Below are 57,671 nucleotides of genomic sequence, written 5' to 3'. Positions count from 1 at the left end.
AAGATCCAAGCATTGGTGTGGTTGGTTGTTGGGTGCAAACTTTCGGTGACAAAAGCGAAGTCTGGCACTACAGAAAAGAAGACAACTTCTCGAGAGCATTAATCGCAAACGGAGTAACGGCTCTTTGTCATCCAACGTGGATGTTACGAACCACTGACTTAATTAACCTTCCCTATAGTGATAAGTACCGCTTCATTATCGATCGCGCATGGCTTGCACATTTTGCCCTGAACAACCCATGCAAAAAGATCCTCGCCATCCCTGAAGTTCTCTTAGATTATCGAATCCACCCTCAGTCAGTAACAGGTTTATACGCCCACCGTATGGAGGAAAAAACCAAGTTAGTGTTAAGGGAATATTACCGTAAATTTGGGGTAGGCTTAAGTGATGAAGAGTTGACCCTGTTTTGTCACGTGATTTATGCTCGAGAAGTCTTCGCGCCTGATTTTGAACACGCTGCCATTGTGTATCAAAAAGCCTTCGATGCCTTCGAAAAAACGCAGAAGGACGAGTTTTACGCATTTAAAGAAAAGTGGGTTCGCTTTTGCTTAGCTAACCGGAAGCCATCTGCGTTTAACCAAGTTGAGTTTAAATCTACGTTTATATTTTTTATCGAATACAGGCACCAAAAAGGCGATTTATGACACAGCCCTTCGTTATTTACACCTCGCAGCGAACCGGCAGCACTATGCTTAGAGACGTGCTTTCTCAAATAGAGGGAAGTTATTGTTTTCCCGAATTGTTTCGAGCCTTTGATGATGTGCCTGAGTGGCTTGAATTAAGTGTGCAGAAGGGGTTGGATAAAAAGTTTCTGTCACGAGACTATCGCGAAAACAACCGTTTAGCTTTTTTTGATTCATTAATGAAACTGCATGGTGATAAAGCCCTTGTTGGGTTCAAACTTATGAGCCTGCAAGACAAAGGTTTTTTACATTCACTGGTAGCTCGTTCGCCCACTAAGGTCATTCATTTATACAGAGATAATATGCTAGCGGTATACGGGGCAGCTAAACAGGCGCAAAAGTCTGGCAAAGCCCATATTAAATCCGGCGAAACTTTTCACACAGACACAGTGCAATTCGATAGCGATGAATTTTCTGCTTTTTTGACCAGAAATAACAAACGCATACAGCTAGAGAAAGAGACCCTAAACACACTTGAGCAAGCATATTTGAGTATCGAGTATGTCACGCTCAGTCAGTACGAGGGATTTGCTTCAATCTTTAACTTTTTGGATATCAAAGTTGAACATATCCCTCATTCTACCTACATCAAGAGAAATTCATGGGATGTGCTACAGAGGTTTAGTAACCCAGATACGGTAAGTACATACCTAAAAGAAGCGGATAAGTGTCATTGGTCAGTAGAAAAACCACCTACTACTGTTTAGTGACGAATGAGGAATTCCAATGCAAAAAGATAATTTCCAGGTACAGCCATTTTCCGATTTAACCACCTTTTGTAGTAGCAATAAGGCAAGACCACTCAACATTTGTATTGCAAGTGAAGAAATTTTAGGGCCTGTCAGAAATGGGGGTATCGCGAGCACATACTATCACCTTGCTATTGGCCTCGCTGAGCAAGGCCACAGTGTCACTGTTATGTTACTGAAGGGTAATAGAGTACAACAAGAATCTCCTGAATACTGGCAGCAACATTACGCTTCAAAAGGGGTGACCTTGAAGTATCTTGAGTGGCCTTCTGAACCTTTCGAACATGCATCCCACCCCTGGCAAGGTCGCTGTTTGAGCTTTTATCAATGGCTAAGAACACAGAACTTTGATTTAGTACACACCTCAGAATGGCGTGGTGGAGCTTACTACGCATTGATGGCAAAGCGCTTAGGGTTAGCGTTTGAAAACACGCTGTTTGTGGTAAAAGCATCTTCACCGCATATTTGGAATAGACATTATCAGATGCAAAGCATCGACCACCACAACCTTTACTCTGTTATGCATTTAGAACAAAAGTGTATTGAATGGGCTGATATGGTGGTAGGTGGTAGCGCGCACCTTTTAAGATTTATGGAGAGCGTGGGCTACAAGCTTCCTGACAAAAGAGTCTTCGTACAGCCGAACATCGTAGACTTTAGTTTCCTTGATATTAAAGACAAGCGAAATGCAGACACCGACACATCAAACATTGTGTTTTTTGGGCGTCTCGAAACGCGCAAAGGATTAGAACTGTTTTGTGATGCTATGGATAAATGCATTGACGCAGGAAAAGTACCAACTTCAATCACATTTTTAGGCAAAGAAGGTGTGCTTGCTCACGCGCCCCAATTAAGTCCTATTTCCTACATAGAACAAAGAGCCAAGTGCTGGCCATCGCCAATTCAAATTATCACTGATAAGGGACAACCTGAAGCAATAAACTTCCTATGTTCTGACAACTATATTGCGGTGATGCCTTCGCTTATTGAAAACTCCACTATGACGGTTTATGAGGCCCTTGTCTTTGACATTCCCTTTCTCGCCACAGACGTGGGTGGAACAAGCGAATTGGTTGCTACCTCATCGCACAGTAATAGCTTAGTTAAACCTGAAGTTGATGCCCTAACCTATCAATTGAAGCGGATCATTTCATCTGGTCAACCGCGGGCGATCCCTGCTTTTGATAACCAAGAAAATATTGAAACCTGGTATCAGTTCCACAACTACCTTTGCGATGCTGGTAATGTTACACGCCTTAGAGAGGTGCTATCCTTAACGCCACCCTATCAATCCGATGAACCAACCGTTGCATGCATTGTAAACTTAGCAGAATATCCCTGCGAAGAAGCGATTGAGCATTACAGCCAACTGACCCAATTTGAACAAGTGATTCTGGTTTGCCATATCGACCTTAACGACAATCAGCTATCCCGATTAGGCAGTAATCCTAATCTCAAAATAGAACAAGCCGATGGCCGTACATTCGGGGCAATTTTAAATAATCTGGTTAGCACGTCTAATGAAACCCTATTTGTGGTATCCAATTATAATAATACGTTTTTTGAAGCCAACTGTGCCCCTTTAATAAAGCGCGCGCTTAGTACAAGTGACAATATTTGTACATCGTTTTTCAGGTTTTACGACAAAGATAAGAGCAATCAGCCACCCAAATTATCCATCCCTATCGGCGGTGATGTAGGGCATCAAGTTATCGACAATCGAGTCTATGGTAGAGAAATTATTTTCTTTTCCAAAACTCTATATGAAAATGTAGGTCCATTCGACGAATACAACATTGCTCATGGCATACTCCACGCCTATGTAACGCAAGCCATTATGTTACATGAGTTAGATTTAATGGTGGTCCCAGAAGTATTGTACTCGGTGGAAACCAGTTTAGATGCTTTAAACATGCAAAGTACCTCATATACTTATTCAAAAGTGAAATCGGCTATTGAGTGCTTACCCTTATCACTACGTAAATGCCTGATGTTTATGACTAATGAGAAAGCATCTGCAGCATTACGTGATATCGACATATATACACCAGAACGAAAGGGAAACACGCCATAACTTAGAGAGTTATATGCAAATATTTATAAGGGTTGACAGGGTTAAGCCGATAACAAATTAATGGCTAAGGCAAATAGGTTTTACATGATTTCAGAGCAACAAATTCAAGAATACTTTCCTGAGCATTATAATTTAGAAAAAGGGCACAGACTAGAACTAGAAAAAATGCTCCAAGGGTTGCTCCACGAAGCAAAAAACGGTGCATTCTTAGAAATCGGGCTAGGTCCAAAGGTCCGCGTTGAGCGAGCCAAGCTATTGAAAAAATTAAATATCCAATACACAGGGTTAGACTTTCAAACTGTATGTGATGAACACCAAGCCACACTCACGAAAGAGGGCGTCACTGATTTAGAGTTTATTGGGAATAGCGTAGGCACCTACCTCTATAACCTAATTAGATTACAACGCCTCGGCCGCAAGTTCGACGTTATTTATTTAGACGGTCATCACACCATGTATACAGATTTCCCTGCGGCGTTTGCATGCATGCCGCTACTTAAAGAAGGCGGCGTCATTGCCTTTGACGATGTGAGATGGACGTTAGCTAATAAAGAAAAAAACCTCAAAAATAGTGAATTCTATAAAGAAATGTACGACTTTTCTTTGTATGAACAGAGCGAAAAAGAAGAGAGGCACATTGAAGTGATAATTAAGGAATACCTTATTCCAATGTTCGATATGAGTATCTATGAGAAGTACTCATTACCCAGCTGGATAGCACTGCAACGTAAAACCAAATAAATAGAGGATATCACCAGTGAACAGTAACAGACTCAAAATCACTAAATCTGTATCCAACCGCTGGGATGAAGCAGATTTTGGAAAAATGGTTTCAGTAACGCCGGAATTTTCCTTACCTAAGACCGCAAAAGTTTTTACCATTGGCAGTTGTTTCGCTATAGAAATAAGGAAGAGATTGAAAGAAAAGGGCTTTAACGTCTCTCCTGATTACACTAATTTGCAGCTAGGTCCAGATGTCGTATTTGGAAAATACCCAGAGAAGGATACTCTGGCGTATTACACCACCGCGAGCATTGCGCAGGAGATTACGCGATGTTTGCACGGGCACCATTACGAGCAAAATGACTTTTTAAAAATTGAAAGTCCAGTCAATTACTTCGCGGGTCGTTTAAAGCAAAACATTGTTTATCAAGATCCCTATCGTCGCGATGTATACGCTGCTACCCCCGATCGAATCCAGTCTTTTAGCGCTGAAATATCTAACGAAATTAGACGCAGTCTTGTAGAGTCTGATGTGGTAGTCATTACCTTAGGATTGACCGAGGCATGGAAAAATAAGAACAACGGCTTGTATGTTTGCAAATGCCCAGTGAATGACCACGATCCTGAATGGGATACTGTCTCTTACCACCCATTAAGCTATGAGGAAAATAAAACCTATTTGACGCAAACTATAGCTACGCTGCTCGCGTTTAATCCAAATGTACGTATATTTTTAACCGTGTCACCGGTTCCTCTAGGTAAGACATTTTCAGGAAAAGACGTAACCGTTGCAAACCTTACGAGCAAAGCAACCTTACGCGCGTGCGCAGCGGAAATGATAGAGAAGTATAAAGAACATGTCTTTTATTGGCCATCATTTGAATATACGTTTGGTAAAGACGTGTACGAAGCAGATGGTCGTCATGTAAGGCCAGAAGTGGTAGAAAATATTGTGAATACTTTTTCACAAGCTTACTTTAGGTAAGACGGGTAAGTTGTCTCTCGACTAAAGCCCGTGTAATCCACACTCAAGATTGAGACTAGGTTTGCAAACATCGTTAAAATGCTTTGTTGCTTGCCTATATTGAGTGTGTTTCAACGAAGTATCACGTGCAAAGGGAGCAACCTTTACTGTTCCTGTACCTTTCAGGTCAAAAATATTTAATTCACGTCTTGCGTCTGACTCGTTTTGCCTAATATCGGTTAACCAATAGTCAGGGCGATATTCTGCTAAGAAGCGCTCGAATGGCTGCACCTTTAGCGTTTTTTGAAAAACGCTAAATGCTGGCGAATCATAGGGGGGAATTTTCCCTGACTCATATTTGTTAATCTCGTCTAAAGAAGCACATAGTGTAATTACGTTTAGCTGATAACGTTGTCTCAGTGAGTGCATATTTTCACGAAATGCCTGGTTATCAAAAACCACATCAATCCAAATAATCGGCAATGTCGGTGATAGTTTCGATAACAACTTAATAAACGATTCAGCATTAGGGCCAAACTTAGAAGTCGCAATAGGCTTTTTAGCTTCAGCGAGGATACTACGGATTATGTCTTCGCCAGCTACATTATTGTACTTGTCATTTAAGCTACAAATATCGACCATGGAGTGCATACAAACTTAACGTAGAGTGAGTATTTATCGACCTGACTGCTATTTTCTTTAGTTAAGATCGTAACTTAAAGGCTAATCATCGAGTGAGGCTAACTTTTGATAGCACGCCAGCGCATTATTAACCGCATCGTCCATATTGTAGTATTTGTAATCGGCTAACCGTCCTAACACAACTAACTGCTTAAACCCTTGGGTGCAGGCTATATAGGCCCCATGAGCTGTTATATTGGCCTCATTAAAAACAGGGTAATAGGGTATATTGCAGTTATCATCAAAGCGATCAAATTGCTGAGGATACTCTTTCACGATAACCGTATTCGGTGTTTCTACGGGTAAAATATGTTTAAATTCAGTGATTCGGGTGTAAGCTTCGTGATTAGGGTAATTCACCGTTGTGGCTGGTTGGTAAAAAGGCACATTCACATGCTCATAATCAAAGCGTAAAGAACGATAGGGCAAATCACCATGGATGTAGCCAAATAGCGCGTCTAACATGCCAGTAAAGACTAACTTACCGTGAAACACTGCCCCATCAAACAAGATGTTACCGCTTGCACTATCAAGTGCTATACGCTTTGTAGCATCACAATTTAACTGAACCTCAATATTTTCATGTGCAAGCATACGCTCAAATAGTGCAGCATACCCTTGGGCTGGTATAGCTTGATAGGGATCATTAAAGTAGCGGTTATCCCTGGAAATAACCACAGGTACTCTTGCAGTCACTTCCGGTGAAATATCTTCAGGCTTACATCCCCATTGTTTTACAGTGTAGTTAACAAAGAACTTGTCATACACTAAAGCGCTTAGCTCTCGAAGAAGGTGTTCTTCACTCTGTTTTAGCTCAAGAATAGGCACCTTCGCCCCCTCACCAAAGTGGCTAATTAAGAGCTTGCTTATTTCATTTGCCTGTTCTTGTGGATAGAGCGCATCAAGGGTATTTAAATTAAAGGGTAGCGGAACGAGTTTGCCTTCTACGCTACTTAGCACTTCATGTTCGTAGGGGTGCCATTGAGTGAATTGGGACAGATATTCCCAAACATGCTGTTTATTCGTGTGAAATAAGTGGGGCCCGTATTGATGAATAAGAATGCCATCGGCGTTCTTGTAATCGTAACAGTTACCGCCTATATGCGCCCGCTGTTCAAGAATGAGTACCCGTTTATTGCTTTGGCTGGCTAACCGCTCTGCCATTACAGCCCCAGAGAAGCCCGAACCAACGACGATAATATCTGGCTGCTTCATGAGTGGCTTGCCAGCATTTTACGCAGCTTTTCAGGGTTGCCACTGTGCTGCCATACTAATTTATGGCGGTGATTAAAAAACAACTTCTCCTTCGCAGATGTTTCAATAAGGTTTTTAAATTGCTCATCATTAGCGCGAAAAAGAAAATACAAAGCAGCAGCGAATTGGTGATGCGCTATGCCAGCATCAATCACTTGTTTATCAATCTCGAATATCGATGCAGTCTTACAGGCTGTGATGATGTCATTTAAGCTCTGGGTCCGCCGCCGTACGCTCTTTTGAGTTTGCCCACCAAAACTATCTTCATGGATTCTGTAGCGACTAAGCACGGCAGGGATAAAGTCAATGCGAGCATCAAGGAAGCCAGCATTCATAATATAAAAAGGGTAATCGAGAATTATTTTACATTCATCTAAAACGGTATCGACCAGATTTTTATGCCGTCTAAACATTACCGCACTCGCTTGCATATAAGTGCCGTATCGAATGAGATGGGTAATATTTGAATGCTTTGGTATTTGAGACCAGTTATAGTGTCCTTGACTGTATTTTTTGATTGTTTCGCCGGTGTCAGAGTCAAACATATCCGACTCATGATAAATCATGGCACAGTCACTATGAGCATCAAGATAATCCACTTGCTTTTGTAGCTTACCAGGTAAGGCAACATCGTCGCCATCTACATAGGCAATATAGTCTCCTTTGGCACTTGCCAACAAGGTTTTCATGTTCGCCGCTAACCCGCCATTTGTTTTTTAAAAATCGGGCGAATCACTGGATATTTTAACGCTAACGAACGAATAACTCCGGCGGTGTTATCTGGCGATGCATCATCGCAAACAACAACTTCAAAATCGAAGTCGGTGACTTGCTCACACAAGGAGACCAGACACTCTTTTATGTATTTTTCTAAATTGTAAGCTGGCACTAATACCGATAACTTCATTTAATCACCACGCGACGTGCCATTTGGCTAAATAATTCATACCCGTCCCATTCAGGCGCGAAGTTAAGCGCCTCACTCAATGGAACAATTCTGTCTATCCCTGTTATCGACGGCGCTTCGATAAACTTTATAAGCGCAGCTTTACTGACACCGAAATAACTGAGGGTTTGTACATTTGGTGTAATCTGCCTGGCAATACTATCTAATGATGATACGCATTGACACAGCACAACTTGATGTCCCGAATGAAAGCGCAAGTCTTCACTACCAATTGCCTCTAGTTCAACTGCACATAAATCAGCATAGTAATTAACCCTCGCATTAGGGTGAGACAATTGAAGAGACTGAGCAGCAACGAGCTGTTCATTACGTTGCGTAATAACAGGGTCATATTGATTGCTCAGTTTCACCATCTCATCTTGATGCAGGCGTGATAAAAACCTGTCCAAACTATCCGAATCCCCCACCCAAAATAGTATACGCGGTGAAGAACATGCTTGCTGATTATACACTTGCACAGAGGTGAGAAGACCATGCAATGCAGTGTATGCTTCGCTATCGGTGGAGACTGCATCTGCGTCTATAATACTGATGGAAACCCGATCGGAAAAGCTGATATCACGACATCGAGGCGGGCATGGAATAGCGCGTAAGCTATTTACACTTTTATCGCCTCCCCACAACACCCTACCATCAGCTTTCCCACAAAGGTGATGAGTAATATGACTACCCAAGGGGCTAGAGTGATCGTAAGTAATAAATAAATTTGTTCGGCTAATCTCCTGATATTCAGGCTTTTGCAGTAATTCATTCAGTACTTTAAATAGTTGACGTTGCACATTCGAGTCGCGAGAGGACACCCGAATTATACTCTTATTGCCGGCTAATAAGGCACATGCCCAACTGTACACAAACATAGTATCCACATTGGAAGGCGTAAAATGAACCAAGGTGCCTAACGCTTTGTAGTAGTGCTCACTCGCTTTGGGGCGATAGTTTTTAATATTTGCCTGTCGTAACCAGAAGGCTAATGCAACGAGCTCACTAACATTTTTACACGCGTTATCTTGCATTAACATGCGTGAAAATGAGTGAAGAAATGACACCGCTACCTCGCTAAAAAAAGGCAGCGGGTGATGAGCCCAAATGGGCAGCTCGTTTACGTGAATGCCGTGTGTAGTACCTTCTAAAAACGCGGATTGGGTAATTGGGGCTAAAATCGATATCGTCATTTTCACACCTGAGTATCACTACAGCCACGGACCTCTGCTTTAGGCAGTCGGCCTAAAACTTCGAAAAACTTCCCTTTTCTACCACAGCTACAGCTATCCTCCCCTAAAATACGGCCTAAATCTTCTGTCAGTAGACTAAATCCTGGGTAACTGCTGGGTATCGAAGATAACACCTGAATCAACCCGGGCTCCCCCATAGTTTGTTCAGCTAATGTGTATGGGTCGCGTATGATAATGTCGGCTAATAAGGGGGCATGAAGTACACCTTTTTCACATTCTAGAAAAACCGTACCCACTTGCTCAGCCATACCATAAAAGTTGTGTACCTGAGTAATACCACAGAGTTGGTTTAACTCAGCCTTAAAGGTACGGTTAGTCACCTGCTTATGAGCTAACTTTTTCCAGCCTCCACTATGAATCAGTTTTCCATGAGGAAGGTGTAAGTTTAAGTTGTTAACCCTTAAGGCGTGAACGAAGTATTCCCAAACCATAAATGTAAAGCCAAATAACAGTACTGGCGTCTTACTATGCTGCGCTTGGAAAGCCTGAATGGCCTCTAGATTAAGACTCATATCATCATTAAGCGCGTAGACAGGTTTACGGCCAAAAAAGGCTAAGCCTTGGATACCTGCAGCCCTTGCAGATAACGCTTTATCGCTAAGCACAGATGGACTGTCGATTATTAACATGGGCAAACGCTGCTTTCCCAAAACGCTCTGCATTATTTTTACCAGAGCCTTACTCTGCCTAGCACTGGTAGCCTTATCTAATACCACCCGAGCAGGTACTTGCCCGGTGGTGCCCGATGATTGCAGCACTCTAAATATCTCGTCTTGCGCCACACTGGATAGTGAAAATTGCTTGAATAAACGCACAGCTAAATAAGGCAGCGAAGTAGCGTTATTCACGGCTAAAGGTGTTTCTCCGACAATATTCCGGTATTCGACGCAATGTCTTTTATGGTGTTCATGTAAGGCTGTTAATACGGGTAATAAAAGGTTTTTCTTGTCTTTTGCGGGTAGCGCAAAAATATTCTGTTCAAGAAGGGCCTCAAAGCATGCTAAGTAGTCAGAAGCGCTATGGGGTGTCATTAAGAATACCTTCTACTTGTTTTTGTAACGCCACGTAGTCCGTTTTACCATTATGCAACAAAGGCCACTGAGCCACGCTAACCACTTTAAAATACGATGGCGGTATTGAAAGTAGCACTTCACACTGAGCATCTACATTAGCCTTATTGTCTGGTTGGCAACAAATGTACAGAACACTATCATTGCCACAACACTTTACGTCTAGCTGCTTACTACAAAACATGGCCTCCAGCCCATCGAGGTTAATGCGCTCGCCGAGAAGTTTAATAATCCGTTTTATTCTACCCACGATCATATAATCACCGTCTTCATCGCGCTTAGCAATATCGCCTGTAGCCAATGAAGTGAGCGGTGAAAATGAGGCACATTGATCTATATTATTCACGTAACCCAGCATACAATTTTCACCTTTGAAATGCAGTTCCCCTTCAACTCCAGCGCCTTTGATAACTTGTCCTGTTTCATCTTTCAAACATAACTCGCCGCCTGGGATGGCCTTGCCAATGGAATCTAGCTTTACGCCTGCCAGTTCTGGTGGCAACCATGCTATTCTTGCGGTTGCTTCTGTTTGACCGTACATACGGTAAAACGGACTTGCATTTTTTTCGGAAAATTCACTTAATGCTTTTGCGATATTCTCTGAAATTCGACCTCCAGCTTGGGTAAAGTACCTGAGGTGAGGAAGATGCCTGCGGGTAAAACGAAGACGAATTAGCATGTCATACCAATGCGGCACCCCTGCAAGCGATGTTACAGGGAGTGCTTCCAACAATGTCCAAAACTCTCTGTCCATCACAGTGAATGATGTAAGCGCCGTGCATGCACCTTTTGCAAGATGCGTATGTAATATTGATAAACCATAAGAATAGGAAAGTGGCATGGAAGCTAGTGCAATATCGCTACTATTAATGGGAAGAAATTGACAAATACTGTTGGTGTTGGCCTCAATATTTGAGGCCGATAGCGCCACGCCTTTCCCCCCTCCGGTCGAACCAGAAGTCATCATAATTACCGCTAGCGATTGCGCTATATTGTGCTGGGTAAGTGATAACACATCTATCTGAGACTCTCGCAGCAGAAAGTTTGGCCGATAGTCCTTCAGCAAACTATTCGTAGCATCGTTGCTTAATTTAGGGTTAATTAGTATTACCGGCCAACCGGCGCTTAGGCAGGTAAGATAATGCACCACACTCACTAACGAGTTACCCATGCTTAACATTACAAGTGGACGATCCAGGTTAGTGGTGACAGCGCTTTTATTGGATTCTGATTCCGTTAGCGCTTTCAGACGCAGGAAATTAGCATCAATTAAATCACTGAGTTCTAAATAAGAAACAATACGGCCGTTATCATAAATTGCGGTATTCTTGCCCCATGTTTTTAACGACGCTAACCAGCTCAATGTTCCCTCCTCCCCTCGCACACCCGCTGTTTAAACCTGAAATAGCCCATCAACGGGAAGAATATGCCCTGTAGTATAACTAGACCTTTCATCCATTAAGAATGCTACAGCCTGGGCCACCTGCTCCGCAGTACCTAATTTTTTGAGCGCTATTCTGTTTTTAATCTCGCTTTTTTCCTGGTCGCTAAAATGATCTGTTAAGGGAGTTTCTATGAAGCCAGGCGCGACACCATTAACTCGTATACCTAGCGGTGCCAATTCTTTTGCTAGTGATTTTGTTGCGCCAGTAAGTGCTGCCTTACTTGCACTATATGCACTTAGCCCTTGGCTACCCTGCTCCCCAATTTGCGACAACAGATTAACGATAACACCTTGCTTATGGCGCGTCATTAAACGACTTGCCAGTTGCATATGTTGATACGCGGCAAAGAAATTAACATTAAACTGTTGATGTAAATCTGACTTACTGGTGATAACTAATGGTGATGCTTTCATCACACCGGCGTTATTCACAAGCCCCACAAATTTTCCCACAGTTTCGTCTGCTTGTACTTTTTGAATGACGCGAAATATGGCTTTTACTGCGTGTTCATCTGTTACGTCATAATTAAGCGGGATGACTCTCCCTTGTGTATTCTTGACCAAGGCATCGAGGGCTGTCTTGTCACGGCCTCCAGCAAAGACAGTGAGGCCTTGTAAAGACAGCGCCTGAACGATTGCCCGTCCTATGGCGCCCGTGGCACCGGTGACCAACACTGAATAGTTAGCAACCGCTGGTGAGCTAGAAGGTAACGTCATATTTACCCAATATAGCTTTAGCTTTCCCAACCGAACTCATGTCAATAATATCGTCGGTATCTAACATTACATCAAAAGCAGCCTCTAGTTCTGACACTAGCACCATATGCGCTGTAGAGTCCCATTGTTTAATAGTATTGTATTGGAGGTCATCGACTACTACCTCGCTCTCTATTCCTAACGCCTCGCTGAATACTTGCACTAATTTTTCGCTATTATTCACGTTTCTTTCATCCTTTTTAATTATCGAGACAATAAACGTTTAAGCATGACAGTAGATTGTTCATAATCCTTAGGCTCTAATGCTAACGAAACCATATCGCCTTGTTGCACAACGCTATAACCTAGCTTTTTATTATAATTTAAAGCTGCATCATTAGTATATTTAACTTTTGCTATCAGAGAGTTAATACCCAACGTATTAAAGCAATAATCATAGAGGGCCAAAGAGGGGCTAAACGCGATGATATTTCCTTGAAACTTTGGCTCGCCGATATACAGTCCTGGTTCTAGGGACTTTTCATTACCTATGGGCTCGCCGGTTAGGCTTCTAACATTAGTTACGCCGATCGGTGTGTCTTTGTAATTAACCATCCAATGTTGCTGAGATGGATCCTTGTTGATTTTTTCGAACCAAGCTTCATGCTCGGCCTTACTGATAACGCTGCCTGTTACCATTTGGGTTCGCACATAGCTACTATTACGCCAGCATCGCACTTGCGCTAGATGCTGTTCACTTATTGGCTCTAATGAAACCTTATAGCCTACAATGATAGGCCTGTTAGTTTTTGTCGTTATCTGAAGCACTAAACACCTTTACTATGGCATCAATCGCCCGCTCACTGCCTAATGCATCATATTTCCCCTGACTACATGCCTGCATTTCGGTCAATGTCTTCTCGTCCGAATATAACGCGAGTGCCATTGCTACTAGCTCATTGATATCAATATCCTTGCCAACAGCTCGGCACCATCCCTGTGCTTGCGCAACTTGGGTCGCTGAGTGTTGGTTTTCGGCAACCTTGACTAATATTGAAGGCGTATTGCACACCCCCAACTCAAATTGACTGCCACCTGCAGCACTGATGGCTAGCTTAGCATCTACCCACGCTTGTGCCATGTCTTGGCATTGATGAATATGTTGTACCGGAAACCGCAATTTGCTGCACAGGTTTTTAATCTTTTTATGGTCTGGGTTAGCAGCTCCAGTTATCACCCTCACGGGTACTTGTGTAGCCGTTTTATCTAGAGCTTTTAGCAATGGAATGGTCAATGCCGCAGGGTCACTGCCGCCAAAACAAATGACAATACCATGGCGCAACGCAACTGGCTTAATGTCGATAGCTAAAAAGTTTTGTCGTAACAAACGGTACTTGCTACCAGTGCAGCAATATACATTGTTTCGCTGTTGCCGATAAGTACTGTCATTTTCTGTTGAGGCGCCATTGATCACCACATCAGCGTAGGGGGTAAGGCGTAGTTCACCATCATCAAGCACTACAATAGATTTAATACTTTGACGAATATCCGTTAGTACAGTTACTGGTAGAGTATACCCATCTACCACTAACACATCAGGGGGGGAGGTTAGTATTAACTTTGTTATTTGCGCTGTATCATCACTGTCTTTTATGGCGATGATTGGGAACTCCCAATCATGTTGCGTTAATGCAATTTTTCGGGCATTTTCATTTAATAAAAACAGGCACTGAACACCTTTCAAACGCGCCGCTTGGGCGAGCGCAATGCACCTAATTAAATGACCAATACCGGCTTCTGGCGAGGCTTCTACCCAAAACAGCATTTCGTTCATTGTCCAATATGTTCCCAGTCTAATGCTGTCCCCTTGGGTAAATCACACTTAGCGGTTTTTCCTATAACCTCATCCCAATGTTTAGGTGCCATGCCATGGGCGGGTCTAACTACCTTTAAATTATCTGCACTAAACACCTCTCCCCTCTTAACATCTTGACTGATGTATATTGAGCGGCGGTACTGTTTGGCATCTTTCTCTGCGTCTGAACCGCCGTAACAAACCTGCCCTACCCCTTGCCAGGCACGTTCGGTTTCATCAACTAATGCGTTTAGCTCGTCGGGCTCAATAGAGAAAGCTGCATCTACCCCCCCGCCCTCTCTGCTTAATACGAAGTGTTTTTCAATAACACTTGCACCAAAAGCAACAGAGGCGACTGCTACTCCGATACCACCAGTGTGATCACTGAGACCCGTTTGGCACGCAAAAGTCTCCCGCATGTGAGGGATAGTTATCAAATTGGTGTTAGCTGGGCTGGCTGGATAGGTGCTTGTGCATTTGAGCAGGATAATGTCATGACAGCCATTTGCTTTTGCGCACTTGACTGCTTCTTCTATTTCACTGAGGCTTGCCATCCCCGTTGACATGATAAGCGGCTTACCTTTACTCGCAGCATAAGCGATAAGCGGTAAATCGGTGAGTTCAAAGGAGGCAATTTTAAAACAAGGTACCCCGAGCCCATCTAAAAAATCAACCGCTTCGGTGTCAAAGGGTGAGCTGAACGCGAGCATGCCTAAGCTTTTCGCCCGTTCAAATAAGGGTTCATGCCACTCATAAGGTGTTGCCGCCTTTTGGTAAAGGCTATACAACTTTTCCCCTGCCCACAAGCTGTCTTTTTCTTTAATGGTAAAATCACTCGATGTCACATCAAGTGTCATAGAATCTGCAGTATAGGTTTGCAGCTTAATTGCATGAGCACCGGCCAGGGCGGCCTCTTCTATCATACGCTCAGCAAGCGATAAATCTTGATTGTGATTACCACTTAATTCCGCAATGATAAGAGGGGGATAGTTGGCGCCAATATATCTATTGCCAATCTTGATATGAGGGATCATTTATGAATTTCTCCAATAGCGCAACCACGAGGTAAACGGTTTGAGGTAAGCAAACGCTTACTATCTCGATAATTTATAAGCTCGGTACATAAGTTCCGCACGTTCCCAATCCTCAGGGGTATCAATGTCCTGGACTAGGTATCTTGGTAGAATGACTGGAATACTGTGTGGCGCGAATGTAGCTTTATTGTCTAGCCATGCGGACGTAGTTCCCCAATAAAATTGCCCCGCATCATGGTAGTATTCTTCTAAATCTTGCGAGCGCATCGCAATTTTATCCGGTTGAACTGGAGTAACCCCTCCATCGCACAAACGAATTGAGCGTTGAACAGGGAAAGCAAAACTGGCTACCGAGAAAGCGAAACATTTTTTTGTATCTGATACGAGCCGCCAAATGCCTTCTTTTAAGCGATCTGCACATAAAAATGGCGCCGTAGCATAGATACAGCAGACGTAATCAACTTCGCCAACGGCAGACTGATATTCCTTAATAGCGTGTTTAATAACTGGGAATGTGCCGACATGATCATTGGCCAGTTCATTATTACGACGAATGATATAAGTAGCACCATGCTCTAGCGCAACCTTTGCAATGTCATCACTGTCGGTAGAAACGATAATTTCATCGAATAATTGGCTCTCTTTGGCTGCCGCTAAAGAATAAGCGATAAGAGGTTTACCCGCAAACTCCCGTATATTCTTACCAAGAATACGCTTGCTGCCCCCACGAGCTGGAATCACCGCTATTTTCAACTAAGCACCTCATGCAATATGTTAATAACTTCAACTTGCATATCGGCCGTCAAAGCAGGATATAAAGGCAGCGTGAGCGCATTAGCATAATATTTTTCGCAGCAAGGATAATCTGACGACGAAAAACCGAGTTTTTTATAGTAACTGTGATGATAAATTGGGATGTAATGGACATTGACGCCCACCCCTTTGCTACGTAAAAGGTTGAAAACCGCGGTACGGTCGTGTTCGGTTAACTCAATAACATATAGGTGCCATGCGCTGTTAGCATCAAATAAAGGTAACTTTACTGGTAGTGACGCTAATGCATCTTGATAAATTCTGGCCTTTTCTCGTCGAGCTTCCACAAAGTTATGCAGCTTTTTAAGCTGACTAATGCCCAAAGCAGCATGCAAATCACTAAGTCGATAATTTAACCCTAATGATTGTTGCGCGTAAAACCATGGTTGCTGACGTTCACTTTCTGAAAACTGCTCAGGTTGCTTAGTGATCCCGTGACTAGCATGAAGGCGAATGTTGTCAGCTAACGATTTATCGTTGGTGAGAACCGCGCCTCCTTCAGCAGTGGTTATAGATTTTACAGGGTGGAAACTGGTTACCATCATATCTGAAAATTGACAGCCGCCCACCCAGTTGCCAGCGGCATCTTTGGCTCCTAATGCATGGGCGGCATCTTCAATAAGTGTGATGCCATAGTGGCCAGTTAACTGGGATATCGCTTTCATATCGCAGCTACTTCCAGAGAAATGGACGAGCACCAGCGCTTTTGGAAGACGTTCGAGACGTTCTGCCTCTTGCAATTTGCGCGTTAAAGCGTCTACGCTCAAGTTTCGAGTAAGTGGATCTATGTCGACAAAATCAACACTTCCGCCACAATAAAGTGCACAGTTTGCTGATGCAGCAAATGAGTTAGGCGAAGTCCAGACAATATCCCCTTTACTCACCCCAGCAGCAATACAGGCTAGGTGTAACCCCGAGGTTCCGCTATTTACTGCTACAGCATGTTTTGCACCTGTGAAATCACACAGTGCTTTTTCGAAGACGGGGACCTGTCTTCCTTGCGTCAGGAACGCATTTTTTAGCACATTAGTTACGGCCGCCACATCATCATCGTCGATTGTATGTTTTCCATACGGGATCATAAGGTTGCTTGATCCAAAGCTTGTAGTTCGCTTACCGATAGAAAGTGGGGGTTAGTTCCAGAATGGTACTCAAACTTTTCCTCCGCTGGCTTACCAATTTCGCCTACCTTATTTTTGGTATAATCTAAGTCTTTGTCGAAAAAAGTTATGGCTGGCGCAATGACGAAATGATCTCTAAATTCAACGGTATGATGCGCCATTTCTCCCGGCACCATAACTTCGTGAAGCTTTTCACCGGGACGGATACCTATCTCATCAAAGTCGGTAATTCCGCTCATCGCCTCTACGAGATCTAAAATTCGTATTGAAGGTATTTTGGGGACAAAAATTTCTCCACCTTGCATCCGAGAAAAGTTTTTAACTACAAATTCAACACCTTCATCTAAAGTAATCCAAAAGCGTGTCATTTCAGGATGGGTAACTGGTAACCGCACAGTTCCTTTCGCTAAAAGTTGTCGATAAAAAGGAACCACAGAGCCTCTTGAGCCCACTACATTACCATAACGTACCACTGAAAAACGGGGCCCATGGGCGCCTGAGATATTATTAGCAGCTACGAACAACTTATCCGATGCCAACTTTGTAGCACCGTAGAGATTGACTGGGTTTGCAGCTTTGTCAGTAGATAGCGCGATAACACGTGAAACATTATTTTCAATGGAAGCATCGATAACATTCTGAGCGCCATTTATATTGGTCTTAATGCATTCATTAGGGTTATATTCAGCCGCGGGGACTTGTTTCAATGCAGCAGCGTGAACCACATAATCTACGTCTCGCATGGCGATTTTTAGGCGTTCATTATCTCTAACATCGCCGATAAAATAGCGCATGCATTCACTATCAAAATGCTGCTGCATTTCATATTGTTTTAACTCATCGCGAGAATAAATAATAACTTTACGAGGTTGGCTTGAAGCGAGTAGGTAACTCACAAATTGTTTACCAAAAGAGCCTGTACCACCGGTAATAAGTATAGATTTATTGTTGAAATTAACCATTCAAGGCTCTCTCTGATGTGAAGGTCGACAGTATTACATTTTTTCTGTCTTGCTGCTTATCTAAACTCATGGTCATCCTAACCAAATCCCTATCTCTCAATTCTGGAATAAACTTATATCTTTCGCCATTCAACAATAGCTTTTCATCTACTTTCAAATTTTTATTAGAAAACGCGACAAATGTTCCACCATCATAGGCGAAATAGTGTTTAAGCGTTTCGATATCATAATAATCAGAAACCTTTTGCGTGACGTTATCGATAATTAGTTTAGGTAGAACGAGCTTAACAGAACTACTGCCAGTTAAACTCAAAATGGCAGCCCTAAGGCGGCTTACATCACTGCAAATTGGTGAGCAGGCTTCATGACGAAAGTCTCCCGGCAGAAACACGATAGTTTCATGGGCAGGAGCATTTTTTAATGCGGGTTTCAGCTGAGTTTCATCACTAATAATTCTGCATAAACGAGCGTAGTTTTCAGTAACATTAGTTTCTCCAAAAACGATACCATAGAGTTCTGCAGAATGAGTAACACCTTTGGTAATACCCAATAAATCGAGTGTATCATCGAGAAATAATTGCTTAGCTTTATTAACCAGAGTGAAGTTAACATTTTGTGCCTGTAGCATCATAGGTAAAAAAACTTTTATCCTTTCGTGAGCAAAACTTGAAATAAAGTCTAAACTGTCGAAGTCGTATTTAATTTGGCGCAATATATCTTCACATGTATCGGCCCAATGGGACTTCAAATCATTAAATATGACTAGCATATTTGAATCATCATTGACATTTAGGGCTTTATTAAATGCACTTGTAATATAGTTGAGAGTACCATTCATAAGAAAAAATAAAAGGCTAACCTTCCGTTTATAAGATTCAACCAGCGTATCGCGAATAGCTTCTATAAATGTCTCAGCTTGCTCTCGTGTATCAACTTCTATGTCGCTCAAGGCCAAAAGTTGCCTAAACTCACGAATTAAAGCATCATGATTAAATCTAGCATTAAACAGTTTTTGAAACTTACTATACTCAAGTGGAGTAAAACCCTTACTTTTTATTATTGAAATTGCTTGCTGTTTATTATATTCACTACTGAGCACCAATACGTCTTCAAAAGCTAAAGGCGTTGTCCCTTCTATTCTTGCCCCATCACTTAAATTATATATATCCGATCGTGAATTCAAAGACTGCTCTAATACGGATTTAGATACCTTAAATTCGAATTTTGAATAGACAAACTTTCGAAAATTTCCCGGTAAGGTAAAGGAAGTATCATTGTCTTCCTTATAGTCAAACCTCGCTATTCCATTTTCGTCATAGTAAGCAGACTTTTTAGAATGATGATAATTAGCATCAACAAATCCCAAGTCGACACCGAGCAAATACACTTGTCGTAAATCAAAGCTATTCACTAAATCCATAGCAAAATTCGCTACTGTGGGATATGCATATTTCAGCAATGGGAAATGCTGGCTTTCAAACAACTCAGATACTATCGACGTAGACGCCTCCCCCTCTTTCAATGCGATATAAGAATCTTTATATAGGTTACAAGTGTCAGGGTGTATTCCATTGCAACTAACTAGGGAAATTCGTTTAAGATAATTTAAATCACCAATTCTAGCCGCCCAGTCAAAGGTGGAACGATTAATCTCTATTTCTGAATGAAAGTCAGGCGCTATACCATGTCGGTGTAGAGTTTGCAGAGCGGTACCACATGAAATAATAATCACTTTATGGGCACTCTCTTTAATAACTGGGATAAGTCTATCTAAAGAAGGACCGTTACCCACTATAAATACTGGAACGTCTTTCAATTCCGAGGAGAGTACATCTTTTGATTGGTTGTTAAGAATTGGAACGCCTGATTTAATAACAGAGCAGGTATGCGTAATGCCATATTTAGCATGGTCATAAAAATCCCCCATAGAAATCAAGGTTTGAAGTTGCTGCCTTAACTTATGAATGGATTCATTGAAATAAGTATTATAATAACCTTGGTAAAAATAAGTGTTGGCTAACAAAAAAGGACCAAAGGTGTGAAACTTTCTTAGAAAGTCTTCGACCAAATTTGTTCCATCGTCCCCTATATTTAGGTAAATACGACCTTCTTCCTCTGCAACCTTTTCAAAAATCTTTGCCCACTCAACAGCGTATAGTGAGGCGAAGAAAAAATCGCTATTCGGCTCACAAATAAACAAGTTTCTCACGTTACGATGGAATGACAGAGTTTCCATTTGATAACCAATACCGAGCCCAAATACAATAATAGATTTGACCGTAGAGGGGAGTTCTCCGATAGACTCTTCAACTGACTTGAGTGTCTCGTCACATTTAACCACCATTTGGTAATGCAGATATTTACTTAATTTTTTACCATGGTAGCCCAATATTAAACCATCCTTGTTAGGCGTCTTTGCAAACTTGTTAAAGCTGAGCTCACTATCTTCTCTTGGCGAAGTGCCCCAAAAATAGGCTCCAGTTTTATGGTGCTTTACGTTGACTTCCCCCGCCTTATTTCCAACTGGGTGCCAAACTGAAGGAGTGTATTTACAGAAAATTGTGTGAACTGCTGGGAAATAAGTTTTAAGAGCATTTAAATTCCTTTCGAACCGTTCATGATCCAAGTTATCTTGACTCCAAACTTGGGAATTCAGGCTTTGTGTCCATAGCGGTATATAATTATTCATCTGGGCTTGGTCACTTTCTCTAAACACCCAGTCGCGAAAATCTCGCCAAGTTCCTATCTCCAGTTCAACCGTTAATTGATCAAACACAGAGTGATTGTAGTGTTTAAATATGAAAAGAGAGTTTAGTGAAAAGTGCTCTCGAAGCTCTTCGATATTAACATATAGATCTCTTCCATCTTTACCCAACTGGAAATAGATCGCAGTACCCTTTATCTTCGCTAAACGAAGTACAGCATGCCAGTCAATCGAAGAAAGTGAAGCCAGAAAAAAGTCTTGCTCTGGCTCAAATATCACCAAGTGTTTTATCGAATAATTCTGCAAAAGCCACTCTATATGCTTTCCAATACCTATACCCAATACTGCTATAAGGGGTATTGATTTTGGCATCCGTATCTGACCTCCGCTTTCACCATTTAGCAAATCAACACACAAGCATTTACTTGATAACTCAAAACATTGTTCTTTTATTTCTCTCGATGGAGCCAAGCCATAAAACGCCCGACCATTTTTTAAGTCAACAATATTTAAGTCACCATTCTTGTTACAAAACAAAGAATGATTTTTGCTATTCGCGTCAATTATCTGAGAGTAAATATTGGGCGCATATGTTCTGAACGCTACCTTATTCTTTCTCAATTGCTCTTGAATGAGAGGTGCGGCTTTCAGTTCGATAGCACTTTGTCGCTCTTCATTATCAAGATGCAAACTTATAGATTTAAGCATGATTATTTATACTTTTTAGCTGCTGACCGACTTCGAACAAAGTGTGCTAAGTCAGATTTTGCTTCTTCAAGGATTTTCTGGATTTCTTCGGTAAGGAATTGATTTTTTTCTAACTCTAGATTCACAAAAGCTTTTCTTTGGCTTTCATTCAACTGGACGAGATGAGATTCAATAACTTCATGTCTAGCAATGATGAGATTTTTGAGCGTTGTAAATTCAGCATCTGGGAGCGCATTGAAGAACTCAATGATTTTCGCGTTAGTTTCGTTGAGCTCTTCAGGTGTGTATTTATGGTTTAATTCGGTATTGTTCACACAGCTTGTCGTTTTTGACGCTGAGCTTCGAAGGCTTCCTGTTTTGCTTCTTCAGGAATTTGAACCCAAGCGTCTCGAATAGGTGTTAACAGGCTAGACACTTCATCAAGAATTTTCAAGTCGTTCTTAACATGAGCATCACCTAGACGTTCGAGCATATAGTTATAAAGCGCAAACAAATTTTCCCCCACTTCGCCTCCGATCTCCATGTCCAAGGTATCTCTTAAGTGCATAATAATGGCGCTGGCCTTTGAAATAAAATCAGCTTTCGTGGCTAACTCATTTCTTTCTGTGGCCCCTTTCGCATACGCTATTCTATCTAATGCGCCTTGCAGTAACATTAAGGTTAATCTATGAGGATCGGCTGTTGCCACATCCTGTTTTATGTTCCCTTTTTTGTAGGCATTGATACCCTTTAGTGACATAAGATACTCCAGTTTTTTCTTAACCTAACGATGCCAATAAGGCTGAGCTCGTTTGGTTCAATTGCGCAACGGTTTGATCGAGATTGAGATATTTTTTACGAAGCGTATCTTCATAAGTTTGCATTCTAAGCTCTAAAGTTTCTCTCTCGTCATAAAGCTCGTCTCGATTACCTTTGGCCGTTTGCTCTCGCAAACTGATAAGGCCTCCATAAGAAGTATATTCATCAGCGAAGTCATATAATCGCGTTGCTATGCCTTCGCTTTCATCGGTAAATAATTTCGCAATTTCATCAAAATTGTCTTCTAGTGCATCTTCTAAACGGTCTTCACCAGTACCAAGACCGAAGTCGGTTGTGCCTATTTCAAGTTTGCCTTCGTCATTAAATTCAATACCAATTTGGAACAGACCGCCTAGCGAAGAGGAACTTACATTTCCCCCCACAATGTTGGCCATTGAGGTTTGAATCCCCCTTAGCAATGAATCACCCGCTAGCGCGCCATCTTCTTCTAGTTCAGATTCACCATAACGAGTGAGCGTGTTTATTTCATCGATTAACGAGTTGTAATTATCTACAAAGTCACGAATTTTTTCTTCTAGCCCTTCCTTGTCATAACCAATTTCAAGTGTGGTCGCCTGTAAGTCTCCGTTAGCATCTTTAGGCGACACTTCATTAACTTCAAATGACACATTCTGGATGGTGTTTTCGAACTCATTTGATTCACTTTGAACTTCAATGCCATCAATATAAGCAATGGCATTTTGCGCAGACTGTATATTGGCTGCACTAATATTGCCGGTACCGCCAGTGGTAGAAAGTCGGTCCAACTCAGCTGCACCTGTGTCATTGGTAATAACTAAATCATTACCTTCACCCGTTTCACTCGAAGAATAAACCAGACGTGGGCCAGCACTGGTACCGGTATCAATGATATTAGCAGTAACACCGAAATTATCGTCCGCGTTATTAATCGCTTCGCGGAGCTGGGTAAGTGTCATACCTGCGGTGACTTCTATGGTAAAACTATCGCTGCCCCCCACATCAAACGTCAAAGATCCGGTTCCTGAACTTAACACTGCGTCTGTTGACGATGTGAACGCACCGTCGTCGGTCGTGATTCGGCTACCAGAGGCAAGTTGTTCTACAGTAATTTCGTAGCTACCACGCAGTGCTGAATTTGAGGCTTCCGCTGACAACACATCATCGTCTTCAGAGGGGTTGGTAATCGTAGGTTCACGACCGTTAATACCATCATCGCTTCTCAACTCATCTACAGCATCTTCAAAAGCTGAAAGCTTTGATTTGATCTGACCTAGGCCAGAAATCTCAGCTTCAATCCGCTCTTCTTTTTCGTTCAATCTTGCATCTTTGGGCGCGCGCTCGGCTTCTAGCAACTGTTGAACTAGATCATCCAACGCTAAACCTGATCCTACGCCTAACGACTGAATTGTCATACGTCACCTCATTAAACCTGATTGTCGATGAATACGCCCACACTGGTACCAACATCCTGCTGTAAATCTTGTATTCGCTCAGCGAGCGCCAAAACTTCCTCAGAAGGTATTTGCCTGATAACGTCGCCGGAATCAGAATCTCTTACTGTTACCACCGCGCGATCCGTGTCTTTATCAATGGAAAACGCTAGATTGCGATTTTGCATTTGAACGAAAGACTCAACATTTTCTATTGCTGTCTCCAGAGCAATTGTATTCCTCTCTACACCGTTTTTATCGGCAGCGTTTCCATTCGCTTGAACAATTTTAACTGCTTTTTCAGATTCGTTGTTTGCGTAAAACTTTTGTCCATTCGCATTTTCTAAAGCGGGTATCTGCTTACCACTTTCTGCGTTGTTTACTTGAGCTTCATCACGGTTAACAACTACGCTTCTGTTAGTTGTACTACCATCAATAGCAACCCTAGCAAATTCTTGACCAGTTTGGTTATTGACTATATCCATACCTATGTTTCCCCTTATCAAACGACAAAACGGGCCCTTACCACTCAGCAAGCACCCGTTACATCTCAACTCAGGTTAGTTTGTATTATAGCTTATCCGAGCAAAGATAGCGCTGCTTGTGGACGCTGATTTGCTTGACTCAGTACAGAAATGGATGCCTGCTGAACAATTTGGTTACGCGTTAATTCGGCAGTTTCAGATGCAAAGTCTGTGTCCATGATTTGTGAACGAGCAGCAGACAAGTTTTCACTTATATTACTCAAGTTACGAATAGTGGACTGGAAACGGTTTTGAAGCGCACCTAAATCTGCACGAATTGCACCAATGCCCGAAATAGCTGTATCTACATCGCCTAGCAATGCTGCAGCACCGTCGGCAGTTGATACATCGTTACTGACGATACCCAAGCCGGTAGCACTAAAACCACCAATTTGACCAAGTTTAGTTGACGATAAATTCACAGAGATAGTCTGTCCTTTGTTAGCACCTACTAAAAACTTCGCAGAAAAGTTACCATCAAGAAGATTAACGTTACCGAACTGTGTGGTCGTCGCAATACGGGAAATTTCAGTACGTAGTGCCGTCACTTCTTTTTGAAGCGCTTCACGGTCTGCGTCACTGTTTATACCGTTTTGAGATTGCACAGCCAATTGACGAATACGTTGAAGGCTTGTTGTAACTTCCCCTAACGCTCCTTCCGCAGTTTGGGTCAGAGATATTGCGTCGTTAGCATTTCTTACCGCTTGATTTAACCCTTGTACCTGTGATGTAAGACGGTCTGAAATTTGAAGACCCGCAGCATCATCTGATGCGCTGTTAATACGAAAGCCAGATGAAAGCCTTTCAAAGGATGTATTAAGTCGATCGCTTACGTCAAAAAGCTGACGCTGAGCATTGATAGCTGAAACATTTGTATTAACGAATAAAGACATTAGATTACCTCCTAGAGATTCGATGGAGACAGAGCTACCATTAAATCCAACCAGTTCAAATTGGCCGGGTCACTACTCCCTACCAATCCCTCTCAATAAGTAAATTAAATTACCCCTCAACTAAAGGTATCGACCAACACTTTAACTTCTTTAGCTTTTTTTTGACTTTTTTTTAGAAAACACAAAAATCAAATATAAAACATTGATTTATATAACTTTATACAAAAATAAAAAATTACAAATTTATTAGAAAAGCGTTTAAAAGTAGGGTGGCGGTAAGCAAAAGCTATGGTTCACACTTTTTTATCAAACGTGAAAAACCCTAAGATGATGTGAAGACATTCGACAATTGCGCATGATGATTTATGGTGAGTATGACTGGCTGTCAATAATTAGAACGTGAGCATTAATGCAATCTAACTTATACGTTTTATTAAAATTGGCATTTATCATGCATTATACGGGTTAAGTTTTCGATATTGCTCAGTGGAAAACTTGAAATTGGTGGGGTGTTTCGGTGAAAAACAAAAAAGGCCGAGACATAAATCTCGGCCAATTTGCTCATGTTAGGAGATTGAGCAAATTCAGCTTCTGTCGGCTGGCAGCGTACTTAGTAGGATAAACTGGCCTCTCAACCAACACTTCTACACTCTTAGTCCTGTTAGTCGGCATTTTCTTAAAGGGGCGGCCTTTCTGGCCGCCAACCTTTCTGGGGATGGCCTCTCAACTCCTTCCTATAAAACGCCTAATAGAAATTAACCGAGTAGCGATAACGCAGCTTGTGGACGCTGATTAGCCTGGGCAAGAATTGTGGTACTTGCCTGCTGAAGTATCTGGTTACGGCTTAACTCTGCCGTTTCAGTGGCAAAGTCAGCGTCTTTGATACGCGATCTTGCCGCAGAGACGTTTTCAGAAATATTACTTAAGTTACGAATAGTCGATTGAAAACGGTTTTGTAGGGCACCTAAGTCAGCACGCAGGCCACCTATAGCAGATATCGCTGTATCTACAGCAGTTAAAAGATCTGCGGCGCTATCTTCGGTTAATACGTTATCACTTGTGATACCAAGACCTGTTGCACTAAAGCCTGCAACATTAGCTCTTGTCAGAGCAGGTGCGGATAAATTAACAGATATAGTTTGACCAGCATTTGCTCCTACTAAAAACTTTGCAGAGAATGCCCCTGACAATACGTCCACACCAGCGAACTGTGTTGTCGTGGCGATTCTTGAAATCTCTGTTCGCAATGCGTCAACCTCTTTCTGAAGAGCTTCGCGATCAGCTTCACTATTTATTCCATTTTGGGACTGAATTGCTAGTGTACGAATACGTTGAAGGGCAGTTGTCGTTTCAGCCATTGCACCTTCTGCAGTTTGCGCAAGTGATATACCATCATTCGCGTTTCGCACCGCTTGATCTAGACCTTGAATTTGAGATGTCATTCGATCGGTAATTTGAAGCCCAGCAGCATCATCAGCAGCACTATTGATGCGGAAACCAGATGATAGACGCTCAAAGGCGGTACTTAAGTTGTTGCCAGTTGTGAATAGTTGGCGTTGTGCATTTAACGACGACACATTGGTATTTACAAATAGACTCATGGGTCTCTCCTAACAGTTTCGAGTGTTGCGCTATTGGTTTTATTATGTGCGCAGTAGTTTAGAAATTTTGGCATAGCGTGTGCTTCGTATAAGGGTCAGTTTAATCTGACATTTTATCGACACACTAACCGGTAAAATTGCTACTTAGAGAAGTTACTTCTCTTTGCTGACTGGTGGGTTTGATGTTCCAGACCTCAAACCTCTCACTACCTCCTGGCTTCATTCTCGCCTGTCAGCAGCTCCACCCTTAGCAAACCTTTATATTTATCGTCATTCAAACAAATTTTCTTTAGCTATATTTAAAATTTATTTCATGACACGTATATATATGATCTTATTAAACTTTAAACCAAATAGAATACATCTAGGGAAATAAAAACTCGATGTAAACTACGCTTTTCTTGGCTTAGGAAACATAAACCTAGTATATCGCCCTTTGTAATAGTTATCGTCACTTTGGGAAAATTACTTTAGTCTTTTTTAGAATTTTTTGACGACACATGATAAGTAAGTAAAAACTCACTATATTCAGACAGGTAACTAAAAAATCCGTATTGAGGTTTCCTTTTAAATCCAGTCATTGGCACCTTAGTGCTTTCAAGCAAGCGATGGAGTTGTTAATCAGGCTGGGGCAAATAAATTGGTTAAGAATGCGCTGTATCATTTTAAGCTGAAGCGATAACTTAGCACGACTATGAAATAAAAAAGCCGATGCTCCTCAAAGAGTATCGGCTTTGGTAATTAACTCGTGGACTAGAGCACGATCTCCTGGCCCCAGTCTAGCTAAATGATTAACCCAGTAAAGACAATGCCGACTGTGGACGCTGATTAGCCTGCGCTAAAACGGTAGTACTTGCCTGCTGAATAATCTGATTTCGCGTCAAATTCGCAGTTTCTGTAGCGAAATCTGTATCTTTAATCTGTGAACGAGCAGCAGATACATTTTCTGAAATATTGCTTAGGTTACGAATAGTGGACTGGAAGCGGTTTTGCAACGCCCCCAAGTCTGCACGAAGCCCACCTATTGCAGAGATCGCGTTGTCGATAGACGCCATCATCTCGGCAGCGTTTTCACTCGTTAAAACATCATTATTTCCACCAACGAGGCCCAGTCCCGTTGCACTGAAACCTTGAACGTTAGCCCGAGTTAAGGCTTGGGTAGAAAGATTTACAGATATAGTCTGGCCCGAGTTAGCCCCAACAAGAAACTTAGCTGAAAATGCGCCAGACAATACATCAACACCTGCGAATTGAGTTGTTGTTGCTATGCGCGAAATCTCTGTACGTAGAGCATTCACTTCTTTTTGGAGTGCTTCTCTATCAGAGTCACTATTGATACCGTTTTGTGATTGTACCGCTAACGTACGAATACGCTGTAACGCAGTCGTAGTTTCAGAAAGCGCACCTTCAGCAGTTTGCGACAGTGAAATCGCATCGTTAGCGTTACGTACAGCTTGGTTAAGTCCTTGGACTTGTGAAGTCATTCGGTCGGTAATCTGTAGACCCGCAGCATCATCAGCAGCGCTGTTGATACGGAAGCCTGAAGAAAGGCGCTCAAAAGACGTACTCAAAGAATTGCTAACATCAAAAAGCTGACGCTGGGCATTCAATGAGGATACATTGGTATTAACGAACATAGACATAAAGTCTCTCCTACACTCTCAGTCCAGCGTGCGCTGGCTGTCGGCATTACCGACGTTTTGTTTTAGTAGTCATCAAGACCTGAGGGGTAATTGATGAACTGGCTCTCTCAGAAACTGTATCGACAAGATGTAAATTCCCTTTAGAAAAAATTACGTTTTTTGCCGATAAGCGGTAAGATATTGCCGCTACACTAAACACAATTAATTTATAAGTGGCGGATTTTTAAAAGAAGATTTAGAGTGCAAAAAAATGAAATTATTCGATTTAAAACGTATCTCTAAGCCTGCTGCGCATAGTGCCTTTACAGATCTCATAGAAAATCCCTTCGACAAAAGTAGAAAGACGTTACTGTGTTGCTATCGCCAAGCGACTAATCATATTAGTGCAGACGGTTTGCTGGTGGTGCTAACTGTCGATAAGAAAACTTTGCATGTTTTAGCAAAAATTCGTATTCAAGAACACAATGCTGATCTTAGAGATCCAAAGTTTTCTTTTGATGGCAAACGACTAATACTCAGCACTTACGCGAAGACCTATTTAGATAATGGAAAAATGGTGTCAAAAATGCGGACCTATTTTTCCACCACAGGCCTGTCTTGGTCTGGGAGTAATAATTACGGCAAAAGCGGTTGGTGGCTTTGGAATCATAATTGGTTGGGTAGTGAAGCCTATGGATTTGCTTATAATCGACCATCCAATAAGTTGTCGCTCTACAAAGGCGACCCTACACGTACAATGCAACTGCATAAAGATGATGTTTTCAACCTGAACAAGCAAGGCAAAGGCTATCCTAACGAAAGTACCATTTTGTTTGATAATGAAGGTAATGCCTCAGTATTTTTAAGACGAGATGCTGATTCATTTAGTGCGCAATTTGGAACGTCTAAAGCACCGTACACTAAATGGACATGGCATGATTTAGGGATATATATCGGTGGGCCAGCGGCTATTGCACTTAGCGCTAACATGTTTATTGTCGCTGGAAGACATGTCGACTGGGTAACTCGCAAGTTTTCCACGAAGATATGGTTATTCAATAGTCAATCTAACGAACTTAAAGAACTTCATACACTACCGAGTGGTGGGGATACAAGTTATCCAGGGCTAATAGTAGAGAACGACAGTTTATATGTCTCCTACTACTCATGCCATATCGACAATGAAGCGAGAGTGTACATGGCGCACCTAACGGGCGTTGATGCATTAACCAATCAACGTCTTTAGATATAGTTAAATAGCGATAAGTTACTCACCTGAGGGAATGTCGCTAACGCAGCACTCAATGCAGTCTCCTGCTTCGCAAACTCTGTAGATGCTTCAGCGTAGTCAACATCCTGAATGGAAGATCGCTGTGCTTTCGCTGCGATTTCCATATCTAAGTTACTTTCGTACGTACTTTCAGCAATATTTAATCGACTTCCCAGAGAGGCTCGTTCGAGAGAAAGCTTTTCAAGGCCATTATCTAGGCCGACTAGCGCGTCTGCAATTGACTCCTGAAGTGCCGAATTATCTATTGTGGAATCCATTAAAATAGTTTGGATTTCGTGGATTGACTGCGCCATACTTTTTTTCTCTGGCGCATCTAATGACAAGTCTATACTATCACCAGGTGCTGCTGTTGCATCAAACTCCATCCCTTTAATAGTAAAAGGCTGCCCTGAACTGTAAGCAACGGAATCGACAACTGCGCCTGTTCCTTGGTTAACTAATTCTGCTTGACCTGTAGCAAGAAAATTAATGCGGTAATCATTATTTGCGGCATTGACCGGGTCGTAATTCTTGTCAAAAAAGGTATCAAATGTTCCTTGTTGCTTCACCTCTGCTGTATTAACAATAGCTCCCGCAGTACCATCGACTGAAAACTTGAATCGCGATAGCACATTTTCAAAAACTTCATATCCGTTACTGGTTGATTGAATCTTTGAACTATTCGATAGCTGAACAAAGCTTACCCCCGGGTCTCCTGCAAATGTAATGGCATTCCCACCCGCTGCTGGATTGTATTCAAACGCCTGATTACCAGATTGAAAGCCAGCATACAGATAATTGCCGTCTGCATCTTGGGTGTTCATAAGATCAAACACTTCGAGTTTAATTTGCTCTAGTTCAGCGCCAATTGCGCGCTTATCTGGGTCAGATAATATACCATTACCAGACTGAACGATAAGCGTTCGCGCACGGTTGATAGAGTCGGTAATATTGGTTAAAACCGCCTCTTGCTGCTCAAGCGCCCCTGTGACCAAATCATTGTTGCGTTGGAACTGGTTAAGCTCATCAATTTCTTCGGTCAGGCGGAGTACCTTAGCAGCTCCAACAGGGTCATCGCTGGGCGTGATTATTCGTTTACCTGAAGCTAGCTTTTCTTGGGTTTTCGCCAAGTCGCCCTGATTTTGCATAATCGAGCGCATGTTTTGATCATAAATTTGATTCGTTGATATACGCATAGCTCACCTACCTTGCTGATTGCAAAATGGTATTAAATAATTCTTGGGCCGTAGACAAAATACGTGCTGCAGCTGCATAGCTCTGCTGGTATTTTATCAAGTTAGCAGCTTCTTCGTCCAAGCTTACGCCCGACACAGACTCAAACCAGTTTTGCGATTGAACTTTCATCGCTTCAGCCGAAGCTAATGAGACACTAGCCATCGATGCATCTTCACCAATGCGCCCTACCATAGACGCATAGGCATCTTGAAATGTTCTCGGCGTGTTAGTCGCCTCGCTACTCACCTGTACTTTATTTTCGTTTTGAATAGCGGCTAAATTTAGCGCGTTGCTATTGTCGTTAAAGCCATCTGTATTATAGCTGATCGAGAAACTATCCCCAGCTTTTGGCACGCCATCCAAGCTCAAATCAAAGCCTGGATCTGGGCTTATTCCCGCTTGACTAATGAGGTTAGCTAAATCAGTTGTGCCAGTTACTGTAGCTAAAACATTACCGCTTCCATCTACAACGTCGTATGTATCTGCGGCCGTAAAGTTAATTTGAGCTGGCGCTGAATTTAACAGCCCACCCGCTCCGTCAAAAGCAGAAGCGCCGACTTCTGTGCTAGATACCGTAACGTCAATGACATTTGCGCTTCCCAAATTTGTATTATTTGCTCCTGCTCTCACCGGGCTTGCAAACGCTAAATCTTCAGGACGATTTGTCTCTAGTGTAATCTTAGACGCGATATCTTTAGTTGGCTGAATGAGAAACTCATTACCCACGGTATAGGGATCGGTTCCTGAGAAATCAACTTCAATACCACCGGGCAATTCATTAAACCCAGCTGTAACCGCGTAATTGGAATAGATAATATCATTGCCAGATGCATCTTTTTTCGGTGTCCCGTCTGCATTTAGAAGCGTAATTTCTATTTGGCTAGGCGCGCCCGCGGTGGTTACCGCAGTAACCTCAATTTTGTAGTCAGCATCTGTAAGTTCTGCCCCTTTACCTTCGGTAACCTGGGCAGTAACAACATAGTCACCATTGGTATCGCTATATGCTAATCCACGAAACGAAGGGATATTGAAAATATCGCTGCCGAGCTGTCCGTCTAAGTCCATCCCCAATTTATTTTGGGTATTCATTGCATCGGCGAATGCTACTGACAGCTGACCAACATCCCGCATCGCAGGGCCTAAGATCTCATTTCTGTAACCAAACAATCCGCCGAGTGCGCCACCTAAGTCACCTTCTACGATACGTATTGAGGCGTCGGCTTTAGTTTGAGACCCAAAGTTCGTTTCGAGTTTAAGCTGCTTGAAGGTTAAGTCTGCATTGGTGTTTAACTCAAATAAATTAAACGCACCATTTTCTAGTACCAGTGACTCACCAGAGGTTAGATTAATCGTTACCGCGCCATTTTGTGTATTACTCTCTTTAACCGTAATCCCCATGATTGAAGCGAGCTCGTCTATCGCTTGATCTCTCTCATTAAGCAATGCGCTAGGCTGGTCGCTGGTATTGTTACCATTGGCAATAACAATATTGCGGTTTAGATCGCCAATATTGCCAATCAAGGTGTTCGCTCGGTTCACCATCGACGTGAACTCTAGGTTTAATTCTTCTTCTTTCTCCAACATATAATCAGACAGTGTCTTCATTCGTTGGTACAAAGACTCAGATTTCCCTAACACTTGGTCGCGAGACGCCAGGTTAGTAGGATCGTCAGCAGCTGTTTGCAACGCGGCGAAGTACTCGCTCAATCCTTGGGAGATGGAGTTAGCCTCACTCGCTAGTAGATTGTCAATGGCCGCTGTTTTACTAGAGAATGCCTCAAGCTCGCCGACAGAAGTAATGTCCCTGCGCAATTGATTTTGAGCAAATACGTTGATGATACGCTCGGTATTGCCGATCTCTACACCGAAGACTTGGCTGTTTTGAAGCTCAGTGCGCTCGCGAACATAGCCTGGCGTATTGACGTTGGCAATATTGTTACTGGTCGTTTGTAATAGCTTACTACTGGCGTTAACACCACTGGTGGCTAATGAGAATAAATCGACAGAACTCACAATGTAATCTCCAATGCTATGGCATTAACGTGCTGAGACGATCGCTGTTATACACTGCCATTATCTTGCTCGCGTATTCAGGGTCGGTAGCGTAGCCCGCTTCTTGAAGCGCATGGGTATAGCGCGCTGCGTCAGAAGCATTCTCGACAGCATGGCTGTAGCGAGGCTGTGATGTGATAAAGCGTCCATAGTCTTCCATTGCGTCTTCTACTGATGAGTAAGATCTAAATGCCGCTTTTTGTTTCTGAGGCAGTCCATTATTGAATTCCAATGTATCCACCACCGCCTGTTCCCCTTGCCAGCCTTTGTTAGCCTTTATGCCAAATAGATTGTGGGAGCTAGTGCCGTCGGATTTGTGAATGACAAATTTTCCCCAACCCGTCTCTACGGCTGCTTGGGAAATTATCGCTTTTGGATCCATGCCGTATTTTTCCGCCACTTTCTCCGCAATAGGCATAAGGCTCTCAACAAAGTGCTCTGGATTTTCAAACATGGCGTCTTTTTGAGCTGCCTGTGTTTTAATTGAGTTGGAGGTAAGTGCTAGGTCTTGCGCCTCAGTTACCTTGTATTCACGGTTTCTGTTAAGTGATGATAAGTCGCCGTCACTTCTGATTACACTGGCAGGCGTATAGCTATCCTCAGTTTGACCTAACTGTTTGACAATGACATCAGCGAGACCTAAGCCACCACCGGAAGTGAGGTCTGTCGCTAGCTGTTGGTCGTGCATATCACGATAAAACTTAACTTGCTGCGAATTAAATGGGCTATTTTCGTCAGCAAGGGCATCTTGCGCTTTACGCATTGATTTCAACATCATTTGCACAAATATCGCTTCAAACTGCTGGGCAGCTTCTTGCAATACCGTCTCGTCGCCCGACGCAATGGCTTCACGCATTTTGTTTATGCTGCCCATATCGTGGACATTGCGAGCCATATCAAGCTGACTTTTTGTGCTAAGTGATTCCATCGTGCTTATTCCGCTGTGACCTTATTTTTACTAACGTCTCGTAAATGCTGTTTGCTCGTTTTAAATAATAACGAGCTCTCCACGCAACGCGCCTGCTTGACGTAATGCTTCCAAAATTGCCATTAAATCGCCCGGCGCAGCGCCCACCTCATTTACCGCGCGCACAAGCTGGTCCAGAGTAACGCCTGGCTCAAACTTAAACATGCGACTATCTGCCAAATCGACATCAACAATCGACTGAGTGGTAACGGCAGTCTGCCCTTCACCAAACGCGTTAGGTTGAGAAACTTGCTGATTTTCAGAGATGGTCACCGTTAGCCCGCCGTGAGTAATTGCTGCTGGTAACAAGCGAACGTCACTGCCAATAACAATGGTGCCTGTGCGGCTGTTTATTACCACACGCGCTGGCGCATCAGCTGGTGTAAATTCGAAGTTTTCTAAGGTAGCCAAAAAGCCCACGCGCTGACCGACATCTCGCGGGGCCGACACGCGAACAGACGCAGCATCAATGGGCTTAGCAATAACATAGCCATTTTCGGGCTGTGCACCTAAGCGCTCGTTGATCGTATCTGCAAGCGACTTAGCCGTTGAGAAATCTGGATAATGGAGGTTAAGCGTTAACGTGTCGCCATTGGCAAAGCCTGTTGGTACAGATTGCTCTACCATCGCACCGTTTGGAATTCTGCCTACCGTTGGCGTATTAACGACAATGCGCGAGCCATCACCGCCTTGAGCGCCAAACCCGCTCACGACTAAGCTGCCTTGCGCTACAGCGTAGACTTTACCGTCAACACCGCGAAGAAACGTCTGGAGCAGCGTTCCGCCTTGAAGACTGGCCGCTTCTCCAACTGAAGAAACCGTAATATCAATGGTTTGTCCGGGTTTTGCAAAAGCAGGCAGGTCGGCGTGTACCGCCACTGCGGCCACGTTTCGTATTTTTGGCTTGGTGTTAGCGTCAAGACTGATACCAAAGTTGCGCAGCATGGTTCTGAAACTTTGTTCGGTAAACGGGCTTTGTTCACCCGTTCCAGGCAAACCTACAACAAGACCATATCCCACTAATTGGTTACTACGTACGCCTTGAATACTCGCTACATCTTTAATGCGTTGCGCACCTGCCTGTAAAGATAAAAGCATTGTGAAAACGGCTAATACTACTGAAAACAAACGCATGTTCACTCTCCTATCCTAAAAACCTAAAGAGGCCACCAAGCAGAATCAAAGAACTTGGTTAACCAACCCTTTTCTTGTGCTCGCGCAAAACTTCCCGTACCCGAATATTGGATACGCGCATTTGCAACCTTAGTGGACACGATTTCATTCTCGGGACTAATGTCTGCCGGACGAATGATGCCGGTAAGACGAATATATTCATCGCCCTGATTCAGGGTTAGCCACTTTTCGCCACGAATAACAAGGTTGCTGTTAGGAAGTACGTCGACCACAGTAACTGAGATAGCGCCGTTTAAGCTGTTGCTTTGGTTAGCAGTGGCATCACCGGAGAAATCTCGAGATGAACTTATTCCTAATTGTACGGACTCTCCGCCAATGTTTATCGCTTGCCCAGCAAGCCCGGTAATAGGGTTAAGATTGACGTTTGAATCTTTCGCTGTGCTAGTGTCGGCTGATTTGCTCGCTTGGGTATTCTCGCTTAACGTTACAGTGATGATGTCACCGACTCTTCTTGCGGTAACGTCAGAATATAAGTTGTTAGCAAGCTGCGAACGAAAAAGCGAGCCGTCCTCTACTACCGTTTCACGCGGGTAATCTGGCACTACCGGTGCAAACGACGGGTCGTTTGCCTGAACGGGAGGCTCGTTTGTACTTGCGCAACCGCTAAGTATCAGAAGTGCAGCAGATAAACCTAAAATACGCATGATGCTACCTACTAAAGTTGCTGAATAACCTGACCAAGCATTTGGTCGACCGATGAGATAACCTTTGAGTTCATCTCATACAAGCGCTGGCTTTCGATAAGGTTTACTAACTCTTCGGTCACGTTTACGTTAGAGGTTTCCAACGTGCCTTGTGAGATATAACCCAATCCTTGCAGACCAGGGATCCCCTGAATAGGCGCACCGCTTGACGCTGTCTCTACATAAAGGTTTTGTCCGGTTGGTTGTAATCCGGTTGGGTTAACAAAGTCAGAAATATTAAGCTGACCGAGTACCTGCGGTTCAGCTTGGCCCCGTATGCTCACGCTAATTTCACCATCTTGAGAAATTGTGATTTGTTGCGCATCTTCGGGAATAGCCACTTCAGGCTGAAGCAAAAAGCCCGCGCCAGATGTAACAATTTGGCCTTGGTCGTTCAGTGAAAACTGACCATTTCTCGAATATGCAATGGTGCCGTCTGGCTGCAATATTTCAAAGTAACCACGGCCTTGAATTGACATATCAAGCGCGTTTTCAGTGGTTAACAGGTTACCTTGCGTATGTGCTTTTTGAGTAGCAACGACCTTCGAGCCTGAACCAAGCATAAGCCCAGAAGGAAGCTCTGTGTCAGCAGATGAACGACCGCCTGGCTGATTGATATTCTGATAAAGCAAATCTTCAAACACCGCGCGGTCTTTTTTAAAGCCCACTGTTGACGCATTGGCTAGGTTGTTAGATACCACTGCCACATCAGTCTGTGCGGCGTCTAGTCCGGTTTTACTTATCCATAGTGCTGGATGCATGTTAACCTCCGACGTTGCTCATGGGGCAACGATGATAAAAATTCGTTTACAGAATGCGTAATAACGCATTGCCACTTTGATCTAGTTTCTCTGCTTGCTTCATCATTTTGACTTGAAGCTCGTAGTGACGCTGCAGACTTATCATGTCTACCATTTCGTCAACCGCATTGACGTTGGAACCTTCAAGCATGCCCGACATTACTTTCACGTTGGCATTGGCTGGCGCTATTGAGCCATCTTCCATTCTAAATAAGCCGTCGTTCCCACGTTCCATGTCTGCATAGTTTGGGCTAACTAATTTAAGTCGCCCCACTTCTTCAATAACATTGGCAGGGGCACCTAACTGTCTCATTGACAACGTGCCATCGGCCGCAATATTGAGATTATCTAAAGGAACAGGAAGGAATATTGGCCCATTGTCACCAAGCACGACGCGATCGTGGATATCTGTCAAAATTCCGTCATCGCCCAACTTGAAATTTCCATCACGCGAGTAAGCTTCTTGACCATTTTGATCTTGTACAGCGAACCAACCATCACCTTGAATGGCTACGTCTAAATCGCGGTCTGTTTTAATCATCGGGCCCGACTCGTAATTATTCGACGGGCTTTCTGTCATGGAAAACACGCGAGTCGGCAAACCTTCGCCGTAGGCCGGCATTGACCTTGCCTGCTCTAACTGCGCTCTGAATCCCGTTGTCTGTGCATTAGCCAAGTTATTAGCCCTAATCCCTGTTCCTAGTAGGTCTTGGGAGGCGCCACTTGCTGAAATATAGAGAAGTTTGTCCATGACTGACTTTTGACTCTGATTAAACCTTAAACATGATTTAGCAAAGGCAATGCCAACCTGTGGATATTTAGTGCAATTGAAAAGTACCGGGGGTATTGAATTGATAACTAAAGAAAAATAAAAAGGCCGCAACCTTGCGACCTTTCTAAATAGGGTCAAATAAAAGCGGTGTCAAGCGCCTGAAATTTGCCGCTTAGCCTTCTTTAAAATTGACTATTTATAAGCTATCGGATATTAAGGATAGTCTGGTTCAGCGAGTTGTTAACCTCCAGCGCACGAGAGTTTGCCTGGAAGTTACGCTGAGCGATAATCATGTCAATGAGCTCAGTGGTCAGGTTTACGTTAGCTTGCTCTAGCGCCGAAGAGTTAATTTCACCGAAAGTACCGGTTGTTGCTTCACCCGCTAGTGCCTCGCCTGAAAGAATACTTTCCTTCCACTGAGTACTGCTCTCTTGAGTTAGGCCTTGTTCATTAGAAAAGCGAACCAAAGCGACACGAACAATAGGTTCAGACGTACCATTAGAGAACGTTGCGCGAACCAGGCCATCAGGACCGATATCGATACCCGTCAGTCGACCTACAGGCAAACCATTCTGTTCTAGTGATGTAACTTCGAATGCAGAAGCAAACTGCGAAGGTTCGTTTGGTGTGGCTAAAGTTGGATTTAAGTTAAAGTCCACTTTAATTTGTTGCGCAGGATTAGATCCGTTACTTAAAATGCCTGCGCCTAGTTGAACAGTTTGGATTTTATTGTCGACCGAGGCGCTACCATCAGGAGTTTCCATTGCGACGAAATCGCCGCCCGCAGAAAAGACAAGCTTCGAAGCCGTTACTGCATTTGAGCCAGTTCCGACACTGTGTACCACGTTTGGATCACCTGGTGCTAATGGCAAACCGGGATCTGCTGAATCTACTTGGTTGACTAGCGTATCGTCTACCGCTGTGGCTACATACCATTCGTTAGCTGCAGCGTTATCTTTGATGAAGTAATAAGTCATTACATGACTGTCACCAAGCGAATCATAAACGGTAACCGAGGTGGCCGCATTGTAAGTAAGCGGATCGGTAGGATCAAAGTTAGCAGGGTTTATCGCTGCATCTCCAGCCGGCAGATTCATTCGGATATCTACTTCGCTTGTTGCTTGCGGAGAACCTGAAGAGTCAGGAATACGTACGGGTTCAGTGGTACTAAGTGCCACCGATGCGCTTGTGCCATCGTTATTCACCGGGAAGCCTAATAAGTTGTCACCATTACTGTTAACAACAAAATTATCGGCGTCCAATTTGAACTGACCCGCTCGAGTGAACGAGAAGTCACGTGAAGTGATCTCAGGTACTGTTGCAAAGAAACCATTACCCGTTATGGCTAAGTCCAGTGCCGTGTTCGTAAACTGAAGACTACCTTGAGAAAATTGCTGTGCAACTTCCTGAGTTAGTACACCGTCACCCACTTTCGTTTTACCACCTGCTAACAGTGACGCCGCATAAACATCGCCAAATTCAGCGCGAGATTCTTTAAAGCCAACTGTATTTACGTTTGCGATGTTGTTGGCGGTTACATCCAAATCTTTTTGTGCGGCTGATACGCCACTCAGTGCAATATTAAAAGACATTATTGATTCTCCTACTAACTGCCGATTTGAATGACGTCATCAAGATTGATACTGACATCACCATCCAAATTCAAAATTACGCCTTGACCACTACCAGCCAAGCTTACACTTCCAACATGGCGATTAACGGCGGTATTCAGCTGAACACCTTCTCCATTCAACTCGCCAGTGGCACTGATAACATATTCACCCGGTGCCATCTGGTTGCCATGCTTATCTTTGCCATCCCATTCAAACTCAATGTTGCCAGCGCTTTGAGTGCCTGCATCAATGGTTTTTATGACTTCACCAAACTGGTTCTCAATAGTGATCGTCATATTCTGAACTGTTTTTTCATTCACGATGACACCCGAAATGCCATCGCCTTCATTGGCCATATAACCCACGTTACCTTGAACCAGCACGTTTTGCCCGATAAGACTAGAAGCTTGTAACGCTTGATTCGATGTCATTGAAGCTGCAAACGACTCAAACTTTTCGTTAAGCTGGGAAATACCGTCGGCCATCGTAAATGATGTCATCTGCGCTACCATTTGATCGTTATCAACGGGTGCAGTGGGATCCTGATTGGCTAACTGCTCAGTTAACATTGAGAAGAAATCTTCCTGGGTTAACTGCTGCTCGGTGCCGTCAGCTATTTTGACGGTTTCCTCTTGCCAATACAGATCAGTATTTAAGCCAGTATTGTTTATGGTATTCACTGAGTAATCCTCACATTATTCAAGCGGCAAGTTACTGCCCTTGACCTAGCTGCAGTACGCGACGGAAAATACGCTTTGTGGTGTCCGCAACCTGCACGTTAGTTTCATACGCTTTGGACGCTGACATCATATTCGCCATCTCTTCCACAATGTTCACGTTAGGTTTATAGATGTAGCCGTTTTCATCTGCCATCGGGTTGTTAGGTGAATACTCCACTTGCAAAGGAGCATCACTTTCTACAATACCCTTTACTTGAACACCTGCACCTTTCGACTGGTCGCGCATTGCATCTTGCAACGCCGTAGCGAAAACTGGATGGCGAGCTCGGTATGTTTCGTCATAGCTGCTGCTAACCGAGTTAGCGTTGGCAATGTTACTTGCCGTAGTATTAAGACGTACATTCTCCGCCTCCATACCTGTACTCGAAATTTGCATTACATTAAATAAACTCATGACTACTGACCTCCTGAGCTAAGCGCTTTTTTCATGCCTTTAATTTTTCCGTTCAAAAATTCTAGGCTGGCTTGGTAGCGCAATCCATTGTCTAAAAACCGATTTCTTTCCGCTTGAACTTCAACCGTATTACCGTCGCCAGTGTCTGGTTGTGTTGGGATGCGGTATTGCATGTCAAAGTTTGCCGCTACTGACGTCGAATTGCCGCTTAAGTGGCGATCATTTGTCCGCACCATTCCTGAAGAAGCGTGATTGGCTGTACCACCAGATGCTTCTCGCATAGCCGACTGCATTGCTTTATTAAAATCAATGTCCCGCGCTTTATAACCAGGCGTGTTTGCGTTCGCTAGATTTCCAGAAATCACTTCCATACGCTCTGTGCGTATAGTGAGTGCTGACTCATGAAAGCCAACCAGCTTATCTAGGTTAATAGCCATAACATGACCTCTGACATACTAAAAATTTGTTCGTGGTGACAATGTAAGCGGACAATTAAATATCGAATCTTGCCGTTTTACTGTCGTTTGTAGAAATAGTTAGCAAGGCAAATGCCATAATGAGATTTTGACGGAGGGTGTAAGTCAAAAGTGTCGACCTGATCGTAAAAAAAGTATTAGTTATCAGGCCGATAAGTTAGATCATTTTTTTTGGTAGTAAAGGCCAGGGTGGCACTTAACCATACTGTAGGTATCACTTGCAGCGCTGATTGATTCAGAGGCGCCAAGGAAAAGCACACCCTGAGGCTGCAGCTGTCCGGCAATTTGTTGCAGGATGCGTTGTTTTACTTCGGCCGAGAAATAAATTAAAACATTACGGCAAAAAACGATATCAAAGCGGCCAAGTGCTGCATAGCTCGAAAGTAAATTTAGACTTCTAAAGCTTACCATCCGACGAACGTCGGGTTTTACCTGCATAAGCCCGCTATCATTTTGCTGGAAAAAGGCCTGTCTCCTTTGCGGGGACAATCCCCTTGCAAGAGACAGTTCGTCATAAATACCTAACTCACACTTTTGCAGCATTTCTGAAGATAAATCTGTAGCAACAATCTCAACACCCGCTCTTAATGCACCTGGCCTTTGGCGCTGATATTCAAGTACAGACATCGCAATAGAATAAGGCTCTTGTCCAGACGAACAAGCGGCACTCCATATGCGAAGCTTCTGATTTTTTGCCGATAGTGTTGGTAGTAACTCTTTTACAAGTAAATCGAAGGGATAGTTGTCTCGAAACCACAACGTTTCGTTTGTGGTCATTGCGTCAATAACGTTCTGCAGTAAGGTTCTGTCGAACCCTTTCACAACCACGTCAATCAGTTCGTCAGCAGACTCATACTTATGCTTATAGAGTAATGAAGCTAAACGGCTGCGCACCAGGTATTGTTTATTATCACCTAATACTATGCCGCATTGCTTTTCCAAAAACTCTCTAAACTTAAGGTAACTCGCTGGCGAAACGTCTTTATTAGCCAATCCTATCTTGCTCCGTTATTCGCACTCAGTCATTAGCCACTTTTGTACCGCGGTAGCAAGTTCATCGGGATGGAATTTCGCGATAAAGTCATCAGCCCCTACTTTTTGCACCATAGCTTGGTTGAAAACACCACTGAGCGACGTATGCAATACAACATGAAGCTTTTGAAGTTCAGGCGTATTCTTAATTTCGGCGGTTAGTGTATAGCCGTCCATTTCTGGCATCTCGATATCTGAGACCAGCACGCCTACACGGTTCGTTACATCGCCATACTCTTCCGCAATTTCTTTAAGCCTGTTTAATGCTTCAAGACCGTTTTTAGCTAGCTCAATTTCTAAGCCTAGTGAAGTTAGGGCCTTTTTAACTTGGTTTCTCGCTACCGCAGAGTCATCTGCAATAAAGATAATTTTGTTTTCTTGGCCTTCGGTTGTCAGACCTTCTGCCACCTCTGAACTTACTTCGGCATTCAACGGAGAAATTTCATTTAAAATTTTCTCAACGTCTAGAATTTCAATAAGTTCATTTTCAACTTCAGTCACCGCCGTTAAATAGCTTGCTCTGCCAGTACCTTGGGGTGGCGGCATGATCGCATCCCAATTGGTGTTGATAATACGCTCTACGGCACCCACCAAAAAGCCCTGAACTGAACGGTTATATTCCGCAATGACAATAAAGGCATTAGAGAGATCTTCAATTTTACGGCCGCGTGTTGCCATACTTAAATCAATGACCGATATAGTTTGACCACGGATATGCGCCACACCACGAACCAACGGGTTTAATTTCGGCATTGCTGTTAGCGGAGGACACTGAAGCACTTCCCGCACTTTAAAAACGTTAATTCCAAAGCGTTGGCGGCCGTTCAGTCTAAACAGCAGCAACTCTAAGCGATTCTGCCCAACAAGCTGCGTGCGCTGGTTTACTGAATCTAAAATCCCCGACATAGGTCACCTCTAAGTAATACTGGGCATGATCATTGCCTCTTATGATAAAGATAGACAATATCACTAAATTTTTGCAGGTCAAACGACAGAAAAATGACACTAAATAGCATTTTTCAGTCTTTAGTAAGGGTTTATACCTTAACTTAATCAATGATCCTGCGTTAACGCTCGTGCTTGTAAACCTTATGGATTTACTTTGGCTGTTATTTATTTGCACTAAGCAAACCGGCCGTATTAAGCATAGTCAATAACTTGTAAACTGAACACGAAAAGTCATGATGAAAAATATGAACGCCAAAACGCGCCTTACATTCACACGATTACTGTCATTGACCGTTTTCAGTGTGCTTTCTATGAACTGCTTGGCGACACAAACCAATCACAAACAGGTTGAAGAAGGCGCAAAACAATACCTAATAACTCAACTTGCTGATAATACGCAGGATACTAGCATTGATGTGTCTATTGTGAAGATAGACGATAGGATAAATATTCCTGACTGCCCAACTGGGTTCGAATACAATGCGTCGCAAGAAGCGCTGAGCCAATCGTATATATCAGTTAGAGTGAGTTGCAGAAATAATGAATGGTATCTTTTCACCAGCGGGCAAGTAACGCGTACCAAAGAAATTGTTGTCACTCAAGGCGCAATAAGTCCAGGAACCGTACTGACATCATCGAATCTCTCTCTGGCAAAAGTTGATGTAAGACGATTGCGCCATACCGCATTTACTGAGCTAGAAGCGCTTATTGGGGCTAGAATAAAACGCCGAGTGACTGACGGACAAGCTATACAGTCAAATATGCTATGCTTTGTGTGCAAAGGCGACAGAATTACCATAACTGCTGAGGTAGCAGGTATGGAAGTGAAAACAGCCGGAATCGCTCAGCAAGACGGTGTTGTTGGTGACAATATTAAGGTAATTAATGCCAGTAGCCAAAAGGCGGTGATAGCAAGAGTCGCAAGCCCTGAAGAAGTCGTGATACACTTATAAACGAGGCAGCGAATATCTACTTTTTTGTTCACAATTTAGCTAAAGAAATTAGCCAAAAGGCCGATACACTTTACAGAGGCGAAAAAGTAGTGAGGACTAATTATGGCAATTAACAATATAAACAATGGGTTACCGAAAACACCCGTTGATAATGGAAAGGTTGCGCAGCAAAACCAAACGCAGCAATCTCCACAGCAGGCATCAACACAGGCTGCGCAAACCGCATCAGTTCCGCGTCAGGATTCTGTATCGTTGACGCAATCTGCTCAGCAGCTCAACCAGGTTCAGAAGAAAGGTTCGGAAGCGCCTGTGAACCAAGATAAAGTCGATCGCCTTAAGCGAGCGATTCAAAGTGGCGAGTATAAAGTTAATCCTGAAGTGCTTGCCAACAAGATTGCAAAACTAGAAGGTGAGATTTTTGGCGCTAAATAGTGAGCGACAAAACTCGTAACTAACCAGAAGAGAGCTAACGTGACTGAACAAGCAAGCCAATTGACACAAGCACTAACAAAGCAAGTGGAGCAACTGTCTTCACTTGCCGTATTGCTTGAAAAAGAATTGCAACTTATCAGTTCGCGAGACGCAGAATCTTTAATGAACTTATTAGACGAAAAGACAGCACTGTTAACGTCTATTCAGGCTCTCGATGGAAGCATTGAGCGCACAATTAGCGATCAAGGCTCAATGTCAGAAGAAGATGAAGCATTAATGGCTAATGCAAAGAAACTTCTGGACGATTGCAAATACCGCACACAAGTCAATCAAAAAGCCGTAGAGCAAGGACAGCTACGCCTCACACACTTACGTAACTTGATGATGGAAGTTCGTGCCAAAGAATCGCTCACCTATGACAAAAAAGGAAAGCCGAAAGGCGGGACTTTAGGGTCGGGAGTGAGCGCCTAATTTTTTTGCGATTTCAGTAAACCCCACTCAGCGAGCTTTAACCATTAAGCCTTAACCGGTAAAAGTAAATTATATCTCTGTGAATTTGCGCATGTTTTAAGACTTCACGATACAGCCACTTGCGCAGACACCCCTTTCGCTAACGTTTAATAATACTTAACATCCTTTACTCGGCGCGGTTTTGCGGTCGACAGATATATATCGTAAACCTGCTGCATATCTAAAGCGAGTTCGGTGACGTATGTATCTTCACCTACCGGATAGGCTTTTACGACTTCAGCGCCTCTAATGACCCCCTCTACAGATGCTCGCAATGTTTCGCTATCTATAACCAAGTGAGACAGAGACTGATTGCCTTCAATTTTTTGACCATAGACTTGTTCAGTGAGCTCTCGGTATGCATCTAATTTTGACGCTTTCATCGCCATTATAAGCTTCATGCTGTCGCTTTCGCCATGCTGAGAAGAAATCGGCGCATAGCCTACCGCCTTGAGCACGGGATAGCTTTCTGGTTCTATTGTTTCCCACTCAACGTGTTTATCAATAATGCCGCATCCACCAGTGCTTATTGCTAAACCAAGAAAGCAAGACAGCAGCAGCGATTTTGATTTATGTATTTTTTTCAAGCACATAGTTTCATTTCCAAATTACATTATTAATAAAATCAAATGTGTAGTTACGCTGCTCTCGTCGGTGGCAGCCTTGTAACTACGAGATACTGCCATACTCGCGGTAGCAGATTTTGACATATCTAAACTGACGCTTTTTACAAACCTTTAGCAAGATACGCGTTGCAAGATATGTGCAAGATATGCGCCCGATTGATTTAATGGCGACGAAACCACATCAACTGGCACTCTTTTCGCATACTTCGCTTCATAAACCGGGCGCTTTGCATAGCGCAGTTAGATAAAAACCTCCAGAGGTGTGCGGTGCGACATATTAGCAAAACAACGCTGGTAACTATTTTAAATGCAGTCGTGGCGGTAATTTGCCTGTTTGCATTTTTGGTTGGGCAAGCAAATGCCGTGTGGTACGAGGCTACAGGACAGGCTGTGGTGCGAAATGGTGATAAGGAAACTGCCAGACATGCGGCTACCCAAGAGGCACTTAAGCAAGCCATGCTTTTTGCAGGCGCGTCAGTTCATAGTGTCGCCAAGCTTACAAATGGCCTTCTTAAAAATGAAGAGATGACCATTCGCTCTACCGGCGAAGTTGAACAATTGGAACTAGTTGATGAAGTTTATAGCGGCGATGTGATTACGGTAAGTATTCGCGCTGACATTTTTCCAAGAGGAAAAGTGTGTGCCGCACAAAATGACCAAAAACATTTCGCTACTACACATTTCAGGGTACGTAACAGAGCGCAGCTAACACAGGGTAATATTCCCAATTTCGATGCTTCATTCACCCAGCAGTTAGCACAGGCCATGCGAAATAAAACTGAAAACCTAGATATTATCTATATCGCGCCACATACTGCAAAATTTGACAGTCGATATACTGACCAAAATGTACGCACGCTTTCAGCGCAAAGTAATACTCAATTTGTGCTGGTGGGCATGATAGATGACTTAAGCGTGACACGGGAAGAGGCTTCGGTTTTTACACCGTGGCGTGAGGGTACTTCTCGACGCTCCTTTGCTATGACCATTCAAGTCTATGACGGCATTAATGGAGGCCTGTTGTTGACTAAGTCTTATCAGAATCGAGGAGAATGGACATTCGACAGATTCGAAGATGTAGATGAATTTTCGACGAAGTTTTGGCAGTCGCTTTATGGGCAGACTGTCAACGCGACAATAGCAGAAGCGATTGAAGACATAAAAGAAGCCACTGCATGCCAGCCAATGACAGGTAGAGTGATTAATGTTGCCGGCGATAAAATTTCTGTATCTTTAGGCAGAGACAATGGCATTTCTGAAAAAGATGAACTATACCTTTATCAAGCTAAAGAGATTGTCGATAACCGTGGCCGTAAATACTTACAGTACTCACTATATCCTGGCAAATTTGTAGTGAGTAGTGCCTACGGTAATTCGTCTCTAGTAGTAAACGAAGGTGCAGGAATTATCGCAAACATTCAAGAACACGATTTTGTAGTAAAAAAATAGTCTTTCTCGATTTCCACTTTAGCATTCAAAATCATGGTTGGTTTATCAGCATAGCCATGTTATACCTATAACTACGTATAGCAAATTATACTTAAACTTTAGGTGAAGACGGTTACTCTCGCCTATACTTTAGTATAACTAAAATTATGAAGTTATGACCCTTTCTCTATTTGCGTCGCACTGCTTAGCATTAGTGGCCCTGCTACTGGCTGGACAGCAAATGAAGGATCAGTATGTAATCGAGTTTCCAAAGCTTGAACAGGAAGTAAAAAATAAATTTGGAGCTGATAAAGCATCACACGTTACAGCGCTAGAAGCAGCCCTACACGCTCTTGAAAGTAAGGGTGTCAAAGATCAATTGCTTGGTGTAAACGCTTTCTTTGATGAGCATATTCAGTATGCTACTGACGATATTGTGTTTAAAGAAAAAGACTACTGGGCAACCCCTTCTGAACTTTTTGGCCATTCTCGCGGAGATTGTGAGGATTATGCCATTGCAAAATACGTAGCTCTGCTACACTTAGGTATCGATAGTTCTAAACTTCGCCTAATTTATGTAAAAGCGAAGATTGGTAGAAGTCGAGTAACACAAGCACATATGGTTTTAGGATACTATGACTCCCCTTCATCGGATCCCCTTGTGCTAGACAGCTTAGTGTCTAATGTATTACCCGGCTCACAGCGCACAGACCTGATACCTGTTTTTAGTTTTAACGACTCAGGTATTTGGCAACCAGGCAAAACGGCACAGGTTTCTTCGTCTACCAGTAGACTATCTAGGTGGCGTGACGTTATTGAGCGCATGAAGCAAGAGGGGATTAGCAGAAGGTCCTAGAAGTTTATGTCAATAACAAGAGAATTATGGCTAGCCATTGTAGTCGTTGTCCTTGTTGCAATTGCAGGTAGCGTGACAATTCATGGAATTACTACGAAGCAATACGTAGAAGAACAGCTTTATTCAAAAAACTTAGATAACGCAAGTATGATGGCGTTAACGCTAAGTGGATTAGAAAAAGACCCCGTATCTTTAGACCTTTTCATCATGTCCCAATTCGATATAGGACACTACGCAACAATTGTACTTCAAAAAGCGGACGGCGAAATTGTGTCTGCCCACACCCACGAAGTGCAATTAGATGAAGACACGCCCAGATGGTTTGCAGACAATTTCTCACCTAATGTCAATCCAGGTATTGCTCAGGTTAGCGAGGGGTGGGGTCAGTACGGTACGATATATGTTGAAACCGACACCAGCTTCGCCGTCGCATCTATGTGGCGCGCTACTCAACGGCTCATTTTTGGCCTGTCCCTTGTAGGTATCTTCTCAGGAATAATAGGCGCGTGGGCACTTCGTTTTATTATTCGACCTCTGGATGGCGTTGTTAATCAAGCCGAGTCTTTTGGTGAAATGAAATTTGTTCAACTGCCCGAACCTCGCACGCTAGAACTCAAACGTGTAGTTCGCGCGATGAATTTCTTAGCGAGAACGTCCAAGAAGATTATGGAGGAGGAGAATACCCGCCTTGATCTCATGCGCTATAAAACCCAATTCGACGACGAATCAGGTGTCGCCAACAGGGACTATTTTATATCGATTTTAAAAGGCCAACTTGCCTTTCGCGATACAGAAGGCGTCAACTGCGTCTTTTTTGTGAGATTTACTGAGGGCGAAGGTTTCTTGCGCTCCCCGGCTAACATACGTAAAAATCGTATTCGCGACTTCGTTGAAGAAATTAATGATTGCCTTTCTATGCATCATCACCTTTTCACCGACAGTCGTATTGCTAGAATGCAAAAGAATGAATTTGCTATTCTCCTCACCGAAACCCACGATGCCGTTACTATATCTGAAGCATTACACGGTGCGTGTTTAAGTACATTTAGTCGCGATGGCGACCCTCAAGTCTTTCAGTCGGTTGTGAAATTACGACCGGATGACAGCTTTTCAAACGCACTCATGCGCGCTGATGCAATGATAGATGAAGCCGAATCGGATGAAATGGACGAACCGTTTGTCGAGGCCCCGCTAAGAGAATTTATTTCACTTGTGGAAGAGAAGCGATGGGAGCAAGAGCTCAAACGTGCTATCGATGAGCGCGATGTAGAAACATTTAATTTCCCAGTGCTCGATATAGACAGAAATTTGGTTCATTACCAAAGCTGGGCTGGGGTGAACATAGACGGCGAGCTTAGAAAGAGCGGCTTCTATACCCACTGGGCACGTTACTTAGGTTTGTTGCCACAGATAGAACTGACAACCATTATTCACCTTATTGATTACATTAACCGTTCTGGCACAGAATCAAAGTTTGCTTTTCTTTGCTCTGAACAGTTCATGCTAGACCCTGAAACCCTTGCACAGCTTTATTATCAAATAGGTACCAACTCAAAAGCAGCTAAACAGCTGTGCTTCGAAGTAAGGGAATCTACAGCAACACGTTTCCCTGACGAATTTAGCGACTTTTGCACTACGCTTAAAGCTAAAGAATGCGAAATAGGCCTTAAACGTGTAGGCGAATCGTTCTCGCAACTGTTAGATGTGCAAGAGATGGGGCTAGACTATGTGAAAATTGATTCCGCATTTATGGCCGACATAGACTTCAACCCAGCTAATCACGCTTTCCTTCGAGGCTTCTGCTCACTGGCGCATACTTTCGGTATTAAAGTATACGCCGACGGCGTTAAACGCTCTGACCATCAAGCGCTCTTTATAGAACTTGGTATTGACGGCGTTGTATCACACATGGAAGTTATAGAGCATCTTTTAGATGACTAAATTCACCAAGTCGGAGTAATAGACTGATTCGGTCCTTTGCCTCAAATTTGTGTAAGAGCGTACCCACATATTCTTTAACGGTACGCTCGGTAATACCGTGCTCTCTTGCAATTTCTTTATTGCTTAACCCATCTAAAATGCCGCTCAATACGTCCTTTTCGCGGTTCGTTAAGCCACTTAAAGCAGGTAACACGCGTTTAGACTGCAGATTGACCGCCACATTAGATGTTGTCACTAAAAGCAACTCATTAGGTAACCACATTCCTCCGGCTTCTATCACCCTCGCTACCGAAGATAAAAGAGACTGGGTTCCTAATGCGTGACAATACGCCCTAGCGCCTAGCATCAGCGCTGTTTGCATCTCTAAACGGTCATATTTGTAGGTCAGTAATACCACTTGCGTTACTTTTTGCTTGGCTTCAATTAGCTGTTGCCGCCAGTTCTCATCGCTTGCCAATATCCATATACAATCAGTTTGATCACATGTTAGTTGATCAACCCGACTATAGCTGGTCCACGAATACTGGGTTAGCGCCCCTTGCAAATCTTTCTCGGCAATGAAATGTCTCATTTAACGCTCCCGCAGCGCAGAGGCTGTAACATTGAACAGAGGGGATAAGATATAGTTAAGGACAGTTTTCTTTCCCGTCAATATGTCTACCTGTACGATCATTCCAGGTAAAATATCTAACGCTTCATCAGCAATGCTTTTCTTCGTTTCAAGCCTGACTAAATAGTAGGTTTCATCTTTCTCGTTGGTAATGGCGTCAGCACTGATATGTTGGACTTCAGCAGACATACCGCCATAAATAGTAAAGTCGTAAGCACTGAACTTTAAGATGGCCTGCTGCCCTTCTCGAATAAACGCAATATCTTTAGGCGAGACCTTTGCCTCAACAATAAGTTGATCATCTTGAGGAACGAGTTCCACTACCGCGCTGCCTGGTGTAATGACCCCACCAATGGTATTAATGAGCAAGCGCTGCACCGTACCATTGATTGGCGATCTCAGCGCTGCTTGTGACACCACATCTTCTAAACTGGTTTGAGACTGCTGCAATGTCGCCATTTCGGCGGTGGCTTCGGTCAATTCTTGGTTCCATCGATTAACCAGTTTAAGACGCGCTTCTTCCTTCTTTATGATTTCTTCTTCGATGGCGTTTAAGCCACGCTCAATCGCTACCTTGGACTTGGTGATGTTTCCTTCTAGCTCTACTATCTGACGTTCCAATCGAAGGATTTCAATCTCCGACACAGCACCTGATGCAAGTAATGGCTTGGTCACAGAGAGCTCTTTCTTTGAGAGGGACAAAACGTTTTGATACTGGGAAAGATTCGCTCGCTCTTCTTCTACGTCTTGACGGCGTTGCATAATGCGAGAATCCGATCCTGCTGCAACTTCATCAAGCTCAGCCAAGTTGGAATTGTAGAGCTTGCGTTCGTTATCAACGATCGTTGGAGCCTGTTCGCGAAGCTCTCGATTAAACCGCAACACGTCACCTTGGGTAAGCGCAGATAAGCGCTGCACTTTCGCCGCCAGCGCCGCAAACTGGGTTGTGTTTTCTTCAAGGCTTGACAAAAAGCGGGTAGGATCAACCTTTAATAACACTTGCCCAGCTTCAACCGTTTGCCCTTCTCGTACTAATATATCCTGTACAATCCCTCCGTCGTAGGATTGGAGAACCTGTAGTTGCTGAGACGGTATGACTTTCCCATCGCCTTTGGCAACTTCATCAATCTCTGCAAAATACGACCACACCACCAAAAGAAATAAAACTAGTGATACCAAATACAAAAGCCCACGGGCTTTCACCGGCGTTTGCATTATACGTGACCACTCGGCTTCCAATACCCAGTCCTGACCTGGAGGTGGCGCTAGCCAACCTCGCATTAATCGCTGCAACCAGTCTTTTTTCTCACCACCACTGTTTAAAATCATGGCGCCCTCTTAAGTATTTGACTTGGCTGTTTAAACTGAACAAGTACATCTTCCTTCTTACCGTCAGCAATAACTTTTCCGTTCTCGACAACAATCACGCGCTCAACAAGGTCAAGCAACGTAGTACGATGAGTATTGATGATGAGTGTTTTGCCGGATGTCGCTGCTTTTATGGTTTCCTTCATCTGCGCTTCGTTTGTTGAGTCCATGGCTGAGGTAGGCTCATCCATGATATATATCGCAGGGTTTCGCACTATGGCTCTAGCCATCGCTACTGCTTGTCGCTGACCACCAGAAAGTAAGCTACCTCGCTCACCTACATTTTGCTCTATCCCGTTGGCATTACCATTAACAAGTTTCGCCAAACCACACTGAGTCAGTACCTCCCAAAAGTCACTTTCATCGATATGTAAATCTTCAGACATAATATTGTCTTTCAATGAACCGTAGAAAAGGCTGACGTCTTGTGGCACGTAACCTATCTGTTTGCGAAGTAGTGTCGGGTCGTATTGCTGAAGGTCTATACCATCCATGAGCAACTGACCCGATTCAGGGCGGTAAAAGGCCATAATCAGTTTGTTCAGGGTAGATTTTCCGCATCCGTTTTTGCCCAAAATTGCTACGTGCTCACCTTGTTTAATTGAGAAGTTTATGTCTTTGAGTGCAAGTACGGTTTCATCTGGATATTTAAAGCAAAGCTGGCTTGCATCAATATTCCCCTTAAGCACAATATTACTTTTTATCTGCTTATTACTGCCTGACTCACTCGGTAAAGACATAATATCGTCAAGGGCATTCTTCGCCGTCTCAGCATGATGGTATTGCGCCAATAAAGCCGCAGCCTGGGAGACCGGCCCCATAGCTCGGCTAGACAATAGGTAGGCAGCAATCAATCCACCTTGGGTGATTACACCTTCAATGATCAGATATACACCAGTTAAAATGATTACAACGCCGACTGACTGCTGAACCCAAAGTGCAGCATTATTTACCGACATCGAAACCAAACGCAGCTTGGCGTTAACTTTGGCTAGAAATATCGTCTGTTTTTCCCACGCACTTTGGTTTCGGCTCTGGTAACCAAATGCTTTTATGTCTTCTAAAGATGTTACGCTTTCAGTAACCAGAGAACTTTTACGAGAACTAATCTCCATCGACTCTTCTGACAGAGAGCGCATTACGTGTTGCGCTTTCATGGCGTATAGGAAAAGCGCGGTGGCGCCAATAAGAATAGGAATGATCAAATAAAAATCGATCATGGCTATGATAACGACAAACAGGAGCCCGAATGGCAAATCAACCAATGCCACCAGCGTTACAGAACCAAAAAACTGCCGAATACTCTCAAAAGATTGCAAGCTGTTTATAAAGGAACCGCTTTTTGCTGGCCTACTGGCCAAATTTATAGACAGTACTTTTTCCATAATTTTTGCAGAAAGCGTGACATCTAGCCGACTTGCCGCCAGTTCTACAAAATACTGCCGAAGCATGCGTAATAAAAAATCTGCCGCGAGAACAAAAAGCACGCCGATGGCCAGCGCCCACAAGGTTTCCAGTGCCGCATTTGGCACCACCCTGTCGTATACATTCATTACAAAAAGAGGCAGGGCAATGGAAAGCAGACTAATAAAAACAGAGGCTATTAGTACATCCCTATACAGCCCTTTTGCAGATTTGATAGATGACCACAACCAGTGCCCTACCGAGGACTTGTCAATTTGAGCATTAGTTTCTTGCGCATGCATCTCTGGACGAGCAAATATGATGTACCCAGTATAACGGGCAGCAAGTTCATCTCTGGGAACTTCAACCACGGCGTCATCTAGTTCTGGATACGAAACTCTTGCATGAGTAGGCTCTAAGCCATGTAGTACACAGGCTTGCTTTTCATTTAAGACTAATACAGCGGGCAAAAGCGCAGTATTAATGTGGTCTAAATCGCGCTTAACCGTTCTGCTGGCGAGTCCCGCCCGTTTAGCTGCACGCTCAAATCCTGTGGGCGATAATTCGCCGCTATCTAAGGGAAGCCCACTGAGCAGGCTGACTCGAGATACATCCAGATGGTGCGCATGACAGATCGTAATCAAACAATCCATCAATACGCCTCCTTGCTGTTCCAAATAGGATATGTCGTCTACGACCTTCTTTTCCTTCATATAGGCCTACACATCGCTATTCATTAGAAGGAAGCTGGATAATAGCCGCTTCAATTCTGCGATTACGGGCGTTCGCTGCGTCTGATTCTTCATCAACCAGCGGACGACTCTCTCCGTAACCAACCGCAGTAATTCTTCTCGCTTCTATATTGGCTTTGGTCATCAGCAACGACGCTACTGCCTTTGCTCTGCGCTCAGACAAGCGCTGGTTGTATGCCGCATCCCCATCTAAAGAAGCATGGCCGTGAATAATCACCCCTGAATTTGGGTCATTGTTTAAGGCTTCGATGACGTCCTGAAGCGAGTTCTCGTATTCAGGTAAAACCTCGGTAGAATTAGACGCAAACTCGATATTGACGTTGAATGAATTGATTATCTTCGCATTATCTAACGTAAAATCTGCAGCACTTGGTTCTGGCGCCATATCAGGCTCTTTGGCTTCACAACCAAAGTCATCGACCATAGCCCCAGGCGTAGAATCGACGCAGTCGTCCCATAAATCCACAATGCCGTCGCCATCACTGTCTCGCTTAAGGATATTAAGTTCATCTTCAAAATTCGTGCGAACGGCTGGACAAACGTAGTTAGGGTCGTAACTTATTCTCTCTTCAGCTTTGTTCAGTACATCAGGCACGCCATCTTTTGTAACTCCTAACGTTTGTGCCAAGCTACCCGAGGCCGCAAGCAGTCTTACACGCGCCTTTTCTAAGGTGTATTGTGCTTCTAAATATGCGCGACTAGATTCGTAGTACTCGTTTTCGGAATCGAGTAAGTCTAATAGGGAACGTTCGCCAATGGTAAACTGATCCATGTATGCAGACTTTACTCTGTCTGAAGACAGGCGGTGGGCATTCAGTGAGGGTAGCTGCTCAGTAATATTGATAATATCGTTATAAGCAATTTGTACCGTTTGTCTCATATCGATACAGGCTTTATCCCGCAAGTCTTTTGCTAAATCTACCTGCGATAAAGCTTGTCGAATCGCTGCGCGGTCCGAACCACCATTATATAAGTTGTAAGAAAAGTTGACGCCAACACTGGCTTCAGTAATGGTGTTATTCAGCGCAGCTTGGTCTCGTGTTTGCGCACCATAGCTTGCGGTTAAATTAACTTGTGGATGGTAAAGACTTCTTGCACTGTCCACGGCGTAACGCTGGGCATCAATGTTGTAAATAGCGGCATTGAACTGAGGGTTGGTGCCATATGCACTGGTCAGCAACGATTGAATATCTGTAACATTTGCATCAACGAACGCAGAGTTTATCGATACTGACCGAAGGTTTTGAGCAGGCTTTTCACCCACCAGCCGTAAAAACCGCGCGGTAACATCGTGCAAATTAGACAGCTCGGTAAGCACATTAGACTCAGCCAGAGACAAACGGCCGCTAATTTGTTCCAAATCGGCACGACGACCTACACCTGCTTCTACACTTTCCTCAATTTGTTTAAACACGTCCACATGAGTAATTAAGTTTTCTTCAGCGAGCTTTAAAAGCTCCCGGAACAATTGCACGTCCATATAAGCTAGGGCTGTATCAAGAGACTTCTGTTCTATTTCGCCCATTAGTTCGAAAAAGCGTACCACTTGTGCTTGCTTAAAACGCTTAACCTCACTGCTAGTTAGGAATCCATCATATAACATTTGGGTTAACGTAATTTGCCCAGTATGCCCCATGTATTCACGATCTAACCCGTAGTTTCTATCGGTGTAAGCACTCGACGCCAACACATCGACCTGAGGGCGAAAGCCGCCACGAGCAATATCTACGTCTGACATAGCCACTTGAAGTTGACGCCAGCTGGCTTGCACTTCTGGGTTTTCGTTTACTACCTTGCGAACATAGTCTTCCAAACTGACTGACAAGTCACCAAGACCATTACTTTGAGCAACAGCAGCATGGGCTAGCATAGCGCCAGATGCTCCAATAACAACCTTGGAAAGCACTGAATTTATAAACTTCATATATGCATCTCACTATGTAAATACTAAGCGACATTTGTGTCGTTTCTTACTTCTAAAAAGTAGACGCTATGTGTATTTCTGCAAACTTGTCCCTCAACTATTAGACTAAAAATTAATAAATTAGGGGTAACTACCTAGGTTTTATACCAAAGGATATGCGTTCCCCGTACCACGGTCCGGTAACGAGATAAAAAAGCCCTGCTACGCTTTTTGTATAGCGTGAAAATTTATCGATTGAGAGGGAATTATGGCTGAAGTAATCATTGCAGAAGTAAATGGCGAGGCTTCTTTAGTACGTGGTGAAACAGGTGAACAGGTCAATGTTACTGTCGGTATGACGGTGGCGGAAGGCGATGTATTAAACATATCACCTGATGGATTTGTTACCGTAAGTGTAGATGGAGAACTTCGCACACTTCCAGCCGGACAAAGTGTTACTTTCCCGCTGCAATTAGATTTCACCGAAAACAATTCTGACGATGAATTTGCTGTTTTTGATGAAAGTGTGGATGAGCTAACAGCATTACTTGACGGTGTTGACGGCGTTGATGGTAACAACCAAGAAGGTGACGCTGACTTTCTTGATGTGCTTGCAGGTGATGGAGACATTTTAGAATCGTTAGAAGCAACCGCGGCGGGTCTAGATGGCGGCGCTGGTACTGACGGCGGTAGTAATTTTGTGCGCGTTGATCGCATAAATGAAGAAGTCGATCCCGTGGGTTTCCAGTTCGATCAAAGTGCAAATGGCAACGACGATGTTACGCCAGTTGAGTTTTCTGGAACAGGCGAGCAAGCACAAGACATCTCTCTTACCCTAGATGCGATTGGCTTAACAAGCGACACCACGCCAACACTATCAGGGATTACTTCAGCAATTCCAGGCAGTACAGTCACACTAACCGTTACCGATAGTGAGGGAAACACTCAGGTTGTTACCGCTATTGTGCAAGATGACGGTACGTTCAGCGTAGACGTACCAAATGCGCTGGCTGACGGTAACTTCACCGTAGACGCCACCGTGTTAGAACCTACAGGTAATACTGCAGATAGTTCTACCACCGGTGAAATTGACGCCACCGCCCCAACGATTACTATTAATGCGCCAGGTTCTGATAACGACACCACGCCAACCCTTTCAGGTACCACTGATGCCACTCCTGGCAGCACGGTTACATTAACCATTACCGACAGTGCAGGCAATACTCAAACCGTAACTGCCATTGTGCAAGCAGATGGCACCTATAGCGTTGATGTTCCTGCAGAATTAGCGGAAGGCGAATTTACCGTTAACGCCAGCGTGACCGATGAGGCAGGCAATACAGCAACTGCTGATACCGCAGGGGAAATTGATACTACCGCCCCAACCATTACCATTAATGCGCCAGGTTCTGATAACGACACCACACCTACCCTTTCAGGTACAACCGATGCCACTCCTGGCAGCACAGTTACGCTAACCATTACCGACAGTGCGGGCAACACGCAAACTGTAACTGCCACTGTGCAAGCCGACGGCACCTATAGCGTTGATGTACCTGCTGAATTAGCTGAAGGTGAATTTACCGTTAACGCCAGCGTGACCGATGAGCAGGCAATACAGCAACCGCTGATACTACAGGGGAAATTGATACTACCGCCCAACCATTACCATTAATGCGCCAGGTTCTGATAACGACACCACGCCTACCCTTTCAGGTACCACTGATGCCACACCGGGTAGCACGGTTACATTAACCATTACTGATAGTGCGGGCAATACGCAAACCGTGACTACCATTGTGCAAGCAGACGGCACGTATAGCGTTGATGTGCCGGCTGAATTGGCCGAAGGTGAATTTACCGTTAACGCCAGCGTGACGGATGAGGCTGGCAATACAGCAACCACAGACACCACGGGCGTAATTGATACCACTGCACCGTCGATCACTATCGACACCATAGCGACTGGTAACGACACTACGCCAACCTTGTCAGGTACCACTGATGCTACACCGGGTAGTACAGTTACATTAACTATCACCGATAGCGCGGGCGTTACTCAAACTGTAACTGCCACTGTGCAACCAGACGGCACCTATAGCGTTGATGTACCGGCTGAACTAGCTG

General features: G+C 43.6%; 53 protein-coding genes and 1 pseudogene (1 of these 54 running past the window's edge). 14 read left to right on the top strand and 40 right to left on the bottom strand.

Translation table 11 applies throughout. The features are described from left to right. From KUL49_RS10785 to KUL49_RS10765, 5 genes are all read left to right on the top strand, one after another. Positions 1-644, top strand: the 3' portion of a protein-coding gene (locus tag KUL49_RS10785) for a glycosyltransferase family A protein (RefSeq protein WP_131137282.1). Its footprint begins 322 nt before the window's first position; only the last 644 of its 966 coding nucleotides appear in the window; the start codon falls outside the window, past its left edge; the stop codon is at positions 642-644. Beyond that, positions 641-1,390 (top strand): hypothetical protein, encoded by a 750-nt coding sequence (locus KUL49_RS10780; RefSeq protein ID WP_131137281.1) that lies wholly within the window; start codon positions 641-643, stop codon positions 1,388-1,390. The genes KUL49_RS10785 and KUL49_RS10780 overlap by 4 nt, the downstream gene beginning before the upstream one ends. 19 nt (positions 1,391-1,409) lie before the next feature. Next, positions 1,410-3,506 (top strand): glycosyltransferase family 4 protein, encoded by a 2,097-nt coding sequence (locus tag KUL49_RS10775; protein WP_131137280.1) that lies wholly within the window; start codon positions 1,410-1,412, stop codon positions 3,504-3,506. Positions 3,507-3,590: 84 nt separating this feature from the next. After that, a complete protein-coding gene (locus KUL49_RS10770) occupies positions 3,591-4,247 on the top strand; it encodes a class I SAM-dependent methyltransferase (protein WP_165477898.1) in 657 nt (218 codons plus the stop codon). A 16-nt stretch (positions 4,248-4,263) separates the two neighbouring features. After that, positions 4,264-5,214: a GSCFA domain-containing protein gene (locus KUL49_RS10765; protein WP_131137278.1), complete on the top strand. Its 951-nt coding sequence runs from the start codon at positions 4,264-4,266 to the stop codon at positions 5,212-5,214. 21 nt (positions 5,215-5,235) lie between these two features. Here KUL49_RS10765 and KUL49_RS10760 read toward each other — a convergent pair whose 3' ends face one another. From KUL49_RS10760 to KUL49_RS10655, 22 genes and pseudogenes are all read right to left on the bottom strand, one after another. Further along, a complete protein-coding gene (locus KUL49_RS10760) occupies positions 5,236-5,844 on the bottom strand; it encodes a phosphoadenosine phosphosulfate reductase family protein (RefSeq protein ID WP_131137277.1) in 609 nt (202 codons plus the stop codon). 72 nt (positions 5,845-5,916) lie between these two features. Beyond that, positions 5,917-7,089, bottom strand: coding sequence for a UDP-galactopyranose mutase (gene glf / locus KUL49_RS10755; protein ID WP_131137276.1), 1,173 nt, complete (start codon positions 7,087-7,089; stop codon positions 5,917-5,919). Continuing rightward, positions 7,086-8,035 (bottom strand): annotated as a pseudogene (locus KUL49_RS10750) (glycosyltransferase family 2 protein). The gene glf and the pseudogene KUL49_RS10750 overlap by 4 nt, the downstream one beginning before the upstream one ends. Beyond that, positions 8,032-9,267 carry an acyl-CoA reductase gene (locus KUL49_RS10745; protein WP_131137275.1) on the bottom strand — a complete coding sequence of 412 codons (1,236 nt, stop codon included), beginning with the start codon at positions 9,265-9,267 and terminating at the stop codon, positions 8,032-8,034. The pseudogene KUL49_RS10750 and the gene KUL49_RS10745 overlap by 4 nt, the downstream one beginning before the upstream one ends. A gap of 2 nt (positions 9,268-9,269) precedes the next feature. Beyond that, complete coding sequence (locus tag KUL49_RS10740; RefSeq protein WP_131137274.1) at positions 9,270-10,358, bottom strand: acyl-protein synthetase; 1,089 nt, start codon at positions 10,356-10,358, stop codon at positions 9,270-9,272. Further along, positions 10,345-11,760: an AMP-binding protein gene (locus KUL49_RS10735; protein WP_131137273.1), complete on the bottom strand. Its 1,416-nt coding sequence runs from the start codon at positions 11,758-11,760 to the stop codon at positions 10,345-10,347. The genes KUL49_RS10740 and KUL49_RS10735 overlap by 14 nt, the downstream gene beginning before the upstream one ends. A 30-nt stretch (positions 11,761-11,790) precedes the next feature. Further along, complete coding sequence (locus tag KUL49_RS10730) at positions 11,791-12,558, bottom strand: SDR family NAD(P)-dependent oxidoreductase (protein WP_131137272.1); 768 nt, start codon at positions 12,556-12,558, stop codon at positions 11,791-11,793. Further along, on the bottom strand, positions 12,542-12,781 hold the full coding sequence (locus KUL49_RS10725; protein WP_131137271.1) for an acyl carrier protein: 240 nt from the start codon (positions 12,779-12,781) through the stop codon (positions 12,542-12,544). Before KUL49_RS10725 ends, KUL49_RS10730 begins: the two co-directional genes overlap by 17 nt. A gap of 20 nt (positions 12,782-12,801) precedes the next feature. Next, positions 12,802-13,365: a GNAT family N-acetyltransferase gene (locus tag KUL49_RS10720; RefSeq protein ID WP_131137270.1), complete on the bottom strand. Its 564-nt coding sequence runs from the start codon at positions 13,363-13,365 to the stop codon at positions 12,802-12,804. Further along, complete coding sequence (gene pseG, locus KUL49_RS10715) at positions 13,340-14,371, bottom strand: UDP-2,4-diacetamido-2,4,6-trideoxy-beta-L-altropyranose hydrolase (protein WP_131137269.1); 1,032 nt, start codon at positions 14,369-14,371, stop codon at positions 13,340-13,342. Before pseG ends, KUL49_RS10720 begins: the two co-directional genes overlap by 26 nt. Continuing rightward, positions 14,368-15,426, bottom strand: coding sequence for a pseudaminic acid synthase (gene pseI / locus KUL49_RS10710; protein ID WP_131137268.1), 1,059 nt, complete (start codon positions 15,424-15,426; stop codon positions 14,368-14,370). Before pseI ends, pseG begins: the two co-directional genes overlap by 4 nt. A 60-nt stretch (positions 15,427-15,486) precedes the next feature. Next, the gene (gene pseF / locus KUL49_RS10705) at positions 15,487-16,179 is read right to left on the bottom strand and encodes a pseudaminic acid cytidylyltransferase (RefSeq protein ID WP_131137267.1); all 693 of its coding nucleotides are present in this window, start codon (positions 16,177-16,179) and stop codon (positions 15,487-15,489) included. Further along, complete coding sequence (gene pseC, locus KUL49_RS10700; RefSeq protein ID WP_131137266.1) at positions 16,176-17,321, bottom strand: UDP-4-amino-4,6-dideoxy-N-acetyl-beta-L-altrosamine transaminase; 1,146 nt, start codon at positions 17,319-17,321, stop codon at positions 16,176-16,178. Before pseC ends, pseF begins: the two co-directional genes overlap by 4 nt. Beyond that, positions 17,318-18,322, bottom strand: a complete 1,005-nt coding sequence (pseB, locus tag KUL49_RS10695; protein WP_131137265.1) for a UDP-N-acetylglucosamine 4,6-dehydratase (inverting) — start codon at positions 18,320-18,322, stop codon at positions 17,318-17,320. The genes pseC and pseB overlap by 4 nt, the downstream gene beginning before the upstream one ends. Next, positions 18,315-21,734, bottom strand: coding sequence for a 6-hydroxymethylpterin diphosphokinase MptE-like protein (locus KUL49_RS10690; RefSeq protein WP_131137264.1), 3,420 nt, complete (start codon positions 21,732-21,734; stop codon positions 18,315-18,317). The genes pseB and KUL49_RS10690 overlap by 8 nt, the downstream gene beginning before the upstream one ends. Before the next feature lie 2 nt (positions 21,735-21,736). Next, positions 21,737-22,048 carry a hypothetical protein gene (locus KUL49_RS10685; protein WP_131137263.1) on the bottom strand — a complete coding sequence of 104 codons (312 nt, stop codon included), beginning with the start codon at positions 22,046-22,048 and terminating at the stop codon, positions 21,737-21,739. Continuing rightward, complete coding sequence (fliS, locus tag KUL49_RS10680; RefSeq protein ID WP_131137262.1) at positions 22,045-22,473, bottom strand: flagellar export chaperone FliS; 429 nt, start codon at positions 22,471-22,473, stop codon at positions 22,045-22,047. The genes KUL49_RS10685 and fliS overlap by 4 nt, the downstream gene beginning before the upstream one ends. 19 nt (positions 22,474-22,492) lie before the next feature. After that, positions 22,493-23,926: a flagellar filament capping protein FliD gene (gene fliD / locus KUL49_RS10675; protein WP_131137261.1), complete on the bottom strand. Its 1,434-nt coding sequence runs from the start codon at positions 23,924-23,926 to the stop codon at positions 22,493-22,495. Between the two features lie 11 nt (positions 23,927-23,937). Next, positions 23,938-24,429 (bottom strand): flagellar protein FlaG, encoded by a 492-nt coding sequence (locus tag KUL49_RS10670; protein ID WP_131137260.1) that lies wholly within the window; start codon positions 24,427-24,429, stop codon positions 23,938-23,940. A gap of 92 nt (positions 24,430-24,521) precedes the next feature. Continuing rightward, positions 24,522-25,361: a flagellin gene (locus KUL49_RS10665; protein WP_131137259.1), complete on the bottom strand. Its 840-nt coding sequence runs from the start codon at positions 25,359-25,361 to the stop codon at positions 24,522-24,524. 755 nt (positions 25,362-26,116) lie between these two features. Next, complete coding sequence (locus tag KUL49_RS10660; RefSeq protein WP_131137258.1) at positions 26,117-26,962, bottom strand: flagellin; 846 nt, start codon at positions 26,960-26,962, stop codon at positions 26,117-26,119. A 791-nt stretch (positions 26,963-27,753) separates the two neighbouring features. Continuing rightward, entirely contained in the window at positions 27,754-28,605 is an 852-nt protein-coding gene (locus tag KUL49_RS10655; protein ID WP_131137257.1) for a flagellin, read from the bottom strand. A gap of 250 nt (positions 28,606-28,855) precedes the next feature. Between KUL49_RS10655 and KUL49_RS10650 the strand changes: the two genes are divergently transcribed. Further along, on the top strand, positions 28,856-29,830 hold the full coding sequence (locus KUL49_RS10650) for a hypothetical protein (protein WP_131137256.1): 975 nt from the start codon (positions 28,856-28,858) through the stop codon (positions 29,828-29,830). Here KUL49_RS10650 and flgL read toward each other — a convergent pair. From flgL to KUL49_RS10585, 13 genes are all read right to left on the bottom strand, one after another. After that, positions 29,827-31,050, bottom strand: coding sequence for a flagellar hook-associated protein FlgL (gene flgL, locus KUL49_RS10645; RefSeq protein ID WP_131137255.1), 1,224 nt, complete (start codon positions 31,048-31,050; stop codon positions 29,827-29,829). The genes KUL49_RS10650 and flgL overlap by 4 nt on opposite strands. A 7-nt stretch (positions 31,051-31,057) precedes the next feature. Continuing rightward, complete coding sequence (flgK, locus tag KUL49_RS10640) at positions 31,058-33,103, bottom strand: flagellar hook-associated protein FlgK (protein ID WP_131137254.1); 2,046 nt, start codon at positions 33,101-33,103, stop codon at positions 31,058-31,060. Between the two features lie 16 nt (positions 33,104-33,119). Beyond that, entirely contained in the window at positions 33,120-34,070 is a 951-nt protein-coding gene (flgJ, locus tag KUL49_RS10635; protein WP_131137253.1) for a flagellar assembly peptidoglycan hydrolase FlgJ, read from the bottom strand. 60 nt (positions 34,071-34,130) lie between these two features. Continuing rightward, positions 34,131-35,243 (bottom strand): flagellar basal body P-ring protein FlgI, encoded by a 1,113-nt coding sequence (locus tag KUL49_RS10630; RefSeq protein ID WP_014948600.1) that lies wholly within the window; start codon positions 35,241-35,243, stop codon positions 34,131-34,133. A gap of 23 nt (positions 35,244-35,266) precedes the next feature. Then, positions 35,267-35,947 (bottom strand): flagellar basal body L-ring protein FlgH, encoded by a 681-nt coding sequence (flgH, locus tag KUL49_RS10625; RefSeq protein ID WP_131137252.1) that lies wholly within the window; start codon positions 35,945-35,947, stop codon positions 35,267-35,269. Between the two features lie 11 nt (positions 35,948-35,958). Next, the gene (flgG, locus tag KUL49_RS10620; protein ID WP_014948598.1) at positions 35,959-36,747 is read right to left on the bottom strand and encodes a flagellar basal-body rod protein FlgG; all 789 of its coding nucleotides are present in this window, start codon (positions 36,745-36,747) and stop codon (positions 35,959-35,961) included. A 46-nt stretch (positions 36,748-36,793) separates the two neighbouring features. Then, positions 36,794-37,537 (bottom strand): flagellar basal body rod protein FlgF, encoded by a 744-nt coding sequence (locus tag KUL49_RS10615; RefSeq protein WP_012517630.1) that lies wholly within the window; start codon positions 37,535-37,537, stop codon positions 36,794-36,796. Between the two features lie 224 nt (positions 37,538-37,761). Beyond that, positions 37,762-39,150 (bottom strand): flagellar hook protein FlgE, encoded by a 1,389-nt coding sequence (gene flgE / locus KUL49_RS10610; RefSeq protein ID WP_131137251.1) that lies wholly within the window; start codon positions 39,148-39,150, stop codon positions 37,762-37,764. Between the two features lie 14 nt (positions 39,151-39,164). Then, the gene (gene flgD, locus KUL49_RS10605) at positions 39,165-39,851 is read right to left on the bottom strand and encodes a flagellar hook assembly protein FlgD (RefSeq protein WP_012517628.1); all 687 of its coding nucleotides are present in this window, start codon (positions 39,849-39,851) and stop codon (positions 39,165-39,167) included. A 31-nt stretch (positions 39,852-39,882) separates the two neighbouring features. Then, complete coding sequence (gene flgC, locus KUL49_RS10600) at positions 39,883-40,305, bottom strand: flagellar basal body rod protein FlgC (protein WP_012517627.1); 423 nt, start codon at positions 40,303-40,305, stop codon at positions 39,883-39,885. Between the two features lie 2 nt (positions 40,306-40,307). Further along, complete coding sequence (gene flgB / locus KUL49_RS10595; protein WP_014948594.1) at positions 40,308-40,742, bottom strand: flagellar basal body rod protein FlgB; 435 nt, start codon at positions 40,740-40,742, stop codon at positions 40,308-40,310. Between the two features lie 201 nt (positions 40,743-40,943). Continuing rightward, positions 40,944-41,774 carry a protein-glutamate O-methyltransferase CheR gene (locus KUL49_RS10590; RefSeq protein WP_014975874.1) on the bottom strand — a complete coding sequence of 277 codons (831 nt, stop codon included), beginning with the start codon at positions 41,772-41,774 and terminating at the stop codon, positions 40,944-40,946. A 15-nt stretch (positions 41,775-41,789) separates the two neighbouring features. Further along, the gene (locus KUL49_RS10585) at positions 41,790-42,719 is read right to left on the bottom strand and encodes a chemotaxis protein CheV (RefSeq protein WP_014948591.1); all 930 of its coding nucleotides are present in this window, start codon (positions 42,717-42,719) and stop codon (positions 41,790-41,792) included. A gap of 278 nt (positions 42,720-42,997) precedes the next feature. On the opposite strand from KUL49_RS10585, the gene flgA reads away from it, so the two are divergent. The 3 genes from flgA (at position 42,998) to flgN (ending at position 44,617) form a co-directional block, all read left to right on the top strand. Next, positions 42,998-43,714 carry a flagellar basal body P-ring formation chaperone FlgA gene (gene flgA, locus KUL49_RS10580; RefSeq protein WP_014948590.1) on the top strand — a complete coding sequence of 239 codons (717 nt, stop codon included), beginning with the start codon at positions 42,998-43,000 and terminating at the stop codon, positions 43,712-43,714. A gap of 102 nt (positions 43,715-43,816) precedes the next feature. Then, on the top strand, positions 43,817-44,146 hold the full coding sequence (gene flgM / locus KUL49_RS10575; protein WP_014948589.1) for a flagellar biosynthesis anti-sigma factor FlgM: 330 nt from the start codon (positions 43,817-43,819) through the stop codon (positions 44,144-44,146). Positions 44,147-44,185: 39 nt separating this feature from the next. Then, a complete protein-coding gene (gene flgN, locus KUL49_RS10570) occupies positions 44,186-44,617 on the top strand; it encodes a flagellar export chaperone FlgN (RefSeq protein ID WP_131137250.1) in 432 nt (143 codons plus the stop codon). Positions 44,618-44,763: 146 nt separating this feature from the next. Here the strand turns inward: flgN and KUL49_RS10565 are convergent, their stop codons facing one another. Next, positions 44,764-45,249, bottom strand: a complete 486-nt coding sequence (locus KUL49_RS10565; protein WP_014948587.1) for an LPP20 family lipoprotein — start codon at positions 45,247-45,249, stop codon at positions 44,764-44,766. Between the two features lie 300 nt (positions 45,250-45,549). Between KUL49_RS10565 and KUL49_RS10560 the strand changes: the two genes are divergently transcribed. The 3 genes from KUL49_RS10560 to KUL49_RS10550 all read left to right on the top strand — a co-directional run bounded on the left by KUL49_RS10560 (position 45,550) and on the right by KUL49_RS10550 (position 49,507). Continuing rightward, positions 45,550-46,731: a flagellar assembly protein T N-terminal domain-containing protein gene (locus KUL49_RS10560; RefSeq protein ID WP_131137249.1), complete on the top strand. Its 1,182-nt coding sequence runs from the start codon at positions 45,550-45,552 to the stop codon at positions 46,729-46,731. A gap of 220 nt (positions 46,732-46,951) precedes the next feature. Then, positions 46,952-47,566, top strand: a complete 615-nt coding sequence (locus tag KUL49_RS10555) for a transglutaminase-like cysteine peptidase (RefSeq protein ID WP_242633800.1) — start codon at positions 46,952-46,954, stop codon at positions 47,564-47,566. A gap of 6 nt (positions 47,567-47,572) precedes the next feature. Continuing rightward, on the top strand, positions 47,573-49,507 hold the full coding sequence (locus tag KUL49_RS10550) for a LapD/MoxY N-terminal periplasmic domain-containing protein (RefSeq protein WP_131137247.1): 1,935 nt from the start codon (positions 47,573-47,575) through the stop codon (positions 49,505-49,507). Here the strand turns inward: KUL49_RS10550 and KUL49_RS10545 are convergent. The 4 genes from KUL49_RS10545 to KUL49_RS10530 all read right to left on the bottom strand — a co-directional run bounded on the left by KUL49_RS10545 (position 49,482) and on the right by KUL49_RS10530 (position 55,565). Next, positions 49,482-50,078: a response regulator transcription factor gene (locus KUL49_RS10545; RefSeq protein WP_014948583.1), complete on the bottom strand. Its 597-nt coding sequence runs from the start codon at positions 50,076-50,078 to the stop codon at positions 49,482-49,484. The two genes, KUL49_RS10550 and KUL49_RS10545, sit on opposite strands and share 26 nt — an antisense overlap. Continuing rightward, on the bottom strand, positions 50,079-51,446 hold the full coding sequence (locus KUL49_RS10540) for an HlyD family type I secretion periplasmic adaptor subunit (protein WP_101563664.1): 1,368 nt from the start codon (positions 51,444-51,446) through the stop codon (positions 50,079-50,081). It abuts the gene before it with no gap. Beyond that, entirely contained in the window at positions 51,443-53,542 is a 2,100-nt protein-coding gene (locus tag KUL49_RS10535; protein ID WP_131137315.1) for a type I secretion system permease/ATPase, read from the bottom strand. Before KUL49_RS10535 ends, KUL49_RS10540 begins: the two co-directional genes overlap by 4 nt. 76 nt (positions 53,543-53,618) lie before the next feature. After that, complete coding sequence (locus KUL49_RS10530) at positions 53,619-55,565, bottom strand: TolC family outer membrane protein (protein WP_131137246.1); 1,947 nt, start codon at positions 55,563-55,565, stop codon at positions 53,619-53,621. Positions 55,566-55,812: 247 nt separating this feature from the next. On the opposite strand from KUL49_RS10530, the gene KUL49_RS10525 reads away from it, so the two are divergent. Beyond that, entirely contained in the window at positions 55,813-57,219 is a 1,407-nt protein-coding gene (locus KUL49_RS10525) for a retention module-containing protein (protein WP_242633798.1), read from the top strand. Beyond that, on the top strand, positions 57,209-57,671 hold a 463-nt coding region (locus KUL49_RS10520; protein ID WP_181412770.1), incomplete at its 3' end, for an Ig-like domain-containing protein. The genes KUL49_RS10525 and KUL49_RS10520, both read left to right, overlap by 11 nt.

Origin of the sequence: Alteromonas sp. KUL17 (assembly GCF_006538305.1) — a bacterium.
Taxonomy (GTDB): Bacteria; Pseudomonadota; Gammaproteobacteria; order Enterobacterales; family Alteromonadaceae; genus Alteromonas; species Alteromonas macleodii.
Note: the sequence above shows the minus strand (reverse complement) of the source record. Positions and strands in the feature narration are given on the sequence as shown.

Bases quoted from the DNA above. Each gene is read 5' to 3' on its own strand.
- KUL49_RS10780 (WP_131137281.1), top strand. From the start codon at position 641: ATGACACAGCCCTTCGTTATTTACACCTCGCAGCGAACCGGCAGCACT.
- KUL49_RS10775 (WP_131137280.1), top strand. From the start codon at position 1,410: ATGCAAAAAGATAATTTCCAGGTACAGCCATTTTCCGATTTAACCACC.
- KUL49_RS10770 (WP_165477898.1), top strand. From the start codon at position 3,591: ATGATTTCAGAGCAACAAATTCAAGAATACTTTCCTGAGCATTATAAT.
- KUL49_RS10760 (WP_131137277.1), bottom strand. From the start codon at position 5,844: ATGCACTCCATGGTCGATATTTGTAGCTTAAATGACAAGTACAATAAT.
- glf (WP_131137276.1), bottom strand. From the start codon at position 7,089: ATGAAGCAGCCAGATATTATCGTCGTTGGTTCGGGCTTCTCTGGGGCT.
- KUL49_RS10745 (WP_131137275.1), bottom strand. From the start codon at position 9,267: ATGACGATATCGATTTTAGCCCCAATTACCCAATCCGCGTTTTTAGAA.
- KUL49_RS10740 (WP_131137274.1), bottom strand. From the start codon at position 10,358: ATGACACCCCATAGCGCTTCTGACTACTTAGCATGCTTTGAGGCCCTT.
- KUL49_RS10730 (WP_131137272.1), bottom strand. From the start codon at position 12,558: ATGACGTTACCTTCTAGCTCACCAGCGGTTGCTAACTATTCAGTGTTG.
- pseG (WP_131137269.1), bottom strand. From the start codon at position 14,371: ATGAACGAAATGCTGTTTTGGGTAGAAGCCTCGCCAGAAGCCGGTATT.
- pseI (WP_131137268.1), bottom strand. From the start codon at position 15,426: ATGATCCCTCATATCAAGATTGGCAATAGATATATTGGCGCCAACTAT.
- pseC (WP_131137266.1), bottom strand. From the start codon at position 17,321: ATGATCCCGTATGGAAAACATACAATCGACGATGATGATGTGGCGGCC.
- pseB (WP_131137265.1), bottom strand. From the start codon at position 18,322: ATGGTTAATTTCAACAATAAATCTATACTTATTACCGGTGGTACAGGC.
- KUL49_RS10690 (WP_131137264.1), bottom strand. From the start codon at position 21,734: ATGCTTAAATCTATAAGTTTGCATCTTGATAATGAAGAGCGACAAAGT.
- fliS (WP_131137262.1), bottom strand. From the start codon at position 22,473: ATGTCACTAAAGGGTATCAATGCCTACAAAAAAGGGAACATAAAACAG.
- fliD (WP_131137261.1), bottom strand. From the start codon at position 23,926: ATGACAATTCAGTCGTTAGGCGTAGGATCAGGTTTAGCGTTGGATGAT.
- KUL49_RS10670 (WP_131137260.1), bottom strand. From the start codon at position 24,429: ATGGATATAGTCAATAACCAAACTGGTCAAGAATTTGCTAGGGTTGCT.
- KUL49_RS10665 (WP_131137259.1), bottom strand. From the start codon at position 25,361: ATGTCTTTATTCGTTAATACAAATGTTTCAGCTATCAATGCTCAGCGT.
- KUL49_RS10660 (WP_131137258.1), bottom strand. From the start codon at position 26,962: ATGAGTCTATTTGTAAATACCAATGTGTCGTCGTTAAATGCACAACGC.
- KUL49_RS10655 (WP_131137257.1), bottom strand. From the start codon at position 28,605: ATGTCTATGTTCGTTAATACCAATGTATCCTCATTGAATGCCCAGCGT.
- KUL49_RS10650 (WP_131137256.1), top strand. From the start codon at position 28,856: ATGAAATTATTCGATTTAAAACGTATCTCTAAGCCTGCTGCGCATAGT.
- flgL (WP_131137255.1), bottom strand. From the start codon at position 31,050: ATGCGTATATCAACGAATCAAATTTATGATCAAAACATGCGCTCGATT.
- flgJ (WP_131137253.1), bottom strand. From the start codon at position 34,070: ATGGAATCACTTAGCACAAAAAGTCAGCTTGATATGGCTCGCAATGTC.
- KUL49_RS10630 (WP_014948600.1), bottom strand. From the start codon at position 35,243: ATGCGTTTGTTTTCAGTAGTATTAGCCGTTTTCACAATGCTTTTATCT.
- flgH (WP_131137252.1), bottom strand. From the start codon at position 35,947: ATGCGTATTTTAGGTTTATCTGCTGCACTTCTGATACTTAGCGGTTGC.
- flgG (WP_014948598.1), bottom strand. From the start codon at position 36,747: ATGCATCCAGCACTATGGATAAGTAAAACCGGACTAGACGCCGCACAG.
- KUL49_RS10615 (WP_012517630.1), bottom strand. From the start codon at position 37,537: ATGGACAAACTTCTCTATATTTCAGCAAGTGGCGCCTCCCAAGACCTA.
- flgE (WP_131137251.1), bottom strand. From the start codon at position 39,150: ATGTCTTTTAATATTGCACTGAGTGGCGTATCAGCCGCACAAAAAGAT.
- flgC (WP_012517627.1), bottom strand. From the start codon at position 40,305: ATGAGTTTATTTAATGTAATGCAAATTTCGAGTACAGGTATGGAGGCG.
- flgB (WP_014948594.1), bottom strand. From the start codon at position 40,742: ATGGCTATTAACCTAGATAAGCTGGTTGGCTTTCATGAGTCAGCACTC.
- KUL49_RS10585 (WP_014948591.1), bottom strand. From the start codon at position 42,719: ATGTCGGGGATTTTAGATTCAGTAAACCAGCGCACGCAGCTTGTTGGG.
- flgA (WP_014948590.1), top strand. From the start codon at position 42,998: ATGAAAAATATGAACGCCAAAACGCGCCTTACATTCACACGATTACTG.
- flgM (WP_014948589.1), top strand. From the start codon at position 43,817: ATGGCAATTAACAATATAAACAATGGGTTACCGAAAACACCCGTTGAT.
- KUL49_RS10565 (WP_014948587.1), bottom strand. From the start codon at position 45,249: ATGTGCTTGAAAAAAATACATAAATCAAAATCGCTGCTGCTGTCTTGC.
- KUL49_RS10555 (WP_242633800.1), top strand. From the start codon at position 46,952: ATGAAGGATCAGTATGTAATCGAGTTTCCAAAGCTTGAACAGGAAGTA.
- KUL49_RS10550 (WP_131137247.1), top strand. From the start codon at position 47,573: ATGTCAATAACAAGAGAATTATGGCTAGCCATTGTAGTCGTTGTCCTT.
- KUL49_RS10545 (WP_014948583.1), bottom strand. From the start codon at position 50,078: ATGAGACATTTCATTGCCGAGAAAGATTTGCAAGGGGCGCTAACCCAG.
- KUL49_RS10540 (WP_101563664.1), bottom strand. From the start codon at position 51,446: ATGATTTTAAACAGTGGTGGTGAGAAAAAAGACTGGTTGCAGCGATTA.
- KUL49_RS10535 (WP_131137315.1), bottom strand. From the start codon at position 53,542: ATGGATTGTTTGATTACGATCTGTCATGCGCACCATCTGGATGTATCT.
- KUL49_RS10530 (WP_131137246.1), bottom strand. From the start codon at position 55,565: ATGAAGTTTATAAATTCAGTGCTTTCCAAGGTTGTTATTGGAGCATCT.
- KUL49_RS10525 (WP_242633798.1), top strand. From the start codon at position 55,813: ATGGCTGAAGTAATCATTGCAGAAGTAAATGGCGAGGCTTCTTTAGTA.